Origin of the sequence: Microbacterium marmarense (assembly GCF_037204165.1) — a bacterium.
GTDB classification, from domain to species: Bacteria; Actinomycetota; Actinomycetes; order Actinomycetales; family Microbacteriaceae; genus Microbacterium; species Microbacterium marmarense.
In genome coordinates this window covers 400388-456508 of the sequence record NZ_JBBDGL010000001.1, presented here as the reverse complement: position 1 = coordinate 456508, position 56121 = coordinate 400388, and the positions used below count along the sequence as shown (strand labels likewise).

Annotated in this window: 58 protein-coding genes (2 of these 58 only partly in view); 25 read left to right on the top strand and 33 right to left on the bottom strand. The window is 63.8% G+C overall.

Translation table 11 applies throughout. The annotated features are described in order from the left end of the window. On the top strand, positions 1–573 hold the 3' portion of the coding sequence (locus WDU96_RS02060) for a putative antibiotic biosynthesis monooxygenase (RefSeq protein ID WP_337336822.1). 39 nt of this gene lie to the left of the window's left edge; the window shows 573 of its 612 coding nt (coding positions 40–612); its start codon lies off the left edge, out of view; its stop codon occupies positions 571–573. Between the two features lie 87 nt (positions 574–660). On the opposite strand, the gene WDU96_RS02055 is transcribed toward WDU96_RS02060, so the two are convergent. The 5 genes from WDU96_RS02055 to WDU96_RS02035 form a co-directional block, all read right to left on the bottom strand. Further along, positions 661–4332, bottom strand: coding sequence for an efflux RND transporter permease subunit (locus tag WDU96_RS02055; RefSeq protein WP_337336821.1), 3672 nt, complete (start codon positions 4330–4332; stop codon positions 661–663). Positions 4333–4415: 83 nt separating this feature from the next. Beyond that, positions 4416–4805 carry a fluoride efflux transporter FluC gene (locus tag WDU96_RS02050; RefSeq protein WP_337336820.1) on the bottom strand — a complete coding sequence of 130 codons (390 nt, stop codon included), beginning with the start codon at positions 4803–4805 and terminating at the stop codon, positions 4416–4418. Continuing rightward, positions 4802–5209: a fluoride efflux transporter FluC gene (locus WDU96_RS02045; RefSeq protein ID WP_337336819.1), complete on the bottom strand. Its 408-nt coding sequence runs from the start codon at positions 5207–5209 to the stop codon at positions 4802–4804. Before WDU96_RS02045 ends, WDU96_RS02050 begins: the two co-directional genes overlap by 4 nt. 9 nt (positions 5210–5218) lie before the next feature. Next, positions 5219–6196, bottom strand: a complete 978-nt coding sequence (locus WDU96_RS02040) for a DNA topoisomerase IB (RefSeq protein WP_337336818.1) — start codon at positions 6194–6196, stop codon at positions 5219–5221. A gap of 10 nt (positions 6197–6206) precedes the next feature. After that, the gene (locus WDU96_RS02035; protein WP_337336817.1) at positions 6207–6476 is read right to left on the bottom strand and encodes an SAP domain-containing protein; all 270 of its coding nucleotides are present in this window, start codon (positions 6474–6476) and stop codon (positions 6207–6209) included. Between the two features lie 258 nt (positions 6477–6734). Here WDU96_RS02035 and WDU96_RS02030 point away from each other — a divergent pair, with 258 nt between their 5' ends. Next, positions 6735–6899 carry a hypothetical protein gene (locus WDU96_RS02030; RefSeq protein ID WP_337336816.1) on the top strand — a complete coding sequence of 55 codons (165 nt, stop codon included), beginning with the start codon at positions 6735–6737 and terminating at the stop codon, positions 6897–6899. Positions 6900–6968: 69 nt separating this feature from the next. Here WDU96_RS02030 and WDU96_RS02025 read toward each other — a convergent pair whose 3' ends face one another. Further along, positions 6969–7727, bottom strand: coding sequence for a MerR family transcriptional regulator (locus tag WDU96_RS02025; RefSeq protein ID WP_337336815.1), 759 nt, complete (start codon positions 7725–7727; stop codon positions 6969–6971). Between the two features lie 169 nt (positions 7728–7896). Here WDU96_RS02025 and WDU96_RS02020 point away from each other — a divergent pair, with 169 nt between their 5' ends. Further along, positions 7897–8781 carry a DUF4097 family beta strand repeat-containing protein gene (locus WDU96_RS02020; protein WP_337336814.1) on the top strand — a complete coding sequence of 295 codons (885 nt, stop codon included), beginning with the start codon at positions 7897–7899 and terminating at the stop codon, positions 8779–8781. Continuing rightward, on the top strand, positions 8778–9386 hold the full coding sequence (locus WDU96_RS02015; RefSeq protein WP_337336813.1) for a PadR family transcriptional regulator: 609 nt from the start codon (positions 8778–8780) through the stop codon (positions 9384–9386). Before WDU96_RS02020 ends, WDU96_RS02015 begins: the two co-directional genes overlap by 4 nt. A gap of 23 nt (positions 9387–9409) precedes the next feature. Here WDU96_RS02015 and WDU96_RS02010 read toward each other — a convergent pair whose 3' ends face one another. Further along, entirely contained in the window at positions 9410–9949 is a 540-nt protein-coding gene (locus WDU96_RS02010; RefSeq protein ID WP_337336812.1) for a universal stress protein, read from the bottom strand. A gap of 156 nt (positions 9950–10105) precedes the next feature. On the opposite strand from WDU96_RS02010, the gene WDU96_RS02005 reads away from it, so the two are divergent. Next, entirely contained in the window at positions 10106–10288 is a 183-nt protein-coding gene (locus WDU96_RS02005; protein ID WP_337336811.1) for a DUF3073 domain-containing protein, read from the top strand. Positions 10289–10295: 7 nt separating this feature from the next. Here WDU96_RS02005 and WDU96_RS02000 read toward each other — a convergent pair whose 3' ends face one another. The 3 genes from WDU96_RS02000 to WDU96_RS01990 form a co-directional block, all read right to left on the bottom strand. After that, entirely contained in the window at positions 10296–10664 is a 369-nt protein-coding gene (locus WDU96_RS02000; protein ID WP_337336810.1) for a TIGR02611 family protein, read from the bottom strand. Positions 10665–10734: 70 nt separating this feature from the next. Further along, positions 10735–11976 carry an MFS transporter gene (locus WDU96_RS01995; RefSeq protein WP_337336809.1) on the bottom strand — a complete coding sequence of 414 codons (1242 nt, stop codon included), beginning with the start codon at positions 11974–11976 and terminating at the stop codon, positions 10735–10737. A gap of 73 nt (positions 11977–12049) precedes the next feature. Further along, positions 12050–12829 carry an IclR family transcriptional regulator gene (locus tag WDU96_RS01990; protein ID WP_337336808.1) on the bottom strand — a complete coding sequence of 260 codons (780 nt, stop codon included), beginning with the start codon at positions 12827–12829 and terminating at the stop codon, positions 12050–12052. A 122-nt stretch (positions 12830–12951) separates the two neighbouring features. Here WDU96_RS01990 and WDU96_RS01985 point away from each other — a divergent pair, with 122 nt between their 5' ends. Beyond that, positions 12952–13512, top strand: coding sequence for a DJ-1/PfpI family protein (locus WDU96_RS01985; RefSeq protein ID WP_337336807.1), 561 nt, complete (start codon positions 12952–12954; stop codon positions 13510–13512). Positions 13513–13699: 187 nt separating this feature from the next. Here the strand turns inward: WDU96_RS01985 and purF are convergent, their stop codons facing one another. Beyond that, complete coding sequence (purF, locus tag WDU96_RS01980; protein ID WP_337336806.1) at positions 13700–15160, bottom strand: amidophosphoribosyltransferase; 1461 nt, start codon at positions 15158–15160, stop codon at positions 13700–13702. Positions 15161–15166: 6 nt separating this feature from the next. Next, positions 15167–16315 carry a phosphoribosylformylglycinamidine cyclo-ligase gene (purM, locus tag WDU96_RS01975; protein WP_337336805.1) on the bottom strand — a complete coding sequence of 383 codons (1149 nt, stop codon included), beginning with the start codon at positions 16313–16315 and terminating at the stop codon, positions 15167–15169. Positions 16316–16415: 100 nt separating this feature from the next. On the opposite strand from purM, the gene WDU96_RS01970 reads away from it, so the two are divergent. Continuing rightward, positions 16416–17021, top strand: coding sequence for a zinc-binding alcohol dehydrogenase (locus WDU96_RS01970; protein WP_337336804.1), 606 nt, complete (start codon positions 16416–16418; stop codon positions 17019–17021). Positions 17022–17024: 3 nt separating this feature from the next. On the opposite strand, the gene WDU96_RS01965 is transcribed toward WDU96_RS01970, so the two are convergent. Together WDU96_RS01965 and WDU96_RS01960 are read right to left on the bottom strand one after the other, a co-directional pair. Then, entirely contained in the window at positions 17025–17348 is a 324-nt protein-coding gene (locus tag WDU96_RS01965) for a potassium transporter Trk (RefSeq protein WP_337336803.1), read from the bottom strand. 47 nt (positions 17349–17395) lie between these two features. Further along, a complete protein-coding gene (locus WDU96_RS01960; RefSeq protein ID WP_337336802.1) occupies positions 17396–17764 on the bottom strand; it encodes a sterol carrier family protein in 369 nt (122 codons plus the stop codon). Positions 17765–17829: 65 nt separating this feature from the next. On the opposite strand from WDU96_RS01960, the gene purD reads away from it, so the two are divergent. After that, on the top strand, positions 17830–19095 hold the full coding sequence (gene purD / locus WDU96_RS01955; RefSeq protein WP_337336801.1) for a phosphoribosylamine--glycine ligase: 1266 nt from the start codon (positions 17830–17832) through the stop codon (positions 19093–19095). A gap of 11 nt (positions 19096–19106) precedes the next feature. Here purD and WDU96_RS01950 read toward each other — a convergent pair whose 3' ends face one another. Together WDU96_RS01950 and WDU96_RS01945 are read right to left on the bottom strand one after the other, a co-directional pair. Next, complete coding sequence (locus WDU96_RS01950) at positions 19107–20294, bottom strand: mechanosensitive ion channel family protein (protein ID WP_337336800.1); 1188 nt, start codon at positions 20292–20294, stop codon at positions 19107–19109. Positions 20295–20361: 67 nt separating this feature from the next. Next, on the bottom strand, positions 20362–20523 hold the full coding sequence (locus WDU96_RS01945) for a hypothetical protein (protein ID WP_337336799.1): 162 nt from the start codon (positions 20521–20523) through the stop codon (positions 20362–20364). A 138-nt stretch (positions 20524–20661) separates the two neighbouring features. Here WDU96_RS01945 and WDU96_RS01940 point away from each other — a divergent pair, with 138 nt between their 5' ends. Next, entirely contained in the window at positions 20662–21567 is a 906-nt protein-coding gene (locus WDU96_RS01940) for a phosphoribosylaminoimidazolesuccinocarboxamide synthase (RefSeq protein ID WP_337336798.1), read from the top strand. Positions 21568–21607: 40 nt separating this feature from the next. Here WDU96_RS01940 and WDU96_RS01935 read toward each other — a convergent pair whose 3' ends face one another. The 7 genes from WDU96_RS01935 to WDU96_RS01905 form a co-directional block, all read right to left on the bottom strand. Further along, positions 21608–22357 (bottom strand): cytochrome c biogenesis CcdA family protein, encoded by a 750-nt coding sequence (locus WDU96_RS01935; RefSeq protein ID WP_337336797.1) that lies wholly within the window; start codon positions 22355–22357, stop codon positions 21608–21610. Beyond that, positions 22357–22899: a thioredoxin family protein gene (locus WDU96_RS01930; protein ID WP_337336796.1), complete on the bottom strand. Its 543-nt coding sequence runs from the start codon at positions 22897–22899 to the stop codon at positions 22357–22359. Before WDU96_RS01930 ends, WDU96_RS01935 begins: the two co-directional genes overlap by 1 nt. A 105-nt stretch (positions 22900–23004) precedes the next feature. Next, on the bottom strand, positions 23005–24018 hold the full coding sequence (locus WDU96_RS01925) for a LacI family DNA-binding transcriptional regulator (protein WP_337336795.1): 1014 nt from the start codon (positions 24016–24018) through the stop codon (positions 23005–23007). A gap of 32 nt (positions 24019–24050) precedes the next feature. Next, positions 24051–25493, bottom strand: coding sequence for a GH1 family beta-glucosidase (locus WDU96_RS01920; RefSeq protein WP_337336794.1), 1443 nt, complete (start codon positions 25491–25493; stop codon positions 24051–24053). A gap of 59 nt (positions 25494–25552) precedes the next feature. After that, entirely contained in the window at positions 25553–26467 is a 915-nt protein-coding gene (locus WDU96_RS01915; RefSeq protein WP_337336793.1) for a carbohydrate ABC transporter permease, read from the bottom strand. Further along, complete coding sequence (locus WDU96_RS01910) at positions 26464–27492, bottom strand: carbohydrate ABC transporter permease (RefSeq protein WP_337336792.1); 1029 nt, start codon at positions 27490–27492, stop codon at positions 26464–26466. The genes WDU96_RS01915 and WDU96_RS01910 overlap by 4 nt, the downstream gene beginning before the upstream one ends. An 84-nt stretch (positions 27493–27576) precedes the next feature. Then, a complete protein-coding gene (locus WDU96_RS01905) occupies positions 27577–28857 on the bottom strand; it encodes an ABC transporter substrate-binding protein (RefSeq protein ID WP_337336791.1) in 1281 nt (426 codons plus the stop codon). 271 nt (positions 28858–29128) lie between these two features. On the opposite strand from WDU96_RS01905, the gene purS reads away from it, so the two are divergent. Both purS and purQ read left to right on the top strand, forming a co-directional pair. Continuing rightward, on the top strand, positions 29129–29377 hold the full coding sequence (gene purS / locus WDU96_RS01900; protein WP_337336790.1) for a phosphoribosylformylglycinamidine synthase subunit PurS: 249 nt from the start codon (positions 29129–29131) through the stop codon (positions 29375–29377). Further along, on the top strand, positions 29374–30081 hold the full coding sequence (gene purQ / locus WDU96_RS01895) for a phosphoribosylformylglycinamidine synthase subunit PurQ (RefSeq protein ID WP_337336789.1): 708 nt from the start codon (positions 29374–29376) through the stop codon (positions 30079–30081). Before purS ends, purQ begins: the two co-directional genes overlap by 4 nt. Positions 30082–30088: 7 nt before the next feature. On the opposite strand, the gene WDU96_RS01890 is transcribed toward purQ, so the two are convergent. Then, positions 30089–30526, bottom strand: a complete 438-nt coding sequence (locus WDU96_RS01890) for a DUF1761 domain-containing protein (protein ID WP_337336788.1) — start codon at positions 30524–30526, stop codon at positions 30089–30091. 91 nt (positions 30527–30617) lie between these two features. Here WDU96_RS01890 and WDU96_RS01885 point away from each other — a divergent pair, with 91 nt between their 5' ends. Beyond that, positions 30618–31544, top strand: a complete 927-nt coding sequence (locus WDU96_RS01885; RefSeq protein WP_337336787.1) for a 2-hydroxyacid dehydrogenase — start codon at positions 30618–30620, stop codon at positions 31542–31544. Between the two features lie 8 nt (positions 31545–31552). On the opposite strand, the gene WDU96_RS01880 is transcribed toward WDU96_RS01885, so the two are convergent. Continuing rightward, a complete protein-coding gene (locus tag WDU96_RS01880; protein ID WP_337336786.1) occupies positions 31553–32122 on the bottom strand; it encodes a nucleotidyltransferase family protein in 570 nt (189 codons plus the stop codon). Between the two features lie 49 nt (positions 32123–32171). On the opposite strand from WDU96_RS01880, the gene WDU96_RS01875 reads away from it, so the two are divergent. The 10 genes from WDU96_RS01875 (at position 32172) to WDU96_RS01830 (ending at position 44289) form a co-directional block, all read left to right on the top strand. After that, a complete protein-coding gene (locus tag WDU96_RS01875; protein WP_337336785.1) occupies positions 32172–33299 on the top strand; it encodes an XdhC family protein in 1128 nt (375 codons plus the stop codon). Positions 33300–33356: 57 nt separating this feature from the next. Beyond that, positions 33357–34715 carry an 8-oxoguanine deaminase gene (locus tag WDU96_RS01870; protein WP_337336784.1) on the top strand — a complete coding sequence of 453 codons (1359 nt, stop codon included), beginning with the start codon at positions 33357–33359 and terminating at the stop codon, positions 34713–34715. Beyond that, positions 34715–35539, top strand: coding sequence for an FAD binding domain-containing protein (locus tag WDU96_RS01865; protein WP_337336783.1), 825 nt, complete (start codon positions 34715–34717; stop codon positions 35537–35539). The genes WDU96_RS01870 and WDU96_RS01865 overlap by 1 nt, the downstream gene beginning before the upstream one ends. Continuing rightward, complete coding sequence (locus WDU96_RS01860; protein WP_337336782.1) at positions 35536–38289, top strand: molybdopterin-dependent oxidoreductase; 2754 nt, start codon at positions 35536–35538, stop codon at positions 38287–38289. The genes WDU96_RS01865 and WDU96_RS01860 overlap by 4 nt, the downstream gene beginning before the upstream one ends. 162 nt (positions 38290–38451) lie before the next feature. Further along, a complete protein-coding gene (locus tag WDU96_RS01855; protein ID WP_337336781.1) occupies positions 38452–39555 on the top strand; it encodes an ABC transporter substrate-binding protein in 1104 nt (367 codons plus the stop codon). Positions 39556–39560: 5 nt separating this feature from the next. Beyond that, positions 39561–40382: an ABC transporter ATP-binding protein gene (locus tag WDU96_RS01850; protein ID WP_337336780.1), complete on the top strand. Its 822-nt coding sequence runs from the start codon at positions 39561–39563 to the stop codon at positions 40380–40382. Continuing rightward, positions 40382–41188 (top strand): ABC transporter permease, encoded by an 807-nt coding sequence (locus tag WDU96_RS01845; RefSeq protein ID WP_337336779.1) that lies wholly within the window; start codon positions 40382–40384, stop codon positions 41186–41188. The genes WDU96_RS01850 and WDU96_RS01845 overlap by 1 nt, the downstream gene beginning before the upstream one ends. Continuing rightward, positions 41185–42090: an ABC transporter permease gene (locus WDU96_RS01840; RefSeq protein WP_337336778.1), complete on the top strand. Its 906-nt coding sequence runs from the start codon at positions 41185–41187 to the stop codon at positions 42088–42090. Before WDU96_RS01845 ends, WDU96_RS01840 begins: the two co-directional genes overlap by 4 nt. A gap of 269 nt (positions 42091–42359) precedes the next feature. Continuing rightward, positions 42360–43559 carry a YcjF family protein gene (locus WDU96_RS01835; RefSeq protein ID WP_337336777.1) on the top strand — a complete coding sequence of 400 codons (1200 nt, stop codon included), beginning with the start codon at positions 42360–42362 and terminating at the stop codon, positions 43557–43559. A 301-nt stretch (positions 43560–43860) separates the two neighbouring features. Next, positions 43861–44289 carry a VOC family protein gene (locus tag WDU96_RS01830; protein ID WP_337336776.1) on the top strand — a complete coding sequence of 143 codons (429 nt, stop codon included), beginning with the start codon at positions 43861–43863 and terminating at the stop codon, positions 44287–44289. A gap of 108 nt (positions 44290–44397) precedes the next feature. Here the strand turns inward: WDU96_RS01830 and WDU96_RS01825 are convergent, their stop codons facing one another. The 6 genes from WDU96_RS01825 to allB form a co-directional block, all read right to left on the bottom strand. After that, complete coding sequence (locus tag WDU96_RS01825) at positions 44398–45063, bottom strand: SDR family oxidoreductase (protein ID WP_337336775.1); 666 nt, start codon at positions 45061–45063, stop codon at positions 44398–44400. A gap of 870 nt (positions 45064–45933) precedes the next feature. After that, positions 45934–47232, bottom strand: a complete 1299-nt coding sequence (locus WDU96_RS01820) for an allantoate amidohydrolase (RefSeq protein WP_337336774.1) — start codon at positions 47230–47232, stop codon at positions 45934–45936. Beyond that, the gene (locus tag WDU96_RS01815) at positions 47229–48446 is read right to left on the bottom strand and encodes a pyridoxal-phosphate-dependent aminotransferase family protein (RefSeq protein ID WP_337336773.1); all 1218 of its coding nucleotides are present in this window, start codon (positions 48444–48446) and stop codon (positions 47229–47231) included. The genes WDU96_RS01820 and WDU96_RS01815 overlap by 4 nt, the downstream gene beginning before the upstream one ends. Continuing rightward, entirely contained in the window at positions 48443–50131 is a 1689-nt protein-coding gene (locus WDU96_RS01810; protein WP_337336772.1) for an AtzH-like domain-containing protein, read from the bottom strand. The genes WDU96_RS01815 and WDU96_RS01810 overlap by 4 nt, the downstream gene beginning before the upstream one ends. Then, positions 50124–51221 (bottom strand): acetamidase/formamidase family protein, encoded by a 1098-nt coding sequence (locus WDU96_RS01805; protein WP_337336771.1) that lies wholly within the window; start codon positions 51219–51221, stop codon positions 50124–50126. The genes WDU96_RS01810 and WDU96_RS01805 overlap by 8 nt, the downstream gene beginning before the upstream one ends. Before the next feature lie 47 nt (positions 51222–51268). Beyond that, positions 51269–52651: an allantoinase AllB gene (allB, locus tag WDU96_RS01800; protein ID WP_337336770.1), complete on the bottom strand. Its 1383-nt coding sequence runs from the start codon at positions 52649–52651 to the stop codon at positions 51269–51271. Positions 52652–52827: 176 nt separating this feature from the next. Here allB and uraD point away from each other — a divergent pair, with 176 nt between their 5' ends. The 3 genes from uraD to pucL are packed head-to-tail and all read left to right on the top strand — an operon-like array spanning position 52828 to position 54637. Next, complete coding sequence (gene uraD / locus WDU96_RS01795; protein WP_337336769.1) at positions 52828–53358, top strand: 2-oxo-4-hydroxy-4-carboxy-5-ureidoimidazoline decarboxylase; 531 nt, start codon at positions 52828–52830, stop codon at positions 53356–53358. Continuing rightward, positions 53355–53717: a hydroxyisourate hydrolase gene (uraH, locus tag WDU96_RS01790; protein WP_337336768.1), complete on the top strand. Its 363-nt coding sequence runs from the start codon at positions 53355–53357 to the stop codon at positions 53715–53717. Before uraD ends, uraH begins: the two co-directional genes overlap by 4 nt. 2 nt (positions 53718–53719) lie before the next feature. Continuing rightward, on the top strand, positions 53720–54637 hold the full coding sequence (gene pucL, locus WDU96_RS01785) for a factor-independent urate hydroxylase (RefSeq protein WP_337336767.1): 918 nt from the start codon (positions 53720–53722) through the stop codon (positions 54635–54637). Here pucL and WDU96_RS01780 read toward each other — a convergent pair. Together WDU96_RS01780 and WDU96_RS01775 are read right to left on the bottom strand one after the other, a co-directional pair. After that, positions 54630–55622 (bottom strand): zinc-binding metallopeptidase family protein, encoded by a 993-nt coding sequence (locus WDU96_RS01780; protein ID WP_337336766.1) that lies wholly within the window; start codon positions 55620–55622, stop codon positions 54630–54632. The genes pucL and WDU96_RS01780 overlap by 8 nt on opposite strands. Before the next feature lie 3 nt (positions 55623–55625). Then, positions 55626–56121 carry the 3' portion of a transglutaminase family protein gene (locus tag WDU96_RS01775; protein WP_337336765.1) on the bottom strand. Its footprint extends 386 nt past the window's final position, so only the last 496 of its 882 coding nucleotides appear in the window; the start codon falls outside the window, past its right edge — the gene reads right to left on this strand; the stop codon is at positions 55626–55628.

Below are 56121 nucleotides of genomic sequence, written 5' to 3'. Positions count from 1 at the left end.
GAACGACGCATCGACCCCACCCGTACGCGCGAAGCCACAAGCTGGATGCAAGCGGGCACCGACCTCGCAACGGCCTTTCCAGGTTTCTTGGGATCAGGCTGGGTGCGCGCCGGCGAATCAAGCGACCTCTGGTACATGCTGTACCGGTTCCGCGATCTCACCACTCTCGAAGAATGGGAGCAGTCTTCGCAGCGCGAGTGGTGGCTCGAGAGCGGTCGTGCCTTCGCGAACGAGGTGCGCGCCGAAAGGCGAACAGGCATCGAAGGGTGGTTCGACGCCGCGGGCGCGACACACGTTGACCCTCGCGAGCCAGAGGCGGTGAGCACCGGCCCGGTGCAGCAGCCGATTCCGGCAGCGCCGCCCCGCTGGAAGCAAGCAATCGTCATCTGGATCGGCTTCTTCCCGATGAACCTGCTCACCTCGTGGGCGCTCGGCTTCGTGCCTGGGTTTGAGCATTGGCCGCTGGTGATGCGCATCCTGCTCGCGACGGTGATGCTCACACCGGTCATGACCTACTTCGTACTGCCCTGGGTCACACGCATGCTTCGACCCTGGTTGCAACGAAGCTCCTAGACGACTTCATATGCTGGGCGGCTTCATGGCAATAGAAACGGGGGAGCGACTGCGTCATCACGCGGTCGCTCCCCCGATTGTCATCGCTCAGTCGCGGTGGTCGTTCTCATCACCAGGTGCATCATCCGAAGGTGCATCTGCGCTCCACTCGGGAATGCTGTCGACGTTCTCGTTGTCTGAGGCGTTCTCGGCCGAGTCTGCATCACCACTCGACTCATCGAGCACGGGCTCGGCTTCGTCGGTCGAATCACTCTCTTCGTGCGACTCAATGTGATCGACGGGTTCGGCTGCGGGCTCTACCGTGTCGGCAGCTGTCTCGGCATCCATGGCGTCGGCAGCCTCATCTGCCTCTGCAGAGGCGGCTTGCTCGGATGGTTCGAATGGTTCTTCAGCAACGACCTCGCCGCCACCTTCACTGTTCTCGATCACCGACTCATCGGTTCGATCGACGCCTTCGGCAACAGCAGCACTCTCAACAACCGCGACATCAGCCGACTGCGCGATCTCAGGTGACTCGCTCGCCGCAGCAAGCGCCTCAGCCTGCTCGCGTTCACGCCGCTCCCGTCGTGTCTCGGGCGGGGCTACGGCAACAGTCGAAGCACCACCGGCCGCAAGCGCAGTGCCAGTGGCGCGCGCTCCGCCACCTTCGCCGTCGGTCGCCGCGGCATCGCTATCACGGCGGCGCTTGCGCTCGGCACGGCGTTCCTTTGCTCCCTCAACGAGGTTGTAGAGCGTGGGAAGCACTAGCAGGGTGAGCACTGTCGATGAGATGAGTCCACCGATGACGACGATCGCGAGCGGCTGCGAGATGAAGCCGCCCTGCCCGGTGATGCCCATCGCCATCGGCGTCAAAGCGAAGATCGTCGCGAGAGCAGTCATCAGAATCGGGCGCAGCCGTCGAGCACCACCGGCGAGGGTCGCGTCGTGAGAGCTGAGCCCCTTCTCGCGGTATTGGTTGACGAGGTCGACGAGCACGATCGCGTTGGTGACCACGATGCCGATCAGCATCAGCACGCCGATCAGCGATGCGACACCGAGCGGAACGCCCGTCGCGATCTGCAGCAGAATCGCGCCAGTCGCGGCGAACGGAATCGACACGAGCAACAGCAGCGGCTGGCGCAGCGACTTGAAGGTCGCGACCATGATGATGTACACGATCAGAATGGCAGCGAGCATCGCCAGACCAAGCTGCGTAAACGCGTCCTGCTGTTGCGTGACCACACCGCCGAGTTCGGCATCTGCTGATGCTGGCAGGTTCGCGTCATCCAGAGCTTCAGTAACGGTCGTCGTTGCGGCGGCGAGGTCGTCAGTCGACGGCGTGACCGTGACCGTCGACGTGCGTTGCCCACCCTCGCTGGTGATTGACGCCGGGCCAAAGCTGTTCTCGACCGTCGCGATCTCTTCGAGAGGAACGACTCCCGCTGCGGTGGGAATGCTCAACTCGCGAAGCTCGTCCAGAGTCTGCGGGGTTTCGGCAGCAGCAAGGTAGACGGTCAGGGCGGTGTCGTCGACCTCTACCGTGCCAATCGACTGAGCCTGCATGGTGTTGGAAACGATCGCGCCAACGGCAACCTCAGACAGGCCCACCGCCGCAGCCGCGTCGGCGTCGACCTCAACCGCGATGTACGGCAGTGATGACGACAAGTTGCTCGAGACCTGACCAATGCCCTCTTGGCTTTCGACCGCTGCTACGACTGCGTCGGTCGCCTCTTGCAAGGTCGACGCGTCGGGAGCGGTCACGTCGATGGCAATATCGCTGCCGCCGAATCCGCCCTGAGACGAACCCACGGTCACGGTTCCGACATCGTCGAGGTCTGCAACTGCTTCGGTGACCTCTTCGCGAATCTCTACCTGGTCGAAGCCGGGGTCAGTCGTCACCGAGTAGGTGACACCCGAGCCGCCACCCGAGAAGGCGTCCGCCAGCGCCGAGCCGCTCGTGCCGATCGATACCTGCACCGTTTCCACACCATCGATACCCAGAAGCACAGCTTCGACGGGCTCAGCCGCAGCTTCTTCGGTTTCAAGACTTGGCGCCGGGCCAAGATCCTGAGTGACAGTGAAGGTGTTCTGCCCGCTGTCGCCCAAGAAGTTCGTCTTCATGAACGGGGCGACGGCAACGGTGCCGGCGAGCACGAGCACGGCGAGAAGCAACGTCGTCCAGGAGTGCTTGAGCGTCCAGGTGAGAATCGGCACGTAGCCTCGCTGCAGGCGGCTGAGCGGCGCAGACGGATCCTCGGGATCAATCTGCTGACCGTTCGCGTCGAGCAGCGGTTTTCCGGGGCGCAAGAACCAGTAGGCGAGCACAGGAACGATCGTCAAGGCAACCAGCAACGATGCCGTCATCGCGATGGTCACCGTCAACGCGAACGGACGGAATAGCTCGCCGGTCACGTCGCCGACGAAGGCGATTGGCAAGAAGACGGCAACGGTGGTCAGCGTCGACGAGGTGATAGCCGAGGCCACCTCTCGCACACCGAGCAGAATCGACGCCTTCTTGTCGGCATCCCCGACGTAGTGGCGCTTGATGTTCTCGATAACAACGATCGCGTCGTCAACCACGCGACCAATCGAGATGGTGAGAGCACCGAGGGTCAGGATATTGAGCGAGTAGCCGAAAGTTTGGATGCCGATGAAAGTGATCAGCACGCTGGTCGGGATCGAGATCGCGGTAACGAGCGTGGCGCGAACCGAGAGGAGGAAGACCAAAATGACCAGCACTGCGAAGATGAGGCCGAGCATGCCCTCTTTCGCGAGCGTGTCGATCGACTCCTGAATGTAGGGCGCTTGGTCGAAGACCACGGTGAACGTCGCACCGCCCAGCGACTCTTCGAGGTCGGGAAGAATCGCCAGCACGCCGGAAGAGACGTCGACCGTGTTGGCTGAGGGGAGCTTTGTGATCGCGATGGTGAGCGCAGGCTCTCCATCAACGCGCGAGATGCTGGTGACAGGGTCTTGCTCTTGCTCCACGGTGGCGACGTCGCCAATCGTGACAACATCTGCTTGAAGCTGCTCTGCTGTGCTGGGCACCAGCGGCAGCGCCGAGACATCGTCGACACTGGTCAGCTTCGATCCGGTCTGAACAGTGAGGGTCTCGTCGCCCTCGGTGATCTGCCCGCCGGGGAAGAGCACACCGTTCTGTTCAAGCGCGTCTGTGATCGCCTGCTGACTGTAGCCCGCCGCAGCAAGTTCTGCCTGGTCTGGCGTGATCGTGACCCGCTGCCCGACACCGCCGACAATTCCCGCCGCGTTGACGCCGTCAACATCTTCGAGCTCTGGGATGACGCTGGCTTCAAGCTCTGCCTGAATTGTTTCGGGATCGTCGTAGCCCGTCACTGCAATCTGGATGACCGGCAGGTCATCGATGCTCGCCAGAATCACCTGCGGATCGACGTCATCAGGAAGCTGATTCGAGATGCGGTTGATCGCCTGCGTCAGCTTCTGCTCTGCGGTTCCGAGATCAGTGCCGTACGCAAACGATGCCTGCACCACCGACGCGTTGGTCGTGCTCGTCGCGGTGGTGGATTCGAGACCAGGCACACCCTGGATCGCTTCTTCGATCGGGGTCGACACATCGTTGTTGACCACATCGGGCGATGCACCGGGGTAGGTCGAGATGATGATGACGGCCGGGAACTCGATCGAAGGGATGAGTTCTTGCTTGAGGCTCGTGAGCGCGATGCCACCGAAGAGCGCGGCGACAACTGTCACCAGAGCGATCAGGGCGCGGTTCTTGAGGCTCAGGATGGCGAGGTTCGACACAGAGGGCCTTAACTGACGGTCATGCAGACCTGACGCTCGAGCGACGTCAGGTGGATACGGGAGTGTATCGACACCTCATTGTTTCATGAGGATTCGGTGAGAGTCACAATCCAGGTTGCAAGTGCATAACCCATCGCGGCCGCCCCCACTGCGATCCCCAGCGTCCCGAAGAGGGTGCCCGCGGCATCCACCCATCGACGGCGCTCGACAAGCAAGACCGTTTCCACCGAAACGGTGCTGAAGGTCGTATAGCCCCCGAGGAGTCCAACCCCAAGAATGACGCCGAGGTCGGATGCTGCGGCAGACCCGAGCCCGGTGAGCACTCCGAGAGCAAATGAGCCGCTCACGTTGACGAGAAAGATGCCCCACGCGAAGCCGCCTTCGCGCGCGGGAAACAACCGGTCGATCGCATAGCGAGCGCCGGCGCCGAGACCCCCTGCCAGCGCGAGCCACAGCACGAGCCACGCGCTCACTCTGCAGTCTCCGGTTCGAGAGCTGCGCTCGGGCGCGTTCGGCGGCCCAGCACAATGCCGACGAGTGCCGCGAGAGCGCCCGCGAACAAAGAAACGCCCATCAGCGAGATCGCGACGAGCGGCGTGGGCATCAGCTGCACCGAGTGAACGGCGAAGGCACTGTACGTCGTGAAGCCGCCGAGCACGCCGGTGCCGAGAAATGCACGCCAACGCGAATACTCGTCGCCCAGAACCCCGACGACGAAACCCAGGAGAAGTGACCCGGCGACGTTCACCGCGAGCGTGACCCACGGCACAACGGGCTCGTCTGCGAGGGGAACGACCACCGCCGCTCGGGCCAGCACACCGACAGCGCCGCCGACGATCACCAGCCCTAGAACACGCAGTTCGACCGGTTGCGGCATGTTGCCACGCTACTGCAGTGAGCGGTTGGGGGTGATCAGCGCGCGGATCGCCTTTTCAGGAGTGATCGACAGATCGAGCAGATGCCCATCGCGGTAGCGCTTGAACACCCGCGGATCGATGTACGAGCCGCGCGCGACGCTGGGAGTGTTGCCGAGGGCGTCTGCCGTGGCATTCACGGCATCGTGCTCGGCACGTTTTCGCGCGGACTCCGAATCTGCCTCGCCGATGTGCGCGAGTGCATCGGCCGCAAGAACCGTGCCGCGCAGTGTGCGAAAGTCCTTCGCTGTGAAGCGTCCGCCGGTGAGGGCACGCACGTAGGCGTTGACGTCACTCGGCGTGAGCGCGACTCGTCGGCGCCCTCGTTGCCATGCCAACAGTGCAGAGCGTGAGCGTCCGGTGATGAGCAGCGCCATTGCTTCAGCAAGATCTTCATCATCGACCTCGAGCGATTGACGCTTGCCGCTCTTGCCCGGGAAGACAAGCGACACGCACGAGCCCACTACGTTCGCGTCTCGACGCTGCAGAGTGGTGAGCCCTCGACTGCCATGCGCCGTCAGATAGCGCTCCGAACCGATTCGGGGCGCCGCCTGGTCAAGCAGCCGAAATGCGGTCGCAAGCACACGCTCGCGATCAAGATCTGGTCGTCGCAACGACACGGTCACCCGGGCGCGTGCGCGAGGGAGCGACTCGGCGAGCAACAGGGCACGCGCGAACTTGCCGCGATCGCGACCAGCGCTCCACTCGGGGTGATAGATGTACTGCCTGCGCCCCGCACCGTCGGTGCCGACTGCCTGAATATGACCATCGGCTCGAACGCAGATCCATACGTCCTGCCATGCGGGCGGAATCACGAGCGCTCGAATTCGGTCGACGTGACGCGAGCTGACTGGCCGGCCGCGCTCGTCGATATAGCGAAAGCCGCTACCCGCACGCACTCTTCTATACCCACGATCGTCAAGTGGACGAACGCGTGTGAGTTTTGCCACTGGGCGACGGTCAGTGGTCGCGAAGCATGGCGATGAGCTCTGCTTTTCGCTTGCTCGAGTATCCGCTCAGGCCGAGCTCTTTCGCACGGCTCTTCAGCTCGTCGACCGTCCAGTCTTCGTATGAACCTGACTCGCCGCCTCGGCGACCCACCTCGTTGCGACCGTCACGGGCGGCAGCATTCGAGATGCGCGCGGCTTTTTCTTTCGACGCACCATCGTCGCGCAGCTCCTCGTAGAGATCGGCGTCCTTCAGGCTGTTCGAACCCTGCCCCTTCGGCATGGCGCCTCCGTTTCGCGTAGACAGCGCTTCTTCGCGTAGACAGCGCTTTGCTTAGACAGTACGAAGCTATGGAAGAAGCATCCAGGGGCTTGACAGATCTACCTCAGGGGCCTAAACGTTTGCCATTAGCACTAACGGGACGGCGAGCGCAAGCCCCGCGCACGCGGCTTTCGGTCGTGAAAGAGTCATCTGCGTGCCTAAAAGGCATCAACCTCGGGACTCCCTGTCTGTGGTTGCGAAAGAGAAGGAGCACCCTCCATGAATCTCGCACTGATCATCATCATTGTCATTGCTGTTGTACTAGCCATCGTTGGAAGCCTCGGCGAAGCGCTCGGCTTCTTGCTTTGGGTCGCCCTCATCGTGGGCGTGATCGCCCTCATCGCCTTGCTATTCCGACTCATCACCGGAAAAAAGGTCGGCTAGCTCCGGCCTAAGCGAAGAACGGCGAATGCCGCGACTACCCCCATGGTCGCGGCATTCGCCATTTCTTGGTTATAGGAGCGCGTTCGCGTACACGTGAAGTGCGTCGCGCACGAACTCAGCGCCAGCCGCCCCTCCTGAGGCGGTGGCGTAGTTCGCGGCAAAGCGGTCGTCAGCGACATACATGTCGGCGAGACCCAGCACGTATGCCTTGGTGTCAGCAGGAGCGCCAGGCGTCCCACGCAACCATTCGACGTGGCGCTCTGCGAGTGACTGCGCTTCATTGCTTTCGGGTTTCATGCCCGCTTCCGCTGCGCTGATCCAATCACCGTTGAGCTCGGCGAGGCGTTTCTTCCACGCCGTCTGCTCGTCCTGTGACTTCGAGTGCCACCAGCTGTCACTGTCGGCGTAGGCCTTCTTGCCCCACTTCTGCTCGACCTCATCTTTGTAGTGCGCGTGGTCGAAGCCATCAAACATCTTTTCTGCCATTAGTTCTTCACCTCCTCTCAGAGCGTTGATTGTGGTGTTCACCGAGGCGATCTGTCGGGCCAGCCGCTGTTGTTCCCGCTCCAACCACTTGCGGTGGTTTTCGAGCGCGTCGGCCTCTGTGACCTCCCGATCCAACACCGCTGCGATCTGAGGCAAGCCCAGACCCAGATCACGAAGCAGCAGAATCTGCTGCAGCCTCACCAGCGAGTGCTCGTCGTAGTAGCGATAGCCGTTGCGCGCGATGCTCGACGGCCTCAGCAGGCCAATCTCGCCGTAGTGGCGCAGGGCGCGGCTGGTGGTTCCGGCCATCTTGGCGACCTGCTGGATCGACCACGAAGTCATGGCTGATCTCCTCTCTCGCGATGTGAACACGATCCACGCTAAAGGTTGACGTTGCGTCAAAGTCAACCCGCAGTCCGTACGACCCCTGGAAAGTCGCGATATATCGTGTTATCGTCGCATTGACGCGATATATCGCGATCTCCACCCGTCTCACCCTTGGAGTGTCACCATGACCTTGGAAAAGTGGATCATCCACCCGGGCGAAACGCGCGTGATCGACATCGACTCTGTGCGCTCGCTCAAAATTGGTCTCGTCGGAGGCCAGATCGATGTCGTTGCCCACGATGAACCGGGCGCCCGTATTGAGGTTCATGGCGTGACGACCAAGGATCTGCGCATCGAGGTTTCGGGCGACATGCTCGAAATCGACCATCCTCAGTTGCGATGGGACAACTTTCTCGAGGTCTTTCGGAATTTCGGATCAGGCGGGCCGCAGGCTGAGATCAGCGTCGCCGTTCCCCGCGAGATCGCACTCTCGCTCGGCGTCGTGAGCGCAAGCGCGCTGGTGGCGGGCATCACGAGCGATGCCCGTCTCAACACCGTGAGCGGCGACATCATTGTCGACGGCATCACCGGCGACATCAGCGTCAACGCAGTGTCGGGCGATGTAAACGCGCGAGGAGTGGTCGGATCACTGAACGCCAACTCGGTGTCGGGCGATGTCGCGGCGACAGGAACACTTCGCAGGGCCACTGCAGACACCGTCTCGGGCAGCATTCTGATCGACTCCGACGGACCGGTGCAGGCGATCAACCTCAACACCGTGGGAGGCGCGACCACCATCCGCCTCGATGAAGGCTACCCGGCGAACTACGTTGTGCGCAGCGTGAACGGCCGAGTGCAGATCGACGGGCACGTGCGTTCCGGCCAGGGCACGGGGCCCACTACCAGTTTCGTCAGTTCTGTCGGCGAACTCAGCGGATCTTTCGTGGACGTGCGCGCAAACTCCGTATCTGGAGACGTAACGGTTCTTCGTCGCACGCCCATCGTTGCGGATGCTGCGCCCGCCGTGCGGCAAGAAGGTTCTGATCCTGCATCGGAGGACGAGCGATGAGTCCCGTCTTCTCACACGGCGACCTTCGCCTGTACTTGTTGAACCTGCTCGACGAAGGCCCTCGCCACGGCTACGACATCATCCAGGCGCTGTCTGACCGCACCGGAGGCACGTACACCCCGAGCGCTGGCACCATCTATCCTCGACTGGCAAAGCTCGAAGAAGAGGGCCTGGTGTCGAAGTCCGTAGACGGCCGCAAGACCGTCTACGCAATCACCGACGCTGGCCACGCAGAAGTGCTTGCTCGCGCCAGCGATCTTGAGGGCATCGAAGCCGCACTCACCGACTCAGTACGACTGATCGCCGATGAAGTTCGCGGCAACGTGCGCGAAGCAATGCGCAGTCTGCGCGCGGACCTTGCCGCGGCGAGCCGCGAGGCGCAGGACTCGGCGCCTCAGGCACCGCCTGCCGATGATGCCCGTGGGCGAAGTCGAGAGCAGCTCAACCGCGCCGACGGCATCATCAATGAATTCCGCGGTCGGGTGCGCGGTGACCTGCGCTCATACGTCGCTCGAGGCGGAAGCCTGAATGCAGAAACGGTGAGTGCACTAGAAACTGCGCTCGACGAAGCGAGCCATACCCTCACGCGCGCACTGCACGGCTAACCGCTCATGCGCGGGACACTTGCTCAGGCTGGCCAGATCTCTTCGTCGTCTGGTGTTGCTTCGCCGAGTGGCACCACCAGGAGTGTGCGGTGCTGACGGTGAGCGAGCCTCGCGCCCACTGACCCGGTGAAGAACTCGCGAATCGACTCGCCAAGCCCTCGCTTACGCGTGCCAACGACAATGAGCTTCGCGTCGACTTGCTCAGCAAGATGTTTCATCGCCATCGCGGGATCCCCGACGAGCTGGCGCACGCTCCACTGCACAGGTGATTCAGCGAGCACCTCGGCGGCGGCTTGCTGCACCAAGACCAGATCGCTGTCGCCAGCGGCGATGTTGATGTCGATCGGAGCCGAGTGAACGTAGCCATCGGGGTCTTCATAGGTCACAAATCGAGTGACATCGACGTGCACGATCAACAGCGGTGCGCCGAGCAGACCGGCATAGCGAGCAGCCTCTTTGAGCACTCTCGGTGACTGATCAGGAATGATCCCGACGATGACCGCGCCGTGCAGTGATTCGTCTTCAGTCCGCTGATTTGTAGGGTCAGGTGTGTCGTTCGTCATGTGTGGGCTCCTTCGACACCGCATACTCAAGCAGGCGGAACCGCCGAAGTGCGGGGGCTCCGTGTTATTCTGAATGCTACTCTTACCGGCTTACAGCCGACCAACGTTGAAGCGGGCACTCGCACCGCCCGCAGCTCAGAAATGAGGGGGTCTCGCATGGGTCGTGGCCGTCAGAAGGCAAAGCACACCAAGATCGCTCGTGAGCTCAAGTCCTACAGCCCGAGCTTGAACACCTCGGCGCTCGAAAGAGAACTGGGGCACCCCGCAGAAGACCAGTACGTCGACAAGTGGGCGGATCTTTACGCCGACGAGGATGAAGACGAACTAGAGCGGGCCTGACAACCGTCTACACGCGCGTGCGACGAGCAGCTCTCATCGCACGACGGTGCTTCCACCATTGCCAGAAGCGATCAAGTGCGCTCTTGAGCCATAGTGCTATTCGGTGAGCCCAGTGAAATTCGGTGCCCAGCACGGCGAGCCCGAGGAACACCACGAGCCAACCCGGACCGGGTAGCGGAACAAGAATCAGCCCGACAATGGCGAGCACGCTGCCTGCAGCTGCAACGGCGACGCGGTATGCGAGTTCGAGCCGCGGGTGCTCGGCTATCCACGAACGTGCTCTGCGCATCAGCTGGCGGATAGGCCGATCACGGCGTTCTGCCGCTGCGATGTCGGCGCGAATGTCGCGCTCGACGACAAGGGAGTCGTGCGTCATGGCGTGACGCTAACAAGGTAGCTCGCAAAACCACTGGGAGTGTGCCGTCTACCTCATGTACGCCGTCCGCTCACCAGACGCCGTGCTTGCGCTCCCATTCCTCCTCGACGGTGTGGCGCCGCGACGCGACCACCCCGGCCGGAATAGCGGTCAGTATCACCAGCGCAAGAATGACCAGCGGAATGGTCCACGAACCGGTGGCCTCGTGAATCAGTCCGATCGTGAGTGGAAACACTGCGCCCAGACCATAGCCAACACTCTGCACGAATCCGCTGAGCGCAACTGCGCCCTCATGGGTGCCGGTGCGCACGTTGAGCAACACGAGCGTGAGCGGAAAGAGCAGGGTGGGTCCGCTCAGCATCAGCACCCACAACCAGGGCGCCAGCGCCGGAGCCCAAAGCAAACCTGCAATACCGACGAGACCTGCGGTGACGGCGACCCCATAGAGCGCGCGCGTCGCGTGGTATCGAACCACGAGCAGCGGCACCACCAACGACGCGGGCAGCCCGACCGCCGCGAAAAGTGAAAGCAATACACCGGCGGCGACAGGCGTCACGCCGGTCGTGTCAACGAGAATTCGTGGCAACCATGAGAACGAGGTGTAGGCCACCACACCCGCGGCGCCGAACCCCACCATGAGCGCCCACGCTGCCGGCAGCCTGAGCATGCGGCTGAACACTCGTGGGTTGGGCGGTTCGACGTCGGCTGACTCGTCGATGTCGAGCTTGCTGGCACGTGCCCTCGAGATCAGCGCAATCCACGGCACTATCGCCACCAAAGCAAAAAGCGCCCACATCCCGAGCGACGCGCGCCAGTTGCTTGCGTCGGCCACGGGAACGGCAATCAGCGGGGGCAGGAATGTCGACACCGCCATCGTGGCCGAGTAGAGCCCGGTGATGAGTCCGATTCGGTCAGGAAAGTAGCGCTTCACCAACGGCGGCAACAGGATGTTTCCCACACCGATGGCAGCAAAGATGATCGTCGTTCCCACCAGCATCAGCACGGCATTGGTGGCGAAACTGCGGGCTATCAGCCCCACGGCCACAATAAGGAACGCGAGAACTGCGAGGGGTTCCAGGCCGATTCGGCGCTCGAAAGCGGGGGTCAACAGGCCGAAGATCGCGTAGCAGACGGGTGGCGCTGTGGCGATCAGCCCGATGGCAGCCGCAGAAAGAGCGAAGTCGCGCTCGATGTAGTCGAAGAGTGGCGATAGCGACGCCACCGCCGATCGCAACGAAAAAGCCAACAGCAGAATGCCGATGAGGGCGAGGGAACGCCCCTGCCACAGCGGGTGCATAGGGGCAGGGTTCACTCGTCCCACCCTAGGCCCGCATCGGTGCCCGGTTGCGCGCTCGGTGCCGCGACAACCAGCGCGTCAGCGCAGATCAGATCCCTGGGCTCGCGCTTGCCACATGCCACGCGCCCCGGCGCACTATTCGCTCCAAGTCGTGCGCGCGCGAGGCGAAGTCTTCGGCGGTGGTCGAAACCGACACCGCACCGATCGTGCGGCCGCTGCGGCCGCGCACCGGCGCTGCGATGCATGCCAACTTCGGCATGTACTCTTCCACCTCGGTGGCGATCTGAAGCGCACGCACCTCGTCTAGTTGTTCTCGCAGCGCCGCTTCGTTCGTGATCGTGTGAGCGGTGAGAGCCCGAGCACCATGGCGATCGAGGTAGCGGCTGAGAGAAGCAGCATCCTTCTCTGCCAACATGATCTTGCCAAAGGCGGTGATGTGTGCCGACTCGGCGAACCCCACGTGCAGCTGTCCAATTCGAGGATGCTGCGCAGAGTCAGCCACGTGCGCCACCGCGATATCGTCACCACGAAAGACGGTGAGGTACGCGGGTGCTCGTGCGGCATCCCTCATTCCCGACAGCACGCGTCGCGCGTCAGGCGTCGCAATGATCTGGGCCCGCACGGCGCGCCCTAGCTCGTCAACAGCGCGGCCCAAGATGTAGCGCGATTCTCGCGAGCGCACGAGGTAGTCGTGTTCTTGAAGGGTCGCAAGCAGTCGATACGTCGTCGCGGGCGACAGCGCAAGGGCATGCGCAAGCTCTGCGGCGGTGAGTCCGTCGGGCGCCGAGCCCACAGCATCCAATATCGCGAGTGTTCGATCAGCGGAGCGAATGCCTGCGCTGTCTCGAGAGCTCTTCGTCGTGCTCATAGGAGCAGTGTAGGCCTGCCTAGTTAGATTGTGTTTCGCACATCGTGAGAATCTTGCTCGCGCCAGCACCACCCGCGGCGCACTCTGGAACCGCACACAACGTTGTCGTGAAAGGAACCACCATGACCAGCAAGATTCTCATCATCACGGGCGATGCCGCCGAGACCCTAGAGGTCTTCTATCCGCTGCACCGACTGCAGGAGGCCGGCTACGAAGTGCACATCGGCGCCCCCGAAAAGCGCAAGCTTCAGTTCGTCGTTCATGACTTCGTTGACGACTTCGACACCTACACCGAGAAGCCCGGACACACCTGGGACGCAGACATCGCGCTGGCCGACGTCGATCCCGCTGACTACGTCGCTATCGTCGTGCCTGGCGGCCGCGCCCCCGAGTATCTGCGCAACAACGAAGAAGCCAAGCGAATCGTGCGCTACTTCTTCGAGAAGAACAATCCTGTCGCTGCGACCTGCCACGGACCACTGCTGCTCGCCGCCGCTGGAGTGCTTGAAGGACGCACTTCAGCCGCCTACCCAGAGCTTGCCATCGACGTTGAGGTTGTGGGCGGTGTCTTCGAGAACGGCGGAGCTGTCGTCGACGGAAACCTGGTCAGCTCGCGCGCCTGGCCCGACAACGGCACGTGGATGAAAGCGTTCCTCGAAGTGCTCGACGGCGCTTCGGCCTAGCCGACCCAGTACGTCGAGACGAGGCTTCGTGCGCGAGACAACCCGCTGTGCAGCATGTTTCGTGCACGAAGCCTAGTTTCGGCGCCGGTGGCAGCGGCAGCGGCGCCGGGTGCAGCAGCAGCGGTGCCGGGTGCAGCAGCAGCGGTGCCGGGTGCAGCAGCAGCGGTGCCGGGCTCACGCCGCGCGGCTAGGACTCCTGCGAGCCTTCGACCCAGGCGAGGTACTCGTCTGACACGGTGCCGGTGACGTAGCGGCCGTCGAAGCAGCTCATGTCAAGATCGTCGAGGTCTGAGCCTTCAAGAATGGCAGCCTTGAGGTCTTCAACCTCTTGGTACACCATGTAGTCAGCGCCGAGCTCTGCAGCGATCTCGGGGATGGTGCGTCCGTGCGCCACCAGCTCGTGCCTCGACGGCATATTGATGCCGTACACGTGCGGGAACCGCACCGGGGGCGCCGCTGACGCGAATGCGACGGACTTCGCGCCAGCATCGCGTGCCATCTGAATGATCTCTTTCGACGTCGTACCGCGAACGATCGAGTCGTCAATCAGCAGCACGTTCTTGCCCTTGAACTCACTCGACATCGCGTTGAGCTTCTGGCGCACGCTCTTCTTGCGCACCGCGTGGCCGGGCATGATGAAGGTGCGGCCGACATAGCGGTTCTTGTAGAAGCCCTCGCGGTACTCGATCCCGAGCTTGCGAGCCACCTGCATGGCGGCCGGGCGAGACGAGTCAGGAATGGGCATCACTACGTCGATCTCATCGACCGGGGAGTGCTTGGCGATCGTGTCAGCGAGCCGTTCGCCCATGCGCAAGCGGGCTTCGTACACCGAGATGCCGTTCATGATCGAGTCGGGGCGAGCAAGGTATACGTACTCGAACGAGCACGGTGCCAGCTGCGTCTCCTGCGCGCACTGCATGGTGTGAAGGTTGCCCTCAAGGTCGACGAAGATCGCCTCACCGGGAAGCACATCGCGCACGACCTCGAACTCACCGTTTTCGAGCACGAGCGACTCACTTGTCACCACCCACTCGTAGGTGCCGTCTTCGTGCTTGCGGGTGCCAAGAATCAGTGGCCGGATGCCGAAGGGATCGCGGAACGCCAAAAGACCGTATCCGGCGATCAGGGCGATCGCCGCGTATGAACCTTCCACCCGATCGTGCACGCGCGCGACGGCATCGAAAAGCTGCTCGGGAACGAGCTCGTCACCCGAAATCGACGCCTGCAACTCGTTGGCCAGCACGTTGACTAGCAACTCAGTGTCAGAGGTCGTATTGAGGTGTCGGCGGTCTTTGCGAAACAGCACCTCGGTCAGTTCACGCGTATTGGTGAGGTTTCCGTTGTGCACGAGCACGATGCCGTAGGGCGCGTTGACGTAGAACGGCTGGGCCTCTTCTTCGCTCGATGCGGTGCCCTTCGTCGCATAGCGCACGTGGCCGAGACCGATATTGCCGAGCAGCACCCGCATGTCGCGGGTGCGGAAAGCTTCGCGCACCTGCCCACGCTCTTTGTGAACGTGGAACACCCCGCTGGGTTCAGCGGTCGCGATTCCCGTGGAGTCTTGACCCCGGTGCTGCAGAAGAAGAAGGGAGTCGTAGATCTCTTGGTTGACAGATCCACGACCCATCATGCCGACGATTCCGCACATCTGGGATTACTTTGCTCCGTTCACGGCCGAGCCGTCTGCGTAAGAGCCGACGAGTCGAACGGCGCCGCCGTTCACACCCTTTGCGCCCTGCTCAAAATCTCCGGAGGGAAGCGCATCAGTGTGCACCGCGCCCACCTGCCACGTGTCGATGCCATTGCGCGCCAGCGCAGCGATTGCAGCATCTGCCTTGGCTGCCGATACAACCGCGAGAAAACCGATGCCCAGGTTCCAGGTGCCTTCGGTCGATTCAAGATCGAGGCTCCCGAGGTCTGCCAGCACACGAAAGGTCGCCGGTGGTGACCACGTCGAACGGTCCACCTCTACCCAGGTGTTCTGCGGCAGCACGCGCGCCAGGTTGGCGGCGATACCGCCTCCGGTGACATGACTCAGTGAGTGCACCGCATCGCCCAGCTCTTCGATGAGATGAAGCAAGGGGGTCGTGTAGAGACGTGTGGGTTCGAGAAGCGCCTCACCCCAGGTGATGCTGTCGCCGAGGTCGGCCGCTCGATCGCCGTACTGAATGCCCGCGCCGGCGACGATATGGCGCACCAGCGAGTAGCCGTTCGAGTGCAGTCCGCTCGACGCGAGCGCCAGTACGACATCGCCGTTCTGCACGCGCTCGGCACCGAGAACCTGGTTGGCTTCAACCACTCCCGTAGCGGCGCCCGCGACGTCGTAGTCGTTCACGCCAAGCAAGCCGGGGTGCTCTGCGGTCTCGCCGCCGACCAGCGCCGTGCCGGTTTCAGCACAACCCTGCGCGATGCCGCGCACGATGTCTGCGATGCGTTCAGGGAACACTTTGCCGCAAGCGATGTAGTCGGTCATGAAGAGCGGCTTCGCTCCCACCACCACGATGTCGTCGACGACCATGCCAACCAGGTCGAGTCCGATCGAGTCGTGCTTGTCGATAGCCTGCGCGATGGCGACCTTCGTGCCGACGCCGTCGGTGCTCGTTGCCAGCAGCGGCTTGGTATAGCCGAGCAGTGCACTGGCATCGAAGAGGCCCGCAAAGCCGCCGACACCACCGAGCACCTCGGGTCCGTGTGTGCGACGCACGGCCGACTTCATCAGTTCAACGGCAAGATCGCCGGCAGCAGTATCGACGCCGGCGGCCGCATAGGGGTTCGCGGAGGCATCACGAGAAGGGGTGACCACGGCTCCAGACTACCCGGGTCGGCGCGCGAGTCGTTGCGATCTCGCCCTCTGCAGCATTCCACTCCTCCACTCTGCCGACCTGCGCCCCTACAATGGCCGCATGGGTGGCACCGGAATGCCGGAATGGCTGATCCGCGAAGACGCCGGTCAGCCAGTTCTTCTTGCCCTCTATCTGCGTCAGGTGCTCGGCATCCGCTACCCGGATGAACTGCCGCATCTGCGCGGCATCGCTCCGCGAGCGAACGACCGCACGAGCGCGTCACAAGACGTGCTGGAGTCTCAATGGCGAGGTCTCTGGGAGATGACAATCGAGCCTGAGATACATCCTTCGCCGGTTCCGCTCGAGTTGGTAGACGGCTACGAAACGCTGTTGGCACTGCCCGCAGATGGTGCGTCTGAATTGAGGGATGCTGCACGGCCCCACGCGAGTGAAGCCCTCGCGTTCGCCCAATCAGCGCATGCACGCTATCGAAAAGACATCGGCAGCGGAGTGAGCTACCGCGCCTACGCGAGCGCGATTGCCGAGTACGAACGACAGGTGGGTCGCCGCGCGCACTCGTTCGAACTCAACGTTCAGGTGCTGCCGCTGAGTCAGCGAGGGCTGTGGTGGGTCGGTTCCCTCACCATCGCCGTGACCGATGGACTGCGCGGCGACGTCGTCGCTTTCGACGCTGCAATCAACCCGATCATCGCCGAATTGGCCTGAGTGCTAGTCGCTCTCGCCGCGCACTGTTTCGTGGTCGACGGCGACGCTACGAGCGCGACGTGACGCCCTGCGGTCGAGCATCACAGCGATGAAACCGAACAGCGCGATCCCGATTGGCACGCAGATCAGCGTGACGAACCCAAAGACCTGCATCTGCGAGTAGACGAATCCGGTGTTGGGGCTGGCCTGATCAGAGCCGTCGAACGCGAACGTCAAGATCATCGCCACGAAGACACCGAGCGCTGCCCCAAGCAGCAGGAACACCGACATCTTGGGAGCGCGGCGCACGCGAACGGTTTCGATGTGGTCTTCAGCGTGCTCAGCCATGCTCCTATTGTCCCACCGCATGCGCGCGAGCGCGCCACGCGGCTTGGTCAGGGCCGAAGCGGCAGCAGGTCTGAGACGTCGGCGCGCACTCCCGACGCTGAGATGCGGCCTGCGGCCGTCGCATCCACCCACTCCTGTTCGCCCGTCGCCAGCGCGATCCACGTGAGCGGTTCCATTTCAACCACGTTCGGCGGTGTGCCGCGAGTGTGACGTGGTCCCTCAACCACCTGAACGGCGCCGAACGGCGGCACGCGCACCTCAACGCTGTGGCCGGGTGCCTTCTCTGCGAGCAGCTGCAAGAGGTAGCGCACAGCGGTAGCGAGGTCGGTGCGCGCGGGAACCTCGTTCGATGCAGAGGCGGCTCGCACGGCCGTTAGCGCGGAGCGTCCGTCGGCGGTAGAGATGCTGCGTGGCATGGGCCAACGCTACGCCCGAATCCGAGGCGCCTGTGCCGACGGGCAAGGATCGGTAGGCTGGCCGGGTGAAGATTCTGGTCCTCGGTTCGGGCGCGCGCGAGCACGCCATCATCCTCGCTCTTCGTGCAGAGGAGGCCGCTCACGACATCTTCGCTGCGCCGGGAAACGCCGGCATCGCTCGAGACGCCAGCTTGGTCGCGCTCAGTGCCACCTCGCCAGCCGAGGTCACGACGTTCGCCTTCGAGAACTCCATCGACCTCGTGGTGATCGGACCCGAGGCTCCCCTCGTCGCCGGCGTTGCTGACTCGTTGCGCGAGCGCGGCATTCCGGCATTCGGTCCGGGCAAGGCCGCCGCGCAGCTCGAGGGTTCGAAGACCTTCGCCAAGCGGGTGATGGATGCTGCGGGCGTCCCCACCGGCCGCGCTTCGCGCGCTGTCACCCGTGCCGAGGTCGAAACGGCGATTGACGAGTTCGGCGCACCCTACGTGGTGAAGGCTGATGGACTCGCCGCGGGAAAGGGTGTGATCGTCACGAACGATCGCGCCGCAGCCCTCGACCACGCCGACACATACCTGCCGACCGGGGCGGTTCTGGTTGAAGAGTTTCTCTCGGGCCCTGAGGTGTCGCTGTTCTTTCTCAGCGATGGTGACCACGTGCTGCCGCTCAGCCCGGCGCAGGACTTCAAGCGTCTGCTCGACGGTGATGAGGGACCGAACACCGGCGGCATGGGCGCCTACTCACCGCTGCCGTGGCTCGACGAAAAGTTCGGCAGCGAAGCCGGATTCGTCGATCTCGTCACTCGCGATGTCGCCGAGCCGGTCATCCGCCAGCTCGACGCAGAGGGAACTCCATTCATCGGGCTTCTCTACGCGGGCCTGATTCTCACCGATCAGGGCGTCAAGGTCATCGAGTTCAACGCCCGCTTCGGCGACCCCGAAACCCAGGTCGTGTTGCCTCGCCTGCTCGATCCGCTCTCGGAGTTGCTGCTGGCTGCTGCGTCGGGCCATCTCGAAGATTTCCCGCGGCCGTCGTTCTCGCCTCAGGCGGCCATCACCGTTGTGCTGGCGAGCGAAGGCTACCCGCAGGCTCCCCTCACCGGTCGCCCGCTCGATGGGCTGGACGCCGCAGCCTCCGCCGCAGGCGTGCATATCGCGCACGCGGCGACCGCTGACAGCGAGGGCTCGCTCCTCGCGACCGGCGGGCGCGTGCTGAGCGTCGTCGCCACCGCAGAAACCTTCGCTGGCGCACGCGAGCTCGCATATGACGCTGTGGGCCAGATCACGCTCGACGGCGGTCAGTTTCGCGGCGACATCGCGGCACGAGTCGTCTGAGCCGAGGAGCTTCAGCGCTCACTCGCCCAGCGTTCAGCCTCGTCGGCGTCGATCGTCGCGATCGAGCCGGTGAACTGCTCGGCGCGCTCTTCACCTTCGGCTGACCCGGTGAACAAGCCGGCGTGCTGATCGCTCGCCTCTGGACTGACACTAGGCTCTTCCGGTGCTGGCTCAGCCACAAGCTGCACTCGGGAAATCGGCAGTGCCGACTTCTTGTCGTGCAACCACTCGACGAACTCTTCGCGCACGAAACAGCGCAGATCGAACAGTGTTGGCGCGTCGACGGCAGTCAGCAGAATACGCACCCGCACGGTGTTGTTCACCGCCTCAGTCACCTGCAGTACTTTGGCGCGCCGGTCCCACAGCTCGGTGCGCTCGAGAATGACGTCGAGCTGTTGACGCATCTCTGACGGCCTCACTCGCCAGTCGAGGTCGAACTCGATTGATCCCAGAAGCTCGCTCGAGCGACGGGTCCAGTTTTCGAACGGCGTAGTGGTGAAGTAGGTTGACGGCAGCACCAACCGCCGGTCGTCCCAGATGTGCACGACGACGTACGTGAGCGTGATCTCTTGGATGCGACCCCACTCGCCTTCGACGACTACCACGTCATCGACGCGAACAGCATCGCTGAACGCGATCTGCACCCCGGCGAATACGCTCGCGAGGGTCGATTGAGCGGCAAGCCCCGCCACGATTCCTGCCACGCCGGCTGAGGCCAACAGACTTGTGCCGATTGTTGCGAGCGCGGGAAAGGTGACAAGAATCGCGCCAGCCGCAAAAACCACCACCACAGCGACCAGCAGCCGACGAATGAGCGTGAGCTGCGTCTGCCGACGGCGCGCGACCAGATTGTCTTTCGACCCCAACGGCAATCGCGCCATCGCGACGCCGAACCCGAATGAGATCGCCGCGCCGATGAACCACGCGGCTGCAGCGATGGTGGCGATGACAAGCCCGTGCGCCACGGTCTCAGATGAATCAGGCGCCGGCCACGAGAGCAGAAAGGCGACCCACAGCGCGATGACGACGATCAGCACTCTGAAGGGCGCACGCACTGTCGCCGAGAGGGTGGCGGGCCACCGCTTCTTTCGCGAGATGCGCTTGAGCGCTGCCGCGACGACGATTGCCACCACGACCGCTGCGATCAGCGCGATGGACAGCACGACCGTGAGGCCGAGCCATGACTTCAGTTCGAACAAGGTGCTCCTCCTGCCGGGCTGAAAGGGTGTTCTACCCTAGCGTCCGATAGGAGGAGCCCACGAGGCGCTAAGACTTGCGCCCTGCGATTGCTTGCATCAGCCACCAGATCAGGCCGATGACGAGCACGACCAAACCGATCCACAGCAAGAACTTGGCGACTTCGACGAATGCTCCGAGCAGAATGAGCACGATTGCGACGACGATGAGAATGATGATCCATGCGGGCATGATTGTTCCTTCCGCGTGCGTGAATACGAACCTGAGACAACGACGTTATCGACGCGCCCACGACGATGCCAGCCGGTTGCGCGCGCTGCTCTCACACGCTAAGCACGCGCGCGAGCTGATAGCGGCAATAATGGGCGAGTGACAAACGAGACTGACCTGCCCGGCTGGAAGCACATCTATTCGGGAAAGGTGCGCGACCTGTACGTTCCCGCGGAGATGCCCGACGGTGAGGTTTCGAACCGGATGCTGGTTGTGGCCAGCGACCGGGTCAGTGCGTTTGACCACGTGCTCAGCCCCGGCATTGCCGGCAAAGGTGAGCTGCTCACGACCCTGAGTATGTGGTGGTTTGCCCAGCTTGCCGGCCTCGACGGCGGGCGCAGCATCCCGAATCACCTGGTTGCCGATGGTGAGACCGAAATCCCGCATGCGGTCTCGGGTCGATCGATGCACGTGCGCGGCCTGCAGATGTACCCCGTCGAATGTGTCGTGCGCGGTTACCTGACCGGTTCTGGCTGGGCCGAGTATCAGGCAAGCGGCACCGTGTGCGGCATCGCGTTGCCAGATGGGCTGAACGACGGAGACCGGCTGCCCGAGCCGATCTACACCCCGGCCTATAAGGCTCCGATGGGTGAGCACGACGAGAACATCTCGTACGAGCAGACTGTCGAGCTGGTCGGAGCCGACGTGGCTGCCGCGCTGCGAGACACCTCGCTCGAGATCTACGAACGCGCCGCAGCCCTGGCCGAAGCCCACGGACTGATTCTGGCCGATACGAAGTTCGAGTTCGGCGCCGATGCCGAGGGAGTGCTCACGCTTGCCGATGAGGTGCTCACGAGTGATTCGTCGAGGTATTGGGATGCTGCTGCGTGGGCATCGGGCACGACGCCCAAGGAGCGCATGGCCAGCTTCGACAAGCAGATCGTGCGGGACTGGCTTGCCGCCAACTGGAACAAAGAGGGCACTCCCCCGGAACTGCCCACGGAGGTCGTTGAGCGCACTAGCGCACGCTACCGCGAGCTGATTGAAATGCTCACCGAGCGCTGAGGCGTACCCGGTCGCCACTGCTCTGAGTGGCGCGCGGCGCTCAGCCCAGCAGCATCCGCTCGAGATTCTCAATCGGGGCATACCAGCCCTGCTGGAGCATCCAGGTCTGCACGAGGCGGTCCCACCCGAGTGCCACTGCGACTCCCACAATCACCAGCAAGCCACCGATCACGCGTCTGAAGACTCCGTGCGGGTCTGCGAGCCAGCCGAGCTTGCGCACCAGCGCGGTGCCGGCAATCGCAATGACCATCAGCGCGAGAGCGAGCCCGATGGCGTAAGCCGAGATGTAAACAACACCGAGACCGAAAGACGCTGGCAGCACGGCCGCGATGATGAGCGCATAGGTGGGGCTGCAGCTGCTGAACGCTGGACCGAGCGCTGCGCCGAGCGCGATGTCACCGCCGAGGCCGCCCTTGCGGTAGCTCGCGTCAAGCAGGCGGCCGCCGCCAGCCTGCCACCCGAAGCGCACTGTGAGGCGCTCCCACACCATGGGAAAGAGCATGGTCAGACCGAGCACCGCGACGATGACGCCCGAGATCGACTGCCAGATCCACGCCGGAATGCCCAGCAGAGCGGTGGTCGCCTTCAGCAGCAGGGTGAATGCGACGACCGAGACGGCAAGAGATGCGGCGATGATGAGGGGGCGAAACCACTGCTTCTCTGCGAGCTTCGCGTCTGATCCGGTGCGCACAGCCGTGCCGCCGACGATCACCGGCAGCAACGGCAGAACGCACGGCGCAAGAACGGTGAGCACGCCGGCGGCGAACGACACCAGGGTGAGCGCAAGCATCAGCCAGTGAGACCGAGACCGGCAAGCGCGAAGTCGAGCGACGGGTCTTCGTATGGAATGAATGTGGTGAGCGCGTTGCCTGCGCTGTCGAGTTCGACCAGCGTGGTCTGCTGGGTGACCCCGTACTGCTGACGAAGATCTTGGTTTGAGTCGTAGTCGACCTTCAGAATCGTGATGCCGTCGGGCATACCCGAGGCGCGAATGTCTTCGTCAAGGGCGCGGCACTGCGGGCACCATGTGGCGTGAAAGAACAACACGGGAGTACCTTCGGCTGACGCGAGTGCAGCCTCGCTGTATTCGACGTAGGCGCCAGGCGTCACGCTGTCGGCTGCTGGCTCACTCGTCGACTCGTCGGCGGAATCTTCAGACGTATCGTCATCGCTCACGTCGTCAACCGCCATCTCGGTCTCTGCGGGCGATGGGGTCGTAACAGCGACAGTGTCGCTCTCATCACCGTTGCTGAGAGAAACGGCGACGGCGCCGCCCACGCCCAGTACAAGCACGCCAGCAATGACCAGTCCGACTACGGCTCCACTCTTCATGCCTCTATCCTGCCCCGCGCTTCAGGCGCAAGGCAGACGAGGGTATTACGAAGTGCACACGCTCGCTCATCGGCAAGCCGCCTCGCACGGTGCAGAACGAGGTGTCTAGACCGATGAGCGCAGCACGAGCTCAGTTTCGAGGATCGTGACGTGACGCGGATGTTTTCCTGCGAGACGATCAAGCAGCACGTTGGCCATGCGCTCGCCCTGGGCAAACGAGGGCTGACGCATCGTGGTCAGCTGCGGAGAGACCGCAAGCGCGACGGGCGAGTCATCAAAGCCCACGATCGCAATGTCGTCGGGAACACGCAAGCCCGCGGCAGCGAGCACACCCATCGCCCCCTGGGCCATCAGATCGCTCGCACAAAAGAGCGCGTCGGGGCGTGCGCCGCTGGCGAGCATCCGGCGCATCGCGTTGGCCCCGCCCTCGGCGGTGAACCCGCCCGGTTCGATTGCGATCTCGTCAAGGTCGTGTTTTGCGAGCGCGTCGCGATAGCCCTGCAGTCGGTCAACTCCCGCTGGCATGGTCAGTGACCCGGTAATGGTCGCGATCTTCTTGTAGCCCGACTCGATCAGATAGGTCGTCGCGTCGTGAGCTCCGCGCACGTTGTCGACGTCGACGTAATAGTCCTGCTCGCGCTCGCGCACGGGACGACCACCATAGACCACGGGCACCGCGCTGGCGATGCGATCGATGAAGAGGTCGCTGGTGTGGTGCGACACGATGATCGCCCCGTCGACGGCACCGCTGCGCACATAGCTTGTCGTTTTATCGCCGGGGTCGTCGCTCGCGATGAAGAGGTTCATCACATAGTTGGAACTGCTCAACCGAGAATGGATGCCCGAGACGACTGCCGCAAAGAAGGGATCGCCGAAGAACCGGGTGGTGTCTTCGGGAACGACCAAAGCGATCGCGTGCGTCTGCCGGCTCGCCAGCGAGCGAGCCGCGCGATTTGGCACGTAGTTCAAGGCGGCAATCGCGCGCTGTACCGACTCGAGTGCTTCAGGGCTCACCGCCGTTGAGCCGTTGACAACACGCGACACGGTCGATCGAGAGACACCCGCGGCAGTGGCGACCTCTTCGATCGTGGCGGCGTCACGCACCGTCTCTATGCTCATGACAGCTCCCTCACTGCGATGCTAGTCGGGCGTCAGAGCGCTCGGGCACCGATCACTCGGGCGTACTCTCTTCCGCTGTCCTTTACTGACCGCTCCTGCGTGTCGTAATCCACGCGAACAATGCCGAAGCGCTTCTCGTAGCCCCACGCCCATTCGAAGTTGTCGAGGAACGACCAATAGAAGTAGCCCCTCACATCGACTCCTGCATCAACAGCGTCAAGGATCGCTCCGAGGTGACCGGTCAGAAACGACACCCGCTCGTCGTCGTGCACCCGAACCTCGCCGTCTTCGACGACGCGCTCGTCGTCGAATGCTGCTCCGTTCTCCGTGACGTAGAGCGTCACACCCTTCGGCGCGCTGTATTCGTCGGAAACGCGCTTGAGTAGGCGAGTGAGCCCCTCGGGCTGAACCTCCCAGTGCATCGAGGTGCGATCGAGACCGCGTTCGTGCCAATGGATGTTCTGCGATGCCGGAAAAGCCGGCGCGCTCTCGCGTTTGGTGGGGGCGTCGCCCGCGACCGGGGCGACCTCGGGAGCCTCACCGCCGACGAACTCACCGTGGTAGTAGTTGACGCCGAGTGAGTCGATCGCCGACGAGATGATGTCGAGGTCTCCAGGACGCACTGCCTTTTCGAAGGACTCGATCGCGGCAGCATCCACCCCACGAATGTCTTCAACGATGTCTGCCGGGTACTCGCCGCGGAAGATCGGGTCGAGGAACCAACGGTTGAACTGACCGTCGATGCGGCGTGCAGCGTCGACATCGGCCGGGCTCTCAGCGTCTACCGGGTCAGCGACCGTGAGGTTGAGCGTGATGCCCAGATTCAGCGAGGAGTCCCGAGCGCGCAGTTCGCGCACGGTTTGTCCGTGCCCCAGCAAGAGATGATGAGAGGCCAGAGCGCCCTCTTCGATGCTGTAGTGCCCCGGTGCGTGGACGCCAGCCGTGTAGCTGAGGAACGACGAGCACCACGGCTCGTTGAGAGTGGTCCAGACGTTCACGCGGTCGCCCAGCGCGTCGTGCATAGTCAGTGCATACTCGGTGAAGCGCTCAGCCGTGTCGCGGTTCGCCCAGCCGCCCTTGTCTTGCAGTGCCTGAGGCAGATCCCAGTGGTAGAGCGTCAGCCACGGCAGGATATCTGCGCCGAGCAGCTCATCGACCAGGCGATTGTAGAAGTCGACGCCCTTCTCATTCACCGCACCGCCATCGGGGCGCACACGAGCCCACGACGTTGAAAAACGATACGTCTGCAGACCCATCGACTTCATCAGCGCGACGTCGCCTTCATAGCGGTGGTAGTGGTCACAGGCCACGTCGCCGTTGTCGGCGTTGATCACCGCTTCTGGCACTCGGCAGAACGCGTCCCAAATCGAATCGCGGCGGCCGTCTTCGTGGGCGGCTCCTTCGATCTGGAAGGCTGCGGTCGCGGCTCCGAAGAGAAAGTTCGCGGGGAACTCGCGGGGGTTAGTCGCAGTCATGTGGACGGCGTCCTTCCTTGGGGTGTAGCGGGGAGAGAAAAGCGTGCGGGTGGGGGCTGTCAGCCCTTGACCGCACCGGCCATGATGCCACTCACGAGCTGCTTGCCAGCGAAGGCGAACAGGATGAGAAGCGGGATGGTCGACAGCAGCACACCGGCGAGCACCACCGAGTAGTCGACGAAGTAGTTCGACTGCAACAACGACAACGCGACCGGAAGGGTTGGGCTCGAGCGGTCTAGCACGATGAAAGGCCAGAAGAACTGGTTCCACGCGTTGATGAAGGTGAACAGGAAGAGCATCGCAGCCGCGGGGCGTGCGGCAACAACTCCGACCGTCCAGAATGTGCGAATCTGCGAGGCCCCATCGACACGTGCAGCCTCGATCAGCTCGTCGGGAACGCTCTGAGTGAGGTACTGAGTCATCCAGAACACACCGAAGGCAGTGATCAGCGCCGGCACGATGATCGCGCCGATCGTTCCGGTCCAGCCCCAGTCCGAGAAGAGGATGTACAGCGGCACGACACCGAGCTGCATCGGAACTGCCATGGTTGCCACAACGAACGCCAGCAATCCGGGTCCGCCGCGGAATTTGAGCTTGGCGAACGCCCATCCCGCAAGAGTGGAGAAGACAACCACTGACATCGCGATGATCGTCGAGCTGTAGATCGAGTTCCACAGTGCCAACCAGAAGTTCACCGCCGGGTCGTTGACGACCGACATCGCGTTGTCGATGAAGTTGCCACCGGGCCACCACGACAGGTTCGGGTTGTTGATGGTCGATGCATCGCCAGAGCCGATGAGGAACGACCAGTAGTACGGGAAGATCGCGGATACGACAACCACGCCGAGACCTGCGTAGACCCAGAATCCGGGACGCATGCCACGAATCTTGCGCGCGCGGTTCTTGCGAGGGGGCTTCGCCGCGTTGGGAATGCTTTCTTCCATGATCGCCAGGGGCGGGGTATTGGTGCTCATCGCGTGACTCCCTTGCGTCCACGGCGCGGAGTCTTCACGCCACGCCCTCCCTCGTCGCGCACGAGGCGGCGCGTGATGAGGAGGTTGATCATTCCGATGACCAGGATGATGATGAACAGAATCCAGGCCAACGCGGCTGCGCGACCGAAGTTGAAGTCGCCCCAACCGATGTTGTAGAGGTACAGCGTGATCGTGAGCCACTGCTGGGCGGCACCGCCCTGGCCGACGTTGTCGTACATGCGCGGCTCATCGAAGATCTGCAGACCACCGATGGTCGATGTGATTACGACGAAGATCAGGGTGGGCTTCAACGACGGGAGCGTGATGCTCCAGAACTGGCGAAATGCGCCAGCACCGTCGACAGTGGCCGCTTCGTAGAACTCTCGAGGAACTGCCTGCATCGCAGCCAGCAGGATCAGTGCGTTATAGCCGGTCCAACGGAAGTTGACCATCGTCGCGATAGCGATGTGGCTCCAGAACGGGTCAACGTGCCACGCGATCGGAGCGATGCCGATGCTGCCGAGGATGTTGTTCACCAGGCCGTGGTTGTCGCCGAACATGTTGCTGAAGATCAGCGCGACGGCGACGGGCGCCATCACGAAGGGAAGGAGCACGCTCATGCGCCAGAAGGTCTTCGCCCGAATGTTGCGGTCGAGCATGGCGGCGATGAAGATCGCGAGCGCCAGCTGCGGCACGGACGAGAGCAAGAAGATGCTGAAGGTGTTGCGAAGTGACGTCCAGAACTTCGGATCGTTGAGGATCCAGACGTACTGTTCGAATCCGACCCACGAGCCGGTGTTGCGAACGAGGTCCCATTCTTGGAATGAGATGACAGCGGTGAACGCGATCGGGAAGAGCCCGACGATCGCGAACATGATGAAGAACGGCGAAATATAGAGGTACGGTGCGAACTTGAGGTCCCACCGACTCATCTTGTTTTTGAAGGAGAGCGGGGGCTTGGGCTGCCCGGCACGTGGACCGGGCGATGCCGGTGACGTCTGGGCGCGGGTGTCGGTCGCGGTCACGTGAGACTCCATAGAGGCAGATCGGGCAGAGGTAAGAACAGTGGGGGCCGCGCCGCGTGGCGCGGCCCCCACCAATTCAGATCATCAGAAGGCTTCGACCTCTGCGACCCAGGTGTTCCACGCGGTGTCTGCATCTTCGGTTCCGTCGAAGACGCGAGTCACTGCGTTCTGGAGAGCGTCGTGGTACTGGAAGTACACGGCGTCTTTGAAGGGAGCAACGGTGACTGCCTCGGCGCGGTCAGAGAGAATCTGGCCGGTCGGAGCGTCGTTGAAGTACTCGTCGGTCGCATCGGTCAGCGTCGGGTCTTCGTATGCCTCGAGCTGGCTCGGGAACGTGCCTGCCTCAGCGAACGCTGCAACCTGCTGCTCAGGAGCGGTCAGCCAGTCAGCCAGGTCAAGAGCTGCATCGACGTTGGCGCCGTCTGCGGGAACGGTCAGGTATGAGCCGCCCCAGTTGCCGCCACCGTTCGGGAAGACATCGGCGATGTCCCAGCCTTCGACGTCGGGCGCGCTGCCCGAGATCACGCCGAGCATCCAGCCCGGGCACAGCATGGTGGCGAATTCACCGTTGGCCATTGAAGCGAACCAGTCGTCCGACCACTGACCGGCATAGGCCGAGTTGGGGATCGCACGCTCGGTCACGAGCTCGTAGGCAGCTGAGACCTCGGGGTTGGTCGTCGCGATGACGGCGCCGTCGGGCTCGGTGTAGGTGTACTCGAGCTGGTTGACGATGCCCTGGAGCACCGAGTTGGCCGAGTCGATCATGGGCTTGCCCGTGGCTGCCATGTACTCGTCTGCGACATCGAGGAAGTTGTTCCAGTCGCCGTCGAACAGCGCGGCAACTTCGTCACGATCAGACACGAGGCCCGCGTCTTCGAAGAGGTCGGCGCGGTAGCAGATAGCCTGCGGGCCGATGTCGGTTCCGAAGCCAACCAGGCGACCCTCGGGATCGGTTGCTGCGGCTTCCTTCCAGTCGAGCCAACGGCCCTTGACGCTGTCAGGAGCTTCGGCGAGCAGGTCGGAGTACTGCATGGCTTCGGCGAACCAGTCGATCTCGACTGCTTCAACGTCTGCCAGGCCGCCCTTGCCGAGCTTCTGGAAGTAGTTGGCACGGGCGTCGCCGGACTCGGCGGCGCGGTTGTGTACAACGGTCACGTTCGGGTTGGCATCCATGTACTCCTGGAGGAGCTCATCGGTGTAGCCGAAGTCGTTGAACGTGGCGATCGTGAGGGTGATTTCCTCGTCGGAAGAACCCGAATCGGTCGATGCGTCATCACTGCTGCCAGCGCAGCCGGCGAGGACGATAGCGGAAGCTGAGAAAGCGGCGACGGCCGCTGCACTCCTGCGGAAGGCTCGAGAGTTCACTGTCACTCCTTTGTGTTTGTCAGGGTCAGATATGTGTTGCAGGGTTTGCGGCTAGGAACTCATGTCGTGGCCACGTTGCCGTGGGAGCGTTCCCACCGGACTCAAGTTACGGTACGGGAGCGCTCCCACGAAAGTCAAGGGAGCGCTCCCACGCGTCGGTCACAGTTTGGTCACGACCCGCAGTTGGGCTGCTTCGACACGGGGACAGTGCGCGCCTGCGGCGCAACGTAGACTTGCAGCGTTCCCTTTTCCGCGACTTCCGGAGCCTTTAATGCCCACTATCGTCGTTGACGTCATGCCCAAGGCCGAGCTTCTGGACCCGCAGGGAAAGGCCGTCTCAGGCGCGTTCTCGCGTTTGGGAGTCTCAGACTTCACCTCGGTGCGCATCGGCAAGCGTTTCGAACTCACGGTCGACGGCGAGGTCACAGAAGAGGTGCTCGCTGAGGCGAAGCGCGTCGCCGATGAGATTCTCTCTAACTCGGTGATCGAAGACGTCGTCGGCATCGAGGTCGTAGCGTGACCACCCGCATCGGGGTCATCACGTTCCCCGGTTCGCTCGATGACCGCGACGCGCAGCGCGCGATCGAGATCGCCGGCGCCACCCCCGTCGCTCTCTGGCACGGCTCGCACGATCTCGACGGCGTCGATGCCCTCGTATTGCCCGGTGGTTTCAGCTACGGGGACTATCTGCGGGCCGGATCGATCGCCGCACTCGCACCGATCATGGTCGAGGTGAAGGCTGCTGCCGCAAAGGGCATGCCCGTGTTGGGAATCTGCAACGGTTTTCAGATGCTGGTTGAAGCGCACCTGCTGCCGGGTGGCCTCATTCGAAACGCCCACCAGCAATTCATCCGCCGTGACCAGAGGCTCGTCGTCGAGAGCGCGTCCACCGCTTGGACCTCAGACTTCACGACTGGCCAAGAGATCGTCATTCCGCTCAAGAACGCGGATGGTGGCTACATTGCTGCCGACGACGAGCTCGACCGACTCGAGGGCGAGGGGCTCGTTGCATTCCGCTATGCGGGCGTCAACCCCAACGGTTCGCTGCGCGATATCGCCGGTATCGCCAACGAACGCGGCAACGTCGTAGGCCTGATGCCACACCCCGAGCACGCCGTGGAAGAGGGGTTCGGCCCCAACACGCCAGCCGCGATGCGCTCGGGCATCGATGGGCTCGGTTTCTTCACCTCTGCGATCGCGGCCGTCGTCGGCGCCGCCGCGTAGCCGCTGACTAGACGGTTCCGGCGGGCGGCCAGACGCCGATGATGATTGACATCACCAGTACGGTCACCAATTCGTGGGCGATGTTCATCACGGTGAGCGACGTCGGGCGGCCCTCAAAGGCATCGTGCGTGATGAAGCGCGCCGCCGTAAAGCCGGCCCACAGAATCACACCGGTGCCCACCGCCGCGAGCAGATAGCCCCCGCCATAGAAGTGCCACGCGATCGTGGTGGCGCCAGCGAGCACCCACGCAGACACGAAGCTGACCAGCACGGTGACGATGATCGGCATCATCGCCGCTAGCGGTGTCATTTCACGATTCAGATCGACATGAGCCAGCTTCGCCCATCGAGTGCCGAAAACCTTCGGGGTGTACCAAATCGAGCCGACAATCATTGTCGACAGCGTGGCCAGAATCACGGCCCAATAGTTGATCTCGGGAACCATCACGCGCCTCCTTGTGTGGCTATTCAGCCGTATCGCGAGAGTAGCGCTCAAGTGTGCGCCGCGGTAGGCCGGTCAACGCTAGCGTTGAGGGGTGAGCACTCCCTCGATACTCGTGACCGTTCCCAGCGACCGACTCGCCACCGATCTTGGCGTCATGCCCGATGGCGTCGAATTGCAGGTGTGGGCGATGGATTCCCCTGCCCCCGCACAGCGCATCGATCTCGTCGTGCCGCCCTACATGTCGATGTCGAACATGCTGTCGCGTCTTGAGGGTGTTGAGGTGGGTCTCGTGCAGAGCCAGTCAATCGGCTACGACGGGGTGCGCGATATTCTGCCGAGCGGCATGCGGTTCGCGAACGCCGCATCGGTACACGAGGCCTCTACTGCCGAGTTGGCTGTCGGGCTGGTGATCGCTGCGCAGCGCGGCATTCCCGACTTCGTGCGCGCCCAAGACCAGCGCCGTTGGATGTCACACAGCGCTGAGAGTCTTGCCGATCGACGGGTCATGCTGCTCGGCTACGGCGGCGTGGGCAAGGCGATTGCGGCGCGCCTCAAGCCTTTCGAAGTCGATCTGTTCGCCGTGGCATCGAGCGCCCGCGTCGAAGAAGGCATGCCTGTGAGAGCGGTCGAAGAACTGCCCGAACTGCTGGGCGACACCGAGATCGTTGTCATCTCGCTTCCCGGCGGCGACGCCACTCGCGGGATCGTCGACGATGCCTTCTTGTCAGCCCTGCCAGACGGGGCACTCGTAGTGAACGTCGGTCGTGGTCCGCTCATCGACACGGATGCACTGGTGGCCCACACCAGCCGTGGGCGCATTCGGGCGGCGCTCGACGTCACCGATCCAGAGCCGCTACCCGAGGGTCATCCGCTTTGGGAGCAGCCCGGTGTGCTGATCGCGCCCCACGTCGGTGGCAACTCCAGCGCGATGCGCCCTCGCATCGCACGCTTGGTCAGGTCGCAGATCGAGCGGCTGGCAGCCGGTGACGAGCCGCTGAATATCGTGATCGACGGTTGACGGACCCGCTAGGGGCGCGTATCGATGTCGGAGCCTGACCACAGGTCCGCGCAGTCCACCCCGGTCGCCGCGTGCGCGGCGAGATAGGCGCGAGCTCCACTGTCTGCGGTGAGAGCGCGCGCGAGGGGCTCGAAGTGCTCACAGCCCACGGCCACGGGGTGGCCCGGTGTGCGTGCGTACATGGCCTGAACAAGCGCTGACCGCGGCTGAGAGCCAAGTTCGCTGATCACTCGACGCACCGCGGCAGCTGCCGCTTCGGGCGTGTCTACCGGAGTGATGACGGCAACATCGAAGCCTGCCGCGGCCTGCAGCCCGCCGCGAATAGTGGCCGACAGTCCGTCGGCCCAGTTGTGCACGTCGACGACGCGGGCGCGTTCGTCAACAAGCAGGCGCACTTCTTCACCTCGAGCACCCACGAGGACGACGACCTCGTCGCATCCGGCGTCGCGCAGCATCTCGGTCGCAAGTCGCACCCAAGGCGTGCCGTCGGCGGCACGCGCCAGACCTTTGGGAAGGCCGTAGCGGGTGCCAGCTCCCGCAGCGAGCACCAGTCCGCAGATTCTGACCTGTTCACACATTTACGACAGCGTATCGAGTCCGAAACACACGGTAATTAGCGTGGGGGGCATGTTCGAACTCGCGAAAGACGTGCTGCCCGTATTGCGCAGCGGTGAATCGGTCGCAATTGTGACGATCACCGGCGTCGCCCGCAGCGCTCCGCGCGGACTGGGCGCCTCGATGGCAGTCACCGAATCTGGTGCCATTATCGGCTCGATCTCGGGCGGTTGCGTAGAGAGTGACGCGGGGATGCTCGCGCTCACCGCAATCGCCTCGGGCACCGGACAGACGGCGAAGTTCGGCTTCTCTGATGAAGACGCCCACGCCGCCGGTCTTGCCTGTGGTGGCATCATCGACGTGATTGCGTACCCGCTGCGCGCCGATGACTCCGCAGCAATCCGTGCGCTCGAAGCAGCCGCGGCGCACCGCGGCGCTGCTGTGGGCCTGATCACTTCAGGCCATAGTGCGGGACGGGTACTGGCGATGGATGCCCTGGGCACCGTGATCGACACGGCAAGTAGCGCTGCCCTCGACAACGCCCTGCGCGAGCGCCAGTGCGCGATTCTTTCCGGCGCATATGCCGGCTCTGACGTTCTCATGCTTGCCTTCGCACCGCCGCCGCGACTCATCATTCTGGGCGGCGGTGAACATGCCGCTGCGCTGTGCCGGGTTGCTGCGGTCTCGGGCTTCGACGTGACGGTGTGCGACGCGTGGGACTCGCTGGTGACCGCGGAGCGATTTCCCGCCGCGGTTGAGCGGGTCACCGGCTGGCCGCACGAGTATCTGGCTGCATTGCACTCCGATGACGTCGATGAGCGAACCGCGATATGCGTTCTGACGCATGACACGCGACAGGACATACCCGCGTTGCGCGCTGCCCTGTCGATGCCCGTCGGTTTCGTCGGTGCGATGGGCGCACGCAGCACCGTCGATGTGCGGGCGAGTCTGCTGCGTGAGCATGGCGTCTCAGACGTCGACCTGGCGAGGTTGCACTCGCCGTTAGGACTCGACCTTGGCGGCTCGAGCCCCGACGAGACCGCACTGTCGGTGCTCGCCGAGATCGTCGCTGCCCGCCACGGCGGCTCGGGCGCCCCCCTTCGTGACGGCAGCGGTCCACTGCACACAGACCTGTTGCGCGCCGACCTTCTGGGCTCGGCGCCTTCGTGCGCTGTGCCTTCGCGCAGCGCCAGCTCGTAGCCCCCACTTCATAACGACCCACCCGACGATCCGTTCGTTACCCGCAGGAGCACCACCATGAACCGCACCATCATAGAGAACGGGCACATTGCGACCGTTGATTCACTCGGCACTGAGCACAGCACCGGCTTCGTGGTCTTCGAAAGTGGCGTCATCGCCGCCGTGGGCCAAGGAAAGGCTCCCGCTGAGTGGCGCGCGGGCGCAGAGATCATCGATGCGAGTGGCTGCCTCGTCACTCCCGGTCTGGTCAACACTCATCACCACCTCTACCAGTGGCTGACTCGCGGCTACGCGCAAGACTCGATTCTGTTCGATTGGCTGACCACGCTCTATCCGCTGTGGTCGCGCATTGACGCAGACCTCACGGGTGCCGGCGCGGCGGGCGCAATGGCCGTACTCGCGCGTTCTGGTTGCACGACCGTGGGCGACCACCACTACGTGTTCCCGCAGGGATCCGGCGACATCGTCGGATCCCTGGTCGAGGCCGCGTCGACGGTTGGTGTGCGTCTGCACGCGACCCGCGGTTCGATGGATCTTGGCGCCTCGCAGGGTGGCCTGCCGCCCGATTTTGCGGTCGAAACGACTGATGCAGCGCTTCGCGCTTCGCAGGAGGCTGTGGAGCGCTACCACGACACCTCGCGCGACGCGATGGTCAAGATCGCGATCGCACCCTGCTCGCCATTCTCGGTGACGGCCGACCTGTTGCGTGAGTCGGCGGTGCTGGCTCGCTCGCTGGGCGTGCGCTTGCACACCCACGCGTCTGAGACCGTCGAAGAAGACGCCTACTGCCAAGAGCACTTCGGCAAGTCGCCCACGCAATACCTCGAAGACCTCGGCTGGCTCGGCGATGATGTCTGGATGGCGCACGGCGTGCACCTCGATGACACTGCGATTGCTCGCTATGCCGCCACGGGCACGGGCGTCGCTCATTGCCCTTCATCGAACGCACGGCTTGCCGCGGGTATCGCTCCCGTCGTCGACCTGCTGCGTGCGGGTGTGCCGGTGGGACTCGGGGTCGACGGCGCCGCGTCAAACGAGTCAGGCCAGCTGGGCATTGAGATTCGTGAATCGGTGCTGATGAACCGCCTGCGCACGGGCGCCGATTCGATGAGTGTGCGTGATGGGTTGCGCATCGCCACGATCGGCGGTGCCCGCGTGCTCGGGCGTGATGCCGAGATCGGATCGCTCGAAGTTGGCAAGCTTGCCGACATCGCCGTATGGCGTGTTGACACGATCGAGCACGCCGGCATCATCGACCCGGTCGCCGCGCTCGGGCTCGGCGCGCTCCCCCCGCTGAAGAGACTGCTCGTCGGTGGCAACACAGTCGTTGCAGAACAGACCCTCATCACGGCTGACGAGAATGTGCTCGCGCGCGCGGTCGCCGCAGCATCCCTCGCTCTGGCCGAGCGCCTCTGATGGATATCGTCACCGTCTCGCGCTTTCGGCGCGCCACCAGTCGAAGCGATCTTGCGCTCGCACCCGGAGAAGTGTTCATGGGTGGCGGCACGTGGCTGATGAGCGAACCTCAACCGGTCACCACTGGCTTCGTAGACCTGACTACCCTCGGCTGGCCCGACCTTGAGATCACCGACACCGGTCTTCGCATCGGCGCAACCTGCACCATCGCCACGCTCCGCGCGTGGGCCGGGGGGCGCCATGAGCTCGCATTGCCTGAAGCGTGGCGCGCAGCATCCATGATTCCCGAGGCCGCAGATGCCTTGCTCGCCTCTTTCAAGATCTGGCACACGGCGACCGTCGGCGGCAACATCTGCCGCGCGTTCCCGGCTGGCGCCATGATTTCTCTCGCGGTCGGGCTCGACGCGACCGCAGAAGTGTGGGGCGTTGACGGCAGCACCCGCGCGATGCCCGTGAGCGACCTTGTGACGGGCAACGCCGTCACCTGTCTAGCGCCCGGAGAAGTGCTGCGCGCTATCAATATTCCGCAATCGGCATTGGCCTCGCGCGCCCACCTGAAGAAGATCGCACTGGCCGAGCTCGGGCGTTCCGGCGCGGTGGTCACCGGACGCGAAGACAGTGACGGGTCAACGGTCTTCGTCGTCACAGCAGCCGTAGAGCGTCCGGTCGTGCTGCGGTTCACTGCGCTTCCCGACGCGGCGACGCTGCGCACGGCAATCGGCACGGCAACCGGCTTCTACTCCGATCCGCTGGGCAGCGCCGATTGGCGTCGCGCCGTGAGCATGGTGCTCGGCGAGCGCATTCGTGAGGAGCTCAGAGCATGAAGTTCGAGGTGAACGGCAGCCCCATCGAGGCCGATCCGCGTGCCGGCCAATGCCTGCGCACCCTATTGCGCGAGAGCGGGCACCACGAAGTGAAGAAAGGCTGCGACGCTGGCGATTGCGGTGCGTGTGCGGTGCTCGTCGACGGGGTACCGGTGCACTCGTGCATCATTCCCGCGATGCGGGCCGAAGGCATGAGCGTCACCACTGCGGCGGGCTTGGCCCCCGAGGGCGAGCTGCATCCCGTGCAAGAAGCCCTCGTGAGCAACTTCGGGTTCCAATGCGGCTTCTGCACTCCTGGCATGAGCGTCACGGCGTCCGCTCTGTGCGCAGACGATTTGCCCGACCTCGACCGCAAGATGAAGGGCAGCCTCTGCCGTTGCACCGGCTACCGTCCCATTCGCGAGGCCATCACCGAATCAGTATTGGGCCCCGTGCGGGCCACCGGCGCGGCGCCGGATGCGGCATCCCCCGCTCTGGGCGTCGGCGCTTCGAACTCCCCCGAGCCCGCTCGACGCGTGGTGCAGGGACTCGAGCCCTACACGTTTGACACCGAGATGGCCACGGGCGCCCTCACGCTGCGCGTGGTGGGCTCTCCTCACGCTCACGCTCGAATCACCGCGATCGACACTGACGCCGCCGCGGCGGTGCCCGGTGTCATCGCGATCTTCACGCACGAGAATGTCACCACCCGCCGGTTCTCCACTGCTCGGCACGAACATCGCGAAGACGACCCCGACGACACGCGGCTGCTCGACGAAACCGTTCGCTTCATCGGCCAGCGCGTCGCTGCCGTAGTCGCCGAGAATGCCGAAGCTGCTGAGGCCGGATGCGCCGCGCTGCGCGTGACCTACGAGCTGCTGCCGGCGGTGTTCGATCCGGATGCTGCCCGCCAGGTCGATGCCCCCCTTCTGCACCCCGACCGCACCCCCGAAGACCGGGTGGCGGATGCCTCGCGCAACGTCATCGCCGCACTTCACGGCGGAATCGGCGGTGACGTCGATGCGGCGCTCGCCGCAAGTGACACCACCGTGGGCGGCACGTGGCAGACGGGGCGAGTCTCACACGCGCAACTTGAAACGCACGGCGCACTCGGCTGGCTCGATGAAGACGGTCGACTGGTCATCCGCTCAAGCACCCAGGTGCCGTTTCTCGTGCGCGACGAACTCGCCGAGCTGTTCACCCTGCCCAAAGATCGCGTACGCGTCTTCGCCGCTCGGGTGGGCGGCGGATTCGGCGGCAAGCAAGAGCTCTTCACAGAAGACCTCGTGGCGCTTGCGGTGCTGCGCACCGGCCGGCCAGTTGCCTACGAGTTCACGCGCTCCGACGAGTTTCGGCGATCGTCAGTGCGGCACCCGTTCCGTGTTTCAGTGACGCTCGGTGCTACTGCTGAGGGCGTGCTGACGGCGATGAAGATCGATGTATTGACGGATGCTGGCGCGTACGGCAACCACAGCATTGGCGTGATGTTTCATGGCTGCGCCGAGTCGGTGAACGTCTACAACAGCCCCGTCAAACGAATCGACGCCGAAGCTGTCTACACCAACAATGTGCCCTCAGGAGCGTTCCGCGGCTATGGGCTCGGGCAGGTGATACTCGGGGTCGAGTCGGCAATGGACATGCTCGCTGAGAAGCTCGGGCTTGACCCATTTGAAGTACGCCGCATCAACGCGGTGCGTGAAGGCGACCCACTGCTCACCGTGCACGACGAGCACGAAGAGGGCATTGTCTGGGGCAGCTACGGACTAGACCAGTGCCTCGACCTCGCCGAAAGCGCCCTGCGGGCAGGCAATGGCGTCGAGGCGCCTGAGGGGTGGGCGGTCGGCGAAGGAATGGCGATCTCGCTGATCGCGGCAATGGCACCGGGCGGGCACTACGCCAACACCACAGCAACCTTGCGCAAAGACGGAACATTCGTGGTGTCGGTGGGAACCGCTGAGTTCGGCAATGGCACAAGCACCGTGCACCGTCAGATCGCAGCGACAGCTCTGAGCGCGAGTGCTGACCGCATCGAACTGCGCGCGAGCGATACGGATCTGGTGTCGCATGACACCGGCGCTTTCGCTTCCGCGGGCATCACCGCTGCCGGCAAGGCGCTGCAGGCCGCGTGCGATGCGCTGCGCGCGAGAATGCTGGCGATCGCCACCAAGATCACCGGAGCAGATGCGACCGAGGTCACACCCGAGGGGGTACTCGCGGGCGACACAGTGGTGTCGTTTCGCGACGTCGTGCGCGCGGCGCCCGCCGACCAGCGCACCCCGGAAGGACTCGTGGCGACCGGAAGCGCGTCGGGCGATGAGCGGTCGCTGTCGTTCAACGTGCACGCGGCGCGCGTTGCGGTGGATGCCGAGACCGGTTCGGTTCGCGTGCTGCAGTCGATCCAGTCCGCAGATGCGGGCTTCTTGATGAATCCGGCACAGGCGCGCGGCCAGGTCGAAGGGGGCGCTGCGCAGGGCATCGGCAGCGCGCTCTACGAAGAAGTCGTCGTGGCGCACGGCGCAGTGTTGAACCCCGTCTTTCGCACGTACCGGGTGCCGCAGTTCGCTGATGTGCCCGAAACCGAGGTCTACTTCGCTGACACACACGACCGCGTGGGGCCGCACGGGGCCAAGTCGATGAGTGAGTCGCCCTACAACCCCGTCGCTCCTGCAATCGGCAACGCAATCGCTCGCGCCATCGGCCAGCGGCCTTTTCAGCAGCCGTTCACCCGCGAAAGGGTGTGGCGCTTGGCGCAAGGTGACCGCGACGAATGACGAGCGCGGAACGGTGCGCCCCGTGAATCGTTCCGCTCGTCACCGGACGCGACGCTCATTGGCGCTCGTCACATTGTCGAAACATACCCAAGCGACCCCCGAAATCTGCGAGGACTAGCGTCAGCCAGATCACATTTGCACTTTCGAAGAGGAGCCAACCCGATGGCACACAATCACAAGCAGCGAACCCGTATCGGTGTCGTCGCTGCTGCACTCGCAGCATCCGCCCTCGTCCTCGGCGGTTGCGCCGCGTCGTCTGACGACACCGCGTCGTCAAGCGACGGTGAAGCTGAGGCCGCTTCATACGGCGAGATCAGCGTTCAGTACTCATGGATCAAGAACGAAGAGTTCGCGGGCGAGTTCTACGCCTACGAGAACGGCTACTACGACGAGGCCGGCTTCGAGAACGTAGTCGGCGTTGCTGGTCCTGACACCGGCGTTGCCAAGTTGCTCTCGGGCAGCGTGCAGGTCGCCCTGAGCGACGCTGCGTCAGTTGGTGCCGCGGTCGCTGAACAAGACGCACCGCTGAAGATCATCGGCGCGACGTTCCAGAAGAACCCGTTCACGATCCTCTCTCTCACCGAGGGCGGGAACATCATGACGCCTGACGACCTGATCGGCAAGACGATCGGTGTGCAGGACTCGAACTCGTCGGTCTTCGCGGCTCTGCTCGCGGCCAACGACATCGACCCGGCAGACGTCAACATCGTTCCGGTCGACTTCGACCCGACGCCCCTCATCAACGGTGAGGTCGACGGATTCATGGCCTACCTCACGAACGAAGCCATCACCGTTGAGTTCGCGGGCTTCCCCGTCACGAACCTGGCCTACGCCGAGAACGGTCTGCCGTACGTTGCTGAGACCTACTCGGTGACCGACGACTACCTCGCTGAGAACGCTGACCTGCTCAAGGCGTTCTTGATCGCCGAGATCAAGGGCTGGACCGACACGTTCAACGAGCCACTCGACGACACCGTTTCGCTGGTTGTCGACTACTACAACGAGTCGGCCGCCGCTGGTGACCTCACCTTCGGTGATCTCGACCCCGAGAAGGTCGCTGCTGGCCTTGAGGCTCAGGCACTGCTGATCTCGACCGACGAGACCGAGGCCAACGGCCTGTTCACGATCTCTGACGACCTGCAGGCGCAGACCCTCGCTTCGCTTCTCGCTTCGGGATGGGAGCTGTCGGCTGACCAGCTGTTCGACACGACCATCATCGACGAGATCTACGCCGAGAACCCTGACCTGATGGACTACCTCCCGTAGGGATTATGACCATTTCGTCGAACCTGGATACCGGTGCCCAGACGGGCACCGGTATCCAGATCTCAGGAGTTTCGAAGTCCTTCGCGCTGCGCGGAGGCAAGTCTCTGCTAGCCCTGGAGGACACCGACCTCCACACCGACAAGGGGTCGTTTCTGGCCCTGCTCGGCCCCTCGGGTTGCGGCAAGTCAACGATCCTGCGGATCCTTGCCGCCCTCGACCATCCGACCCACGGCACTGCACTCGTCGACGGTCACACGCCTGATCAGCTGCGCAGTGACAGCGAGCTCGGCATTGCCTTCCAAGATCACGCGCTGTTGCCGTGGCGCAGTGTTCGCAAGAACATCGAGCTGCCGTTCGAGGTTGCCGGCAAGCCCGTCGACAAGGAGTACGTTGACGAGCTCATCGCCCTCGTCGGGCTGAAGGACTTCGCCAACGCGAAGCCCTCACAGCTGTCGGGCGGAATGCGCCAGCGCGCATCCATCGCCCGTGCTCTTGTGCTCAAGCCGTCGGTTCTGCTGCTCGACGAGCCCTTCGGCGCTCTCGACGACATGACGCGGCAGAACCTGAACCTTGAGCTGCTGCGCATCTGGACCGAAAAGCCTGCCACCACGCTGCTCGTCACCCACGGCATCAGCGAGGCGATCTTCCTCGCTGATCGTGTGGCCGTGATGTCACCGCGTCCCGGTCGAATCAAAGAGATCATCGAGATCGATCTGCCGCGCCCGCGTACGCCCGACATGATGCGCACCCCCGAATTCCATGCGTACGTCGACCGTGCCTCAGAGCTGCTCTTCGGCAACGACGGTCGCGCGGAGGCCGAGGCCTGATGAAGGCCATACGCATTCCGGGCTGGGCGGCTGGCTTCATCGGAGCCATCGTTCTCATCCTGGTGTGGTGGCTCTTTTCGCTTACGGCATTCCAGATTCAAGCGGGAACCAGCTTCACCCCGGTGCCCTCGCCATGGGCGGTCTTCGAGTGGCTGTTTGTCGACGGCAATATCGCTGGCACATGGAATGTCTTCCAACCGACGATCACCGCGGCCGCGATCGGTTACCTGTGGGGCAACGGCATCGCTCTCGTGCTAGCCGCTTTCGTGCTGGTCTTTCCGAAGACAGAGACCGTCATCACTCAGATTGCCGTCGTCAGCTATTGTCTGCCAATCGTCGCGGTCGGCGGCATCTCGGTAGTTGTTCTCGGCGGAGCCAAGAGCCCCGGCGACCCCTCGGCGACCGCAATCTTCTTGGCTGCTCTCGTGTGTGTTTTCACCACCGTCGTCGGTTCGATCCTCGGGTTCAAGTCGGCTGACAAGTCATCGCTTGATGTGGTTCGCGTCTTCGGCGGCAACTCGTGGACGCAGATGCGCAAGGTTCGCCTGATCGCGGCCCTTCCGGCCATCCTGAATGCCCTGCAGATTGCCGTGCCCACCGCCTTTCTCGGCGCGGTGCTGGGTGAGTACCTCGGCGCGATCACGGCGGGGGTTGGCCCCACACTGATTCGGCTGCAGGGCCAGCTCGACGCCGCGGGCGTGTGGTCGGTCTTCTTGCTGTGTGCGGTCTTCGCACTAGCCGCCTATGGGTTCGTGGGACTCATCGTTCGCTTCGTCACACCGTGGGTATCAGGAGGAGCACGATGAGCAAGAACACCGTCGATACCGCCAACCCACCCGCTGACCCAACCGGCAAGCTCGCTCTTCAGGCCGACCCTGCCGCGCAGGCGAAGCTGAAGGCAGACCGACGCCGCGAGCTCTCGCGCACCATCGGCCGCTCGGTCATGAACGCCGTGATCACCTTCGCCGTTGTGCTGCTGCTGTGGCAGGCCGTGGTGAGCCTGACCGGCATCTCGCCGTACATCGCCAAGGGGCCCGCCGACGTGTGGGCATTCCTCTTCACCGATGAGGATGCTGCCGCCAACCGCGCGCAGATGGCGCCTTTGGTCGGGCAGACCCTCATCGACTCGATGATCGGCTTCGTCTTCGGAATGCTCACCGCCATCGTGCTGGCTGTGCTGTTCAGCCTGTCGAAGGCTGTCGAGGCGGGCGTTATGCCGCTCGTGCTCTTGCTGCGAACGATTCCCCTCGTGTCGATCGCACCGGTGATCATCCTGATAACCGGTCGTGGCACGGTGTCATCCGTTGCCGTGATCGGAACCATCGTGGTGCTGTTCCCGGCACTTGCCAGCATTCTGTTCGGCCTGAGCCGCGCCAGCCAGCAGAGCCTCGACGTCGTTCACGTGTTCGGCGGCGGCCGGCTTACGCTGCTGCGCAAGGTGAGCCTGCCGGGTGCTGGTCCGTCGCTGTTCGCTGCGGCTCGTGTGTCGGTGCCGGGTGCGGTCACCGGTGCGCTGCTGGCCGAGTGGTTGTCGACAGGTCAGGGCATCGGCGGCGCGATCTTGAAGTTCAACGCGCAGGCGCAGTTCACCCAGTTGTGGGCGTCGATCGCACTCATCACGCTGATCACCCTGTTGCTTTACAACATCGTGCAGATCGTCGAGAACATCGTTCTCGAGCGTATGGGAATGACCACCGCCCAGCGGTAGCCGTTCTGCACAAGCTGAAGCCGCCCTTCGTGTTCGCATGGAGGGCGGCTTAGGGTTGCGTGAGCGGGCACGCGATGAGCCCGCAGGGTCCAAGCGGTTACCGCGAGCAATGAGCAACGAAACCTATACTGAACCCGTCGTCCACACAGCGTTGGTGAGCAGATTCGAAGGATCATGACAGGCAGCAGTCTCGACAGTAGGTTCTCCAGTGTGCGGGTTGGTCCGTGGGTAATGCTCACCCTGATCACCGGCGAATTCGGGTGCGACCGATGACGCCGCCCGGCACTCCGGCAAACGAGAGCGAGGGCACCCCCGCTGAGCATGGCGACCAAGCGGCTGGCGCACCGATCGACGATCAACCGTTCCTCGATGCCACGGCAGAGGCGAAGTCGCGCTACGGCCGTTTCAACCTTGCGATCATCGGCGATTCAGGCGTCGGCAAGTCCTCGCTTGTCAACGCGGTTTTCGGCCGCGACTGGGCAAAAGTTGGCGCCGGGCTGCCCGTCACCCGTGGCGTGGAGTACTACCACGACGATTCACTTGGCATTTGGGACATCGAGGGATTCGAGATCGGCTCTGACCGCCTTCCCGCGGATCAGCTCAAGAGCCACCTCATGTCCATCGCTGAACGACCCGCCAGCGAGCAGATCTCGGTTGTCTGGTACTGCGTCGAGTCTCACGCCGCCAGACTCACTCCTGCCGCCATCGCGATGATTCAGGCCCTCGACGCTGCGGGCTTCCCTGTCATACTCGTGCTCACCAAAGTTGATTGGGGTAAGAATCCGGTCACCGGCAAGCGCACTGTGACGAAAGACCTCCAACAGTTCGTCGCCTGGCTGGAAGAGCCTCATGACAACGGCATGCCGATCTCGGTGCCTTACCAACGCATCATCCTCACCTCTACCCGCGACAAGCACGGAAAGGGTACGGGGCACGGCCTCGGTGAGCTCGTTGCGGAGACCCTCGCTCTTTCGCCCGAAGACGAGAAGGATGCCTTTCGCATTGCGCAACGACTCAACCTCCCCTGGAAGAGGGAGCTTGCTCGACCGATTATCACCGCCGCGTCCGGGATGGCTGCGGCGGCGGCCGCAACGCCGATCCCCGTAGCTGACTCAGTCGCGCTCGCACCCATTCAGCTCACCATGATGGGCCGCATCGCGACCATCTACGACCTCGAACTCAAAGCCATGATGTCGGCGGGAGCCCTCGCTCAGCTCGGCGTTCAGTTCACCGGGCAGGCACTCGCGCGAAGCTTTCTCAAGCTGATTCCCGGAGCTGGCAGCGTGATCGGCGCGAGTGTGGCGTTCGCGCTGACCGCGGCGACCGGTGAGGCCTGGATGCGGCTATGCGAGCAAGTGCACACAGGCAAGCTCGACGTCAAGAAGATCAGCGAGGCTTGGGGCGACTACGCACCAAGCTTTCTCGATGTGGTCCGCAAGATGATGGAGCAGAAGGTCACCAAACCCTGATGGGCATGTTTTCGGGTTGACCAGGGCTTGAGCGGCGGATGCTGGTTCGAACGCGTCTCGAACGAATACCGCTGCTGAGTATCGCTGCTATTTCGACGCTTTTGGCGTGCGAGTCGCAGATCTGGAAGTCGTCCCGCCGAAACGGCCGGTGTTTTCGCTGAAACCGCGTGTTTCAGCATTCTCACGACCGTGTCGGGCAATTTGCCCGGCCGTTTCGTATGGGGCGAATGCTCGACTGAGCCTGCCTCGGCGCTGTGCAACTCACTCCCGCATGTCGCTCGCGCGGAGTACTGTCTCGGTCATGGCATCGAAGCTTGGCAACATCGTGTTCTACGCCGACGACCCGCCCGCGCTCGCCCGGTTCTGGGCCGCTGTGTTCGGCTACCCCGAGCAGGAATGGGAGGAACCACTCAAAGGCCAACTGCTGTCAGCTGGCCTAACCGAGCAAGATCTTTCCCATAGAGGCCTAGCCCAAGACCCCAGCGGCGAAGGCCCGCGAATACTCTTCCTGCGCGCCGACAGCACCAAACAGACGCGCAACCGCGTGCATCTCGACATCAACGCCACCCCGGGCCGTCAACCCACTCACGACGAGCTCGACGTCGAGAAGGATCGTCTCGTGGCTCTGGGTGCAGAGGTCGTGCGTCTCATCGACCAAGACTGGGGACCATGGCCCGAGCACTACTACCAACTGCGCGATCCCGAGGGCAACGAGTTCTGCCTGCACTGAGACCCTCCGCAGACATCCAGCACCGGCGCTTGGCGCTTGACGCTGGCACTGTCGCTCGGCACTGACGCTCGGCGGTGGCGCTTAGCGCTGATGCTTGGCGCCCGGGGATCAGTAGCGCGCCGAGAACCCACCATCCGCGTGCAACAGTTGCCCCGAGATCCATCGCCCTTCCGCAGACACGAGGTATGAGACAAAACTCGCGATGTCACCTGGCGTTCCCAGCCGGCCAAGTGGATGCTGCGTCATCAGCTGCCGCTCAAGATCACTGTCCATCCAACCCGTATCAATGGGTCCGGGGTTGAGCACGTTCGCCGAAATACCCTTGGGCCCAAGTTCCCGTGCTGCTGAAATGACGATCCGGTCGAGCGCACCCTTCGACGCGCCGTACGGCAGGTTGCCCGTGGTGTGATCGCTGGTCAACGCCACCACCGCGCCACCATCCTGCGGAACCTGGCGAACAAAAGCCGCGATCATCAGCAAGCTCGCGCGAGCGTTCACGGCGATGTGCTGGTCGAAACTCGCAGCATCCGTGTCGAGAATGCCCGTCTCCACGTCATGCGCGTGGCTGAGCACGAGCGCCGATATCGGCCCTCGCTCACGTGCGACGCGGTCAACAAGTCCGGCTGCTGCCTCCGCGTCAGCAAGATCGCAAGGGTAGTCCGCGTTCTCTCGGTCGCTGGTGGCAACATCCCAGCCATCCGCTACTAAGCGCGGCACGATACCCGCCGCGATACTGTTCGCGCGAGCGGCTCCGGTAACAAGGGCGATGGGCATCACGACACGCTACCGCCCCGCGTTGCGGGCGGAGCAACTAGCGAGCGCCGAAGTGCGTCTGCCCTCCGGCATCCACCCATACAAACCGGCCGGGGAAATGTGCAGGTCAGGTGTTGTGGGTAACGAACCACGGCGTGTTGACAAAAGCACCGGCCGTTTCGCTGCGGCGTGCGACCGCGGGGGCGCGTAGTGCGGCGCGACGGGCGACCGCGCGGGTGCATTGCGAGGCCAGGCGAGTGCCGTTGCCGCTGCCGCTGCCGCTGCCGCTATTCGCGTGAAACGGCCGGGGAATTGTGCACGGAGGGCCCAACGGGCGCCGACCCACGGCGTGTCGACGAAAGCACCGGCCATTTGGCTGCGGGGTGCGACCGACGGGGCACGTTGTGCGATCAGGCGGGTGCGGGTACCGGTGCAGGCGCGGGTGCGGGTGCGGGTGCGACCACCCAAAACAATACGGCCGGGGGATTGGGTTAGTACGCCCTTGTGGGCGCCGACCCACGGCGTGTCGACAAAAGCACCGGCCGTTTCGTTGCGGGTTGCGGGGTGCGGCTGACCGCGCACGTCGTCAGGTCAGGCGCATGCCGGTGCTGGTGCTGCAGCAGCACCCCCACGCGTCAAACGGCCGGGGAATTGCGCAAATAGGGCCCTGCGGGTATCGAACCACGGCGTGTCGACGAAAGCACCGGCCGTTTCGCTGCCGCGTGCGACCGATGGGGTGCGAGGTCGGGCGGCGCGGGTCGCTGGTTCGGGCGGGACGTGGTTGCAAGGTCGGGCGGGGCCGATGGCGAGGTCGCGCAGCGCGGGATGCTAGGTCGAGCGAGGCGACAACGGCCGCGCTCCCGGTCGGCGCCCAGCCGCGACCCGGCTGCGCTAGCGGTCGGCGTTCAACTGCAGCACCGCCTCGGCGAGCGCCTGAATGCCACGGGCCACGTCACCTGAAGAGACGGACTCATCGGGGTGGTGACTGATGCCATCAGGGTTGCGCAAAAACAGCATGCCCACGTCGGTGATCGCACCGATCGCCATGCCGTCGTGGCCAGCACGACTGAAGATCGTTGCCGGGTCATCGACACCCTCGGGCAGCGTCGACAAGATTCCGGCGCGCACCACGTCTTGCAGCAACGGCGCGCAGAACACCGCTGGCGCGGCGTGAATCTCTCGCGCCTTCCACCGAAGACCACGACGCCCCATGATCGCGTCGATCTCCGTTGTCAACAGCTGCCAGACCGCATCGCGCGTGCCATCGAACTCTCCCCGCAGATCAAGCGAAAGGTGCGCCTCGCCCGGCACGATATTCACCGCGCCCGGGTACGCCTCAAGCTGGCCCACAGTGCCCACCATGTGGTGCTCAGCACTGCAGATGCGCTCGACGGCGAGCGCCGCTTCACTCGCACCCAGCAGCGCATCGCGCCTGCGGTCATATGGCGTGCCGCCGGCATGGCGCGCCTCGCCCTCGACGATCAGCTGAAAACGTCTCGCCGACGCAATCGACGATACGACCGCGAGTGACTCACCGCGCTCATCCAGCTGTGGCCCCTGCTCGATGTGCGCCTCAAGGTAGCCGACCAATTCCTCCGGCCGCCGCGCGGCCTCGCCGACGCGGCCGGGGTCAAGGCCGAACTCACGAAAGGCTTCGCGAAGCGTGTTGCCTTCTTCGTCGGTGAGGTTCCACCACTCCGCATCCCATGTGCCAGCCACCGCTGACGAGCCAAGCAGCGCCTTGCCGAAGCGGGTGCCCTCCTCGTCTGAGAAGGCGATCACCTCAAGAGCGAACGGAAACGGAGAGCGAAAGCTGCCGTCAGCGGTCGGCACCCGCAGCATCCTGACCACCTCGAGGGCCATGAGCACTCCGACGATCCCATCGAAGCGACCGGCATCGGGCACGGTGTCGAGGTGTGAGCCCATCATCAATGCCGGCGCTTCGGGGCCGAACGCTCCTTCAAGACGGCCGATCTGATTGCCTGCGGCATCCTGTCTTGTCGACATGCCCGCCTCACGCATCCACTCGGCAGCGAGACGGTTCACCCTGGCGTGCTCGGGTGAGAGATACACCCGCTCGATGCCTTCGGTCGACGAACTCATTCGCGCAAGCTCGTCGCATCGCGCCATCACCCGGCGCGCGGCCGTGGCGATCGCGTCACGTTCAACGCTCAACAGCATGCGAGTCATGCGCGGTACACGTCGAGCGCCGCGTCGACCCCACCGCCAGCCGGAACCGACACACCGTAGCGAGCAAGCACCTCTTCGAGAGCGGCGAGCGTCGTGGTCACCGCATCTTGACGGGCGTTGTAGCCCATGGTGCCAATGCGCCAGACACGGCCGTGCAGCGGACCGAACGACGTTCCGATCTCGATTCCGAAGTCGGTCAGCATCGCTCCGCGTGCCTCGTCGCCGGGCACGCCATCGGGAATCTCGACCGCCACCACGTTGGTCATCTTGTGCGAAAGGTCGCCGAAGGTGACAAAACCGAGCGCGCGCACACCAGCGAGCATCGCCTCACCGGCCATGCGGTGACGCTCAATCACAGCATCGCGCCCTTCGAGCAGAATCACTCGCGCACACTCACGCGCCGCGTAGAGCATCGAGGTGGCTTCGGTGTGGTGATTGAGCCGGCGCGGACCCCAATAATCCATGATCATGCCCAAGTCGAAGTAGTTCGAGCGCACGAAGTCTGTGGCCTCGGGGTCACCTTCTTCGCGAATACCCGCTTCCACCCGACCGCGCGAGCGAATCACCTCGACCGCACGCTCTGACAGCGTGATGGGGGCTGACCCGGGAGGCCCGCCCAGGCATTTTTGCAGTCCGGCGGTGGCCGCATCCAACCCCCAGGCATCGGCCTCGAAGGCGTTGCCACCCAATGACGCTGTCGTATCGGAGTAGAACAGCACGCCGTGCGCGGCGCAGATCGCACCCACCTCGTCGAGCGGCTGCAGCATCGTGGTTGAGGTGTCACCCTGCACGAGCGCGAGCAACGTGGGCTTCACCCGCACGATCGCTTCTTCGATCACCGAGACCGGAAAAACCTGCCCCCACGGCACTTCGATCGTGTGAACCTCGGCCATCGCGCGCTCGGCGATCTCGGCGAGCAGATGACCGAACCGGCCGAAAACGGGCACAAGAACGCGGTCACCCGGGCGGATCAACGACACCATCGCCGCTTCAATACCCGCGCGCGACGTGCCATCCACCAGCATCGTCGCCTCGTTGGCGGTCGCCCACACGGCGCGATAGAGCTCCTGTGTCTCGTTCATCGTGGCGGTCATGAACGGGTCGTATTGGCCCACCAGCGGAGCACCGAGGGCCTCAAGCACGCTCGGGTACGCAGCGATGGGGCCGGGGCCCATCAGCAGGCGCGCCGGCGGGTCGATGGGGCCGGGGATCATGCCAAGTCTCCTTCGATGACGGCAGTGGGTGAAGTGGATGCTGACTTTGCCGCATCAAGCGCTGCCGCGAGCCGCTGCGCGAGACGCACCAGCGCGAGGTCGGTTCCTTCGCGCGAGATGAGGCTCACACCCACGGGGGCGCGACCAAGTGCAGATTCGACGGTGAGCAAGGGCACCGAGATTGCGGGCAGTCCGCCGACAGCAGCGGGTGTCGTCATACGCAGCGTTGCGGCGCGCAGCGCGTCGATACGCTCACCGGTCGCGGTGCGGGCGGGCGCAGGGCCGGGAACCGTTGGCAGTAACAGCACGGCATTTCGCACCACCCCACGCAAGCGCTCACGAAGAGGCGTCAAGAGCTGCCGTGCTGCGGACTCGTCTTCGGCGGTCACGTCAGCGGCGATGCGGAACCGCTCGGCCACGGCGGACCCGAGCGCTTCGGAGTTCGCGCCCACCCACTCGCCGTTGTTGCGCCACGCCTCGGCGCCCTGCACGGTGCGGAACGGTTGCAGGTAGTCGTCGAGGTCGCCAAGTGACACTTCTTCAACCAGCGGTGCGTCATCCATGGTCGCCAAGGCCGCGAGCATCTCGGCAAAAGCGTCGGCGGTAGCCGGCTCTGCGCTCGCGAGCGCTTCGGTGGGAACGATGAAACACCAGGGCAGTTCGTCGCCCGACTCGCCGAAGACCTTCTCGGTCGACTCCGAACTGTCGTAGCTCAGGCACCACTCCGCGATACGGCGCAACGTGTCGCCGTCGCGGGTCAGCCACCCCACGGTGTCGAACGACTGCGCAAGCGGCAGCAGACCCTGGCGTGGCACGAGACCGTGGGTTGTGCGCAAGCCCCACAGCCCCTGGTACGACGCGGGAACCCGCACCGATCCGGCGGTGTCGGTGGCGAGCCCGACATCAGCTTGGCCAGTCGCAACCGCGGTGGCCGGGCCACTCGACGACCCCCCGGGTAGCGCGCCCGGCAGAGCACCGTTGGGCGGAGTGCCGTAGTGCACGTTGTCGCCGGCGACGCTGTAGGCAAACTCGTCGGTGCGGGCGATGCCGCGCAGCGATGCTCCGCCGCGCAGCAGGTCGCTGACTGCCGGCGCGGTGGTCGACTCGGCACGCTGACCTTCCAGGTAGGTCGGGTTTCCTGCTCCGACGCGGTAGCCCTTGATCGTGAACAGGTCTTTGACGGCAACCGTGAGCCCGGCAAGCGGGCCTTCCCACGCGCCCTGAAAGAGGGGATCGCCAACCATTCGCCACACCGACTTGTCGAAGGCCTGAGCGCGAGGCGTGACGTGAGCAGCCGTGATGAGCCATTGCCCGTCGACGCGCTCCCACAGCTGGGTCTGCAATCCGGTGCCGCCATCGACGTATCGCGAGACCGAGATGAGCAGCGCAGCATCCACCCCCATCGGCCGGTGTTCAATGCGTTCGATCACGCGGGTGGCGACACCGCCGCGCGCACTGCGAAACGCCGAGATCGCGTCACGGCCCACGAGAAGCCCTGCGGCATCGCCGCGCACGGTGTCGGGTCCGGGGGCGAACGCCGCGTCGAGGCGCTCGAGGTCATTGGCGAGAATCGCTGCCTCATACTTTTCGAATGCCGCAAGCAGGTCAATCGGCACGGCAGCGGCCCCAATGACGCCGTAGAGGGCCGACGCAGCGGACGGCGCTCCCATTGGAAGATCAGCCACGATCGATGCCTGCAAAGTCTGCTTCGCGAATGCGGGCGTGTACCCCGCACACGATGTCGACAACCTGCGAGATGTCGAAGTTGGTGGCGGCGCTGAGGTAGGCGTAGGCCAGGTGCTCGTCGAGGCCCCAGCGTGTCTGAATCAGCGAGAGCGCGGCGCGCACGCAGTGGCGCATCGCCTCGCCCAGGTCAGGGTCCATGCCGGTCGGCACCAGGTAGCCATCGGCGCGCACCATCGGCCCGATGATCTCGCCGAATTCGGCGAGCGCTTCGGCCTTGGGCACGACGTCGAAGCGAAGGGTGGCGCGCAGCGAGGCTTCAAGCGCCGTCAGCGCAACCTCGCCGTCGCCCTGCGCGAAATGCGGGTCGCCTACGTACGCAAGTGCGCCCGCCACCTGCACGGGCAGGTAGAGCACGGTGCCCTCGACTAGCAGATTGATGTCGATGTTTCCCCCGTGCGTTCCTGGCGGTACCGAGTGAGGGTGCACGTCGGAGGCGACGGCCACCCCCATCGTTCCGAGGAAGGGTGCAAGCGGAAACTCCACGATGCCCGGCCCGCCCTCGGTGACCGGCAACACCCCCACGAGCCCGCTTTCGCGCTGTTCGACGGGGGTGAAAACGCTCACGTTGTGCTCTCCGCGCGGCAATTCTCCGGGCAGGGCGCCCTTGCCATGGCGGTTCGAGATCACGCCGTATGGCACGCGCGGAAGCAGCTTGACGACCGTGATCTTCAGCAGATCGCCCGGCACCGCTCCCTCAACGTGAATCGGCCCGGTGACCACATGGGGCCCATCGGCGAGCGTGTCGCGTGACATGGTGCGGGCGATCGCAATGGCGTCGTCGAGCACGGCGTCAGCATCCACCCCCTTGCCGGTGAAGTAGGCGAGCGGGTCTTTGCCCTGGTCTTCGAGAATGCCCTCGTGGCTGACGGTGTCGATCGTCACCGTCTCGCCGGCTGCGACTTTCAACACCGCTTCGTCGGCCGCGCATGGGAGTCTTCCCCAACGCACCGTCGAAGGGGTGGATGGCAGATAGTGGTCGCCGCCAATGGCGCCCTGCCCAGGCTGAAGAATCTCGAACTGCACGCTCATGCCCCCATCAAAGCCGATTGCTGTTGCGATCGTGTGACATGCAGGCATCAACTCGCTATCGTCACGCTTGCGGTGAGCAGCCGTCCGCTTGGCGCGCCGCGAAATTGCGGGGCGGTACGCGCACCGTCATCAGTGACGTCGTAGATCGAACTGCCACGCAACCAGGTGCGTCGTATCTTTCCTTTGAGCTCGCGGTGGTCGTAGGCGGTGATCGGGTTCTTGTGCATCAATCGAGACGCGTCGATAGAAAACCGATCATCAATGCCGAACGCCGCGAGGTGCGCGGGTGCACCGATTTCAATCACACCCAGCCCCGGCAGGCCTGCGATCGCTGCCGGACCGGTCGTGAACAACGGCAGGATCTTCTCGAGCGAGATGCCACGGCTACGCGCTTCAGTCCATACCGCAGACAGCCCGACCTGCAATCCGGCAATGCCGCCCCAGGCCAGGCCGAAGTCGCCGTTTCCCGCACGCTTGAGATCGACCGTCGACGGTGAGTGATCGCTGACGATGGCGTCGATGGTTCCGTCGGTGATCCCTTGCCAGAGCAGATCTCGATTGGATGCGTCGCGGATGGGCGGGCAGCACTTGAACTCGCTCGCTCCGTCGGGAATCTCTTCGGCAGCGATCGTCAGATAATGCGGGCACGTCTCCACGCTCAGCGCCACGCCCTGCGCTTTCGCCGCGCGAATTGCCGGCAGCGAGCTGGCATCGCTCAGATGAAGAATATGGGCGCGCACGCCGGTGCGTCGTGCACTGTCGATCACGGTCTCGATCGCTGAAGCCTCGCTTGCGGCCGGCCTCGTGGCGAGAAACGTGTCGTAGTCGCGGCCGAGCGAACCATGATCGGCGAGCAGCGCCGGGTCTTCGGCGTGCACGATGATCTTCGAGCCGAGCGAGGCGATCTCTTCCATGGCCGAAACCAGCTGCGAACGGTCGAGGTGCGGAAACTCGTCAACACCGGAAGGCGAGAGAAAGCACTTGAAGCCGTAGACGCCCGCGGCGTGAAGCGGCGCAAGCTGGCCGAGGTTCTCGGGTATCGCCCCGCCCCAGAACCCCACATCGATATAAGACGCTTGCGCTGCCGCCGCACGCTTGATCTCGAGTGCCGCGGCTGTCGTCGTGGGCGGCAGCGAGTTGAGCGGCATGTCGACGATGGTGGTGACGCCACCCGCTGCTGCGGCACGCGTGGCCGAGCGAAACCCCTCCCATTCGGTGCGGCCGGGTTCGTTGACGTGCACGTGAGAGTCGACGAGTCCTGGCAACAACACGGCATCGTCTGGCACGACGCTGGTGCTGGCACCGTGCACCCGCGCGCCCACCGAGACGACGTCAACGATGCGACGGTCTTCGATGACGATGGCGGCGGGCTGAAAGTACCCGTGAAGATACGTTCTTCCCGACCGAACGACGGTTCGCTTGGCTACCACTGAAGCTCCTGTCTATTGCTCGCCTCTTACGATATTGCCGCTGCGTGCGTCGCTCGTTTCAGCTGTGTAACGCGCGATCGCACGAGTGTTGCCTCAATGCACGAAACAAGAATTTTCCCTGACGAAAACTTCATGCGTCGCTACCGGCGGTAGCGTCAAAGCCAGAGAGGAGCCCTGTGAACATCGAGGACTTCAACCACATGGCCGCCGCTGACGCGATAGAGATGGCGTTGACCTGGGCCGCGATCGTGCCATGGGCACATGAGATCGTCGGGGCGAGGCCGTACGACTCTGCGGCCGAACTCGAAGGCTTCGCGTCGCTGCGCGCCCAGGCCTGGACGCGCGCCGACCTCGACGCAGCGCTCGAGCGACACCCTCGTATCGGCGAGAAGCCGAGCGAGAAGGGCGCTGAGGCTGATGCATCTCGGCGCGAGCAGTCTTCGATGACGGATGCTGACGCCGACGTCACATCACGAATTGCGGCAGGAAATGCCGCCTACGAAGCTCAGTTCGGTCGCGTTTTTCTTATTCGCGCTGCCGGGCGTTCACCCGCCGAGATGCTGAGCGAGCTTACGCGGCGGCTGCACAACGACGAAGAAACCGAAGCGGCCGAGGCTGTGGCACAGTTGGCCGAAATCGCGCTGCTTCGCCTCAATGTGGCGCTGCAAGAGCCCGCCCCCGCTGATTCTGTGAAGGATGCTTCATGACACATCTGACCACCCACGTGCTCGACGCCGCAACAGGTGAGCCCGCCAGAGGGATGGGCGTGGTGCTCGCCGCAGCATCCGGTCAATCAATCGTTGCCGAAGCACCCGGGGCGATCATCGCCCACGGCAAGACCGACGCGGACGGTCGGGCGTCCCTGGGCCCTGAGGTCTTGAACCCGGGCGACTACACACTGACCTTTCTCACACGCGAGTACTTCACCGATCGAGATACCGCGAGTTTCTACCCGTTCATCACCGTCACCTTCAGCGTTGAAGGCGAAGCCCAAGGCGGCACCCGGCACTATCACGTGCCCCTGCTGCTCAGCCCGTTCGCCTATTCAACCTATCGAGGGAGTTAGCTATGAGTGATGTATCCGTAAGCCTTGGCGCCAACAAATACGGCAAGGCCGAGAACCGCGTTGTGCGCATCTATCGCGACACCCCACGGCACGAGATCGTCGACCTGAATGTGTCATCTCAACTGCGCGGCGCCGCGCTTGTCGACTCGTATCTCTCGGGCGACAACAGCGTGGTTGTCGCGACCGATACGCAGAAGAACACCGCCTTCGCCTTCGCGAAGGAGCACGGAGTGCTTTCGCCTGAAGAGTACCTGCTGAAGCTCTCAGAGCACTTCGTTGCGGGTTTCGACTGGATCGAAGGTGGACTGTGGCAGGCCGAGCAATACGAGTGGGCGCGCATTCTGGTTGACGGCGAACCGCACGACCACTCGTTCGTGCGCGTCGGCCAGGGCACGCGTCTCGCGGCGGTTCAGGTCATTGACGCTAAGACCCACGTGACCGGCGGCGTCAAAGACCTCACCGTGCTCAAGTCGACCGGAAGCGAGTTTCACGGTTTCCCTCGAGACAAGTACACGACTCTCGTCGAGGCCACAGACCGCATCATGGCCACGTCAGTCACCGGGCGCTGGCGCTTTCTGCCCGAGGCAGTCGAGGCTGGCATCGACTACAACGCGCTTTACGCCGAGGTGCTCGAGGTGTTGCTGTCTACCTTTGCCACGGTGCACTCGCTTGCGCTGCAGCAGACGCTCTTCGAAATGGGCAAAGCTGCGATTGAGGCACGGCCTGAGATTGCCGAAGTACGCTTCTCTATGCCCAATAAGCACCACTTCGCATACGATCTGAAGCCCTTCGGACTCGAAAACCCGAACGAAGTCTTCTGGGCCGCCGATCGCCCCTACGGCCTCATCGAGGGAACCGTCACCCGCGATGGTGTCGAGCCCGCCCCCGACGCGTGGACTGACCTGCCCGCGTTTATCTAGCGGTATTGGCGCCTACCAGTTCAGCGACATAGTCGAGCTTGTCGAGCACGTCGCTCGCGATGACGAACGGGTAGAGATCCTCTTTGCCCATCGAACGGTTGACCCCGTTGAGGGCAGCCGTCAGCGGCATCCACACGTTCACGACCTGCTCTCGAAACCGCTGATCCGCGGGCGGTTCCGAGATGAGCCCGAACGACACCGCGGTATCGATGGTGTCTCGAATGTGAAGGTAGTGCGCCCAGGTTTCGGCGAAGTCTTCGTGGGGGTGCATGGTCGCGTACTGCGAGATGTAGGACTGCCGCCAACCTGCCGGTGCCCCGTTCGCGTAGTGCTCGTCAATGGCTGCCTGATAGTCGGCGCGCTCATCGCCGAACAGCGCACGAAAACGTGCCGCCTCGTCGTCTGAGCGCACGAGCTGCCACTGGTAGTAGTGGCCGACTTCGTGCCGGAAGTGCCCGAGCATCGTGCGGTAGGGCTCATCGAGCCGGTCACGCACCCGCTCGCGGTAGGCATCGTCGCTCTCGGCGAGGTCGATCGTAATCACCCCGTCGGCGTGCCCAATCGTCACCGATTGTGAAACGCTCGACAGCAGGTCGAAGCAGAGCCCTTCTTCGGGATCATCGACGCGGCTGCGAAGAGGCAGGCCCAGTCGGTCGATCTCGACCACCAGCTGACGTTGCGCTCGCTCCGCCGGAACGAAGTTCTCTAGGCCCTCGAGGTCGGCATCGTTCGGTCGCACTCGTGTCAGCGCGCAGCTGTCGCACTGCTCACCTTTGATGCGCGCAAGCCACGTGCATCCCGATAGATTCAGATTTCGGCATATATGCCAGATCATGCCGTCGGAGTCAACGTACTGACCCGATTGGTTGAGCGGCACGATGTCGTGCTCCTCACGCGAATACCCGAGAGCGGTGCCGCAAGACACGCACACCGAGTTCTCGAAGAACAACTGTGCACCGCATACGCGACAGCGAAATGCCTTCATGCTTTACGCCTCCACCGGAGCCACATCCACCGAGACCTTGAGCGTTGATCGCTTAGCCTTCGACCAGATGATGCCACGAACCGGGGCAACATCACCATAGTCACGGCCCCATGCGACCGTGATGTATCGATCGTTTGCCCACTGATTGTTCGTCGGGTCGATTGCCAGCCATTCGTTTGACGCGGGCAACCAGACGGCAAGCCAAGCGTGAGAGGCATCGGCACCGAAAACACGTTCTTTGCCGGGAGGGGGCTGCGTGGCGAGATACCCGCTGACATAGCGCGCGGCAAGTCCGTGGCTGCGAAGACACGCAAGAGCCACATGTGCAAAATCCTGACAGACCCCAGCGCGCTTTCGCATGGCATCGGCCACCGTGCTCGTGACGGTGGTTGCTTTCGTGTCGTAGTCGAAGTCGCGATAGATGCGTTGCATCAGATCAGTCGCAGCTTCGCCGAGCGCTCGCCCGGGAGTCAAAGACACCGCGCCGTATTCCGCGGCT

Bases quoted from the DNA above. Each gene is read 5' to 3' on its own strand.
- pucL (WP_337336767.1), top strand. From the start codon at position 53,720: ATGAGTGATGTATCCGTAAGCCTTGGCGCCAACAAATACGGCAAGGCC.
- uraH (WP_337336768.1), top strand. From the start codon at position 53,355: ATGACACATCTGACCACCCACGTGCTCGACGCCGCAACAGGTGAGCCC.
- WDU96_RS01960 (WP_337336802.1), bottom strand. From the start codon at position 17,764: ATGCCACGCAGCATCTCTACCGCCGACGGACGCTCCGCGCTAACGGCC.
- WDU96_RS01920 (WP_337336794.1), bottom strand. From the start codon at position 25,493: ATGACTGCGACTAACCCCCGCGAGTTCCCCGCGAACTTTCTCTTCGGA.
- WDU96_RS01985 (WP_337336807.1), top strand. From the start codon at position 12,952: ATGACCAGCAAGATTCTCATCATCACGGGCGATGCCGCCGAGACCCTA.
- WDU96_RS01820 (WP_337336774.1), bottom strand. From the start codon at position 47,232: ATGACTCGCATGCTGTTGAGCGTTGAACGTGACGCGATCGCCACGGCC.
- WDU96_RS02045 (WP_337336819.1), bottom strand. From the start codon at position 5,209: ATGCCGCAACCGGTCGAACTGCGTGTTCTAGGGCTGGTGATCGTCGGC.
- WDU96_RS01840 (WP_337336778.1), top strand. From the start codon at position 41,185: ATGAGCAAGAACACCGTCGATACCGCCAACCCACCCGCTGACCCAACC.
- WDU96_RS01815 (WP_337336773.1), bottom strand. From the start codon at position 48,446: ATGATCCCCGGCCCCATCGACCCGCCGGCGCGCCTGCTGATGGGCCCC.
- WDU96_RS01830 (WP_337336776.1), top strand. From the start codon at position 43,861: ATGGCATCGAAGCTTGGCAACATCGTGTTCTACGCCGACGACCCGCCC.
- WDU96_RS01780 (WP_337336766.1), bottom strand. From the start codon at position 55,622: ATGAAGGCATTTCGCTGTCGCGTATGCGGTGCACAGTTGTTCTTCGAG.
- WDU96_RS02015 (WP_337336813.1), top strand. From the start codon at position 8,778: ATGAGTCCCGTCTTCTCACACGGCGACCTTCGCCTGTACTTGTTGAAC.
- WDU96_RS01860 (WP_337336782.1), top strand. From the start codon at position 35,536: ATGAAGTTCGAGGTGAACGGCAGCCCCATCGAGGCCGATCCGCGTGCC.
- WDU96_RS02025 (WP_337336815.1), bottom strand. From the start codon at position 7,727: ATGACTTCGTGGTCGATCCAGCAGGTCGCCAAGATGGCCGGAACCACC.
- WDU96_RS02030 (WP_337336816.1), top strand. From the start codon at position 6,735: ATGAATCTCGCACTGATCATCATCATTGTCATTGCTGTTGTACTAGCC.
- WDU96_RS02035 (WP_337336817.1), bottom strand. From the start codon at position 6,476: ATGCCGAAGGGGCAGGGTTCGAACAGCCTGAAGGACGCCGATCTCTAC.
- WDU96_RS02010 (WP_337336812.1), bottom strand. From the start codon at position 9,949: ATGACGAACGACACACCTGACCCTACAAATCAGCGGACTGAAGACGAA.
- WDU96_RS01970 (WP_337336804.1), top strand. From the start codon at position 16,416: ATGGGTGGCACCGGAATGCCGGAATGGCTGATCCGCGAAGACGCCGGT.
- WDU96_RS01990 (WP_337336808.1), bottom strand. From the start codon at position 12,829: ATGAGCACGACGAAGAGCTCTCGAGACAGCGCAGGCATTCGCTCCGCT.
- WDU96_RS01870 (WP_337336784.1), top strand. From the start codon at position 33,357: ATGAACCGCACCATCATAGAGAACGGGCACATTGCGACCGTTGATTCA.
- WDU96_RS01845 (WP_337336779.1), top strand. From the start codon at position 40,382: ATGAAGGCCATACGCATTCCGGGCTGGGCGGCTGGCTTCATCGGAGCC.
- WDU96_RS01930 (WP_337336796.1), bottom strand. From the start codon at position 22,899: ATGAAGAGTGGAGCCGTAGTCGGACTGGTCATTGCTGGCGTGCTTGTA.
- WDU96_RS02005 (WP_337336811.1), top strand. From the start codon at position 10,106: ATGGGTCGTGGCCGTCAGAAGGCAAAGCACACCAAGATCGCTCGTGAG.
- WDU96_RS01855 (WP_337336781.1), top strand. From the start codon at position 38,452: ATGGCACACAATCACAAGCAGCGAACCCGTATCGGTGTCGTCGCTGCT.
- WDU96_RS01945 (WP_337336799.1), bottom strand. From the start codon at position 20,523: ATGCCCGCATGGATCATCATTCTCATCGTCGTCGCAATCGTGCTCATT.
- WDU96_RS01890 (WP_337336788.1), bottom strand. From the start codon at position 30,526: ATGGTTCCCGAGATCAACTATTGGGCCGTGATTCTGGCCACGCTGTCG.
- WDU96_RS01865 (WP_337336783.1), top strand. From the start codon at position 34,715: ATGGATATCGTCACCGTCTCGCGCTTTCGGCGCGCCACCAGTCGAAGC.
- WDU96_RS01875 (WP_337336785.1), top strand. From the start codon at position 32,172: ATGTTCGAACTCGCGAAAGACGTGCTGCCCGTATTGCGCAGCGGTGAA.
- WDU96_RS01935 (WP_337336797.1), bottom strand. From the start codon at position 22,357: ATGCTTGCGCTCACCCTGGTGTCGTTCGCCGCCGGCGTGCTCACCGTT.
- WDU96_RS01965 (WP_337336803.1), bottom strand. From the start codon at position 17,348: ATGGCTGAGCACGCTGAAGACCACATCGAAACCGTTCGCGTGCGCCGC.
- purF (WP_337336806.1), bottom strand. From the start codon at position 15,160: ATGTGCGGAATCGTCGGCATGATGGGTCGTGGATCTGTCAACCAAGAG.
- purS (WP_337336790.1), top strand. From the start codon at position 29,129: ATGCCCACTATCGTCGTTGACGTCATGCCCAAGGCCGAGCTTCTGGAC.
- WDU96_RS01880 (WP_337336786.1), bottom strand. From the start codon at position 32,122: ATGTGTGAACAGGTCAGAATCTGCGGACTGGTGCTCGCTGCGGGAGCT.
- WDU96_RS01925 (WP_337336795.1), bottom strand. From the start codon at position 24,018: ATGAGCATAGAGACGGTGCGTGACGCCGCCACGATCGAAGAGGTCGCC.
- WDU96_RS01915 (WP_337336793.1), bottom strand. From the start codon at position 26,467: ATGAGCACCAATACCCCGCCCCTGGCGATCATGGAAGAAAGCATTCCC.
- WDU96_RS01825 (WP_337336775.1), bottom strand. From the start codon at position 45,063: ATGCCCATCGCCCTTGTTACCGGAGCCGCTCGCGCGAACAGTATCGCG.
- WDU96_RS01805 (WP_337336771.1), bottom strand. From the start codon at position 51,221: ATGAGCGTGCAGTTCGAGATTCTTCAGCCTGGGCAGGGCGCCATTGGC.
- WDU96_RS02020 (WP_337336814.1), top strand. From the start codon at position 7,897: ATGACCTTGGAAAAGTGGATCATCCACCCGGGCGAAACGCGCGTGATC.
- WDU96_RS01850 (WP_337336780.1), top strand. From the start codon at position 39,561: ATGACCATTTCGTCGAACCTGGATACCGGTGCCCAGACGGGCACCGGT.
- WDU96_RS02000 (WP_337336810.1), bottom strand. From the start codon at position 10,664: ATGACGCACGACTCCCTTGTCGTCGAGCGCGACATTCGCGCCGACATC.
- WDU96_RS01835 (WP_337336777.1), top strand. From the start codon at position 42,360: ATGACGCCGCCCGGCACTCCGGCAAACGAGAGCGAGGGCACCCCCGCT.